The sequence below is a fragment of the Ramlibacter sp. JJN2-2R genome (assembly GCF_057747835.1).
On sequence record NZ_CM173226.1, the window covers coordinates 3,104,868 to 3,158,917 of the forward strand.

The window sequence follows — 54,050 nt, forward strand, 5'->3', positions numbered from 1 at the left end:
TGCCGAAGTGGCCGAGGTCCGCGTACAGCGCCTCCGAGCCGGTGAACGCCAGCACGATGGCGCCCAGGATGACGAAGAAGTGCCAGCCCTGATGAACGACGAAGGCGAGCGCGTGCAGCGGGTTCAGCGCGACCAGGATGCGCGGCTCCTGCACGATGTGCAGCACCCCGGTGACCGCGAGCACCAGGAACCACAGGCCGATCACCGGCCCGAACAGCTTGCCGACCACGCCGGTGCCAAAGCGCTGGAACGAGAACAGCGCGATCAGCACGCCCAGCGAGATCGGGAGCACGTACGGTTTCAACGCCGGCGTGGCGACCTCCAGGCCTTCGACGGCGCTCAGCACCGAAATCGCCGGCGTGATGATGCTGTCCCCGTAGAACAGGGCCGCCCCGAACACGCCGATCAGCAGCAGCGCGTGCCGGCGCCGCGCCGTCGATCCCGCGGCCTTCGCGGCCAGCGCAGTCAGCGCCATGATGCCGCCCTCACCGCGGTTGTCCGCACGCAGGATGAGCACCACGTATTTCAGCGTGACGACGAAGATCAGGCCCCAGAGCACGACGGAGACAGAACCTATGAGGTTCGCTGCGTTCAGCGGCAGCTGGTGCTCAGGATTGAAGATTTCCTTGATCGTGTACAGCGGGCTCGTGCCGATGTCGCCGTAGACGACCCCGAGGGCTCCCAGGGTGAGGGCGGCGCGGCTTTCCCGTTGGATGTTCGCGGTCATGCGCAGGACGCAAAGCTATGGAGCCGCGAGTATGTCCCGGCACACGTTAGGAAAGCATATGGACGGCCTCAGGGCGCGGAGAGCCGGTAGCCGACGCCCGTCTCGGTGAGCAGGTAGCGCGGCTCGTCCGGCTTCACCTCGATCTTGGCGCGCAGCTGGCCCATGTAGAGGCGGAGATAGTGCGTGTGGTCGGCGAATTCCGGCCCCCACACGTCGGCGAGCAGCTGGCGGTGCGTGACGACCTTGCCGGCGCTGCGCACCAACCGCGCCAGCAGCTTGAACTCGGTGGGCGTCAGGTGCACGGGCTGACCTCTCGCCTGCACCTCATGCGCAGCCAGGTCCACGCGCAAGCCGTCGGATTCGTACGCTGTCAATGCGGGCGCCAGTGTCGTTCCGCGATGGCGCATTGCCACGCGGATGCGGGCGAGGAGTTCTCCCACGCTGAACGGCTTCGCCAGGTAGTCGTCGGCTCCGGCATCGAGCAGCTTCACTTTTTCCTTTTCCTGGTGGCGCGCCGAGACCACGAGCACGGGAATGCCTCCAAGCTGGCGCGCGTCGCGCACCAGCTCGCTGCCGTCGCCGTCCGGCAATCCCAGGTCCAGCAGTACCACGTCCGGCGGAGCATGCCGCAGCAGGGCGCGAGCCTCGCTGAGCGAAACCGCCGTCCGCACCTCGAAACCCTCCACGGCGAGCGTCGACTGCAGCAGGGAGCGGATCGACTGATCGTCTTCGACCACCAGCACTCGCAGCGTCATCCAGGCTCCGTTGCGGGTTGTGTGGCTTCGACCGGAAGCTCGAGTACGAAGGTGCTGCCTCCGCCCGAGCGGGAGTGCAGCGACAGTTCGCCGCCGTGCGCCCGTGCGATCGCGCGGCAGACAGCAAGGCCCAGGCCGGCGCCGCGTTGGCCCGACCGGTCGCCGCGATGGTACGGTTCGAAGATGGCGAGTTCCTCTCCCGCCGGGATGCCATTGCCGCGGTCATGGACGGACAACTCGATGCGATGATCTGTTTGCGCGACCTCCAGCTCGATCAGGTCTGCGCTGTATTTCAGCGCGTTGTCCAGAAGGTTCTCCAGCAGCTGCGCCAGGAGAACCGGATCCGCCTTGATCAGGGGGAGTCCGGCGGGCACCCGCGACTGGATACGGTGTGCCACGTCGCGGTCCCGGACGCGAGCCAGCACCGAACCTACGATCTCCTCCACCGACTCCCAATCCATCCGAAGCTCGCCCGCATGATCGAGCCGCACAAGCTGCAGCGTGTTTTCCGTCAGCGTCGCGAGATGCCGGGCCTCGCTCAGGATCGTTGCCAGGAGTCGTTCCTGCTGCGGCGGCTGGAGCCGGTCGCCCTGCGTCTGGAGCGATGAAGCGGCGCCCATGATGGCAGCCAGCGGTGTGCGGAAGTCATGCGAGATCGCCGCAAGAAAAGTGCTTTGGGCTCGATGCCATTGGGACTGTTCCTGCGCGTCGCGCATGCCGGCCGACAGCTTCAGACGCCAGAGTGCCTGCGCTGCCTGCGCACAGATGGCTTGCGCGTGCTCGCGGCCACCCTCGTCGTAGGCAGAAACGTTCTGCACGCAGGCGGCGCCGGCTGTGTGGCTGTCCGCGCGCAGCGGAATGTACCAAGCCTTCAGCCCCGGCCAGCGACCGGTGCCTGGGCCGAGGGTCGCAGCTTCGCGCATGCAAGCCAGCATGCCATCGCGAAACTCGTGCACCTGCTCCGGTTGCAGGTGGAGCTCCCCATGTGGATCGAGCAGTGCGACGAAGCAAGGTCCGGGAAAGGCTCGGCTGAGGTGTCGCTGCGCGAGAAGATGGACCTCTGCGGGGATCGTCGCAGCTGACAGCTCGGTGGCCATTTCCTGGAGCTGGCGCGCACGTCGTTCGTTCAGCCGCGCCGCCTCCGTCTCGCGCCGCAACGCGGCGGCCAGGCGGCTGATCACCAGCGCCACCGCAAGCATTGCGAACAACGCGAACAGGTTTTCCTGCGCCTCCACCTGGAAGGTGTAGCGCGGCGGAATGAAGAAGAAATTAAGCAGCGCCACGGCTGCGACAGCGCAGATCAGCGACGGTGCCCACCCGAGCGTGTACGACGCGATCACCACTGCCAGGACGTAGACCATCGCCTGGCTAGTGACGCTGACGTACCGGTCCAGCAGCAGGTTGCCCAGCGTCGCGCCCGCCAGCAGCCCGCACACGATCCATGCATCGCGTGCCTTGCGCGTGCCCGTCGGACCGGCTGTGGCGGCTGGCGCATTCATCGTGCCCAGCCTAGCACCCCGTCCATCAGGATTCCGTTAGGACGGTTTTCTGCAAGATCGAGCTGATCCAGCGCGAGGGCTTAGCGCGACAGCGCCGGCCAGCGCGCCCCTGGCGGCCGCACCGGGGGGGCACGCGGCCACGTGCGCCGGGCCGCCGCCGGAGGGCGTCCACGAGGTGCGCCTGGCTCGTTGCGGTCTAATGGGTCTCGGGGCACGTCGCCTCGCAAAGACGGACCCACGATGCGACTGGCGCCATTCCTGCGGACTCACGCCGAGCAGATCCTGCTCGCATGGGACGAGTTCGCTTCCACCATCGCCCACGGCGGCCAGGCCATGGACCAGCAGGCCCTGCGGGACCATGCGGCCCAGATCCTGTCGACCATCGCCGACGACCTGGACGCGCCGCAGTCCGCGGCGCAGCAGATTGCCAAGTCGCGCGGCGAAGGCGACCGCGACACGGCGATGGGCGACACGGCCGCCGAGACCCACGCGGACACGCGGATGGTCGCCGGCTTCGGCATCGATGCGATGCTGACCGAGTACCGGGCGCTGCGCGCGAGCGTGCTGCGCATGTGGGCGAACTCCCCAGACCGGCAAGCCGATGCCGAAGACCTGCAGCAGCTCACCCGCTTCAACGAGGCCATCGACCAGGCGATCGCCGAATCCGTGGCGCGCTACACCGAGCAGGTCGACCGCTCCACCAACCTGTTCATGGGGATGCTGGGGCACGACATCCGCAACCCGCTGGGGACCATCCGGCTCGCCACGGAGCTCCTGACGCGGTCCGGGCAACTGCCCGCGGCGACGGCGCAGCCGATCGTGAACGCGGCCAGGCGCATCGAGAGCATCGTCGAACTCATCATCGACTTCTCGCGCGCACAGTCCCACGGCCCGATGCCGATCAGCGTGCGGCCGGGGGAGCTGTCCAGCATCTTCGCGAACGTCGTCGACGAGACGCGCGTGCGGCACCCCTCGACGCCGATCGCGCTGCACGGGCGGGAGCTCGACACCCATGGCCAGTGGGACGAGGGCCGCCTGGGGCAGCTGCTGTCGAACCTGCTCGAGAACGCGGTTCTCTACGGTGCGTCCGGCAGGCCGGTGACGGTCGTCCTCACGGCCGAGGCCGACCACGTCGGATTCAGCGTGCACAACTTCGGCAAACCGATTCCCCTCCAGGACCGCGAGCGCATCTTCGAGCCCCGCAGGCGCGGGCCGGGCACGGACGAAGGCCGAGCCCACCATGGCATGGGCCTGGGTCTCTACATCTGCCGCGAGATCGTCCGTTCGCACAACGGCACCCTGGCGGTGCGCTCGAGCGAGGCCGAGGGAACCACCTTCCTCGGCCGCCTGCCGCGGCGGCAACCGGTGACGGTGGCCACGTGGCAGCCGCCGCCACCTGCGCCACCGGGCTGATCCGTCCAGGGCCGATCCGATCGGCGGCCCGGCGCTGCAGCACGCGCGCCGGCTGGCCTGATCACTGGCCCTGCGTCGCCTCGCCGCCGGCGGTGGCGCGCTCGGCGCTCACCTTGCTGATGAGGGCATTCAGCGCGTCCGGATCGACCGGCTTGACCAGGTGGTGGTCGAAGCCGGCGGCCCGGGAAGCGTTCATGTCCTCCGGCTGGCCCCAGCCCGTGACGGCGACCATGGCGCGCGCCGCGCCGCCCGGCCGGGCACGGATCTCGCGGCACGCCTCGTAGCCATTGAGCTTGGGCATGCCGATGTCCAGCAGCACCAGCTGCGGGTCGAACTCGTCGGCGACGGCGATGGCCGCCTCGCCGTCGCCCACGTGCCGCACCGAGTGGCCCATGACCTCCAGCAGCACCGACAGCGTGGTCGCCGCATCCTCGTTGTCGTCGGCGACCAGGATGCGCAGCGCCGCGGCCGCCGGTTCGGCCGGGGCCGGCGCGGGCGCCGGCTGGCGGCGCACCTCGGTGATCGGCAGGCGCACTTCGAACGTGCTGCCCTGCCCGGGGCCGGGGCTGCTGGCCCGCACGCTGCCGCCGTGCAGCTGCACCAGGCGCTGCGTCAGCGCCAGGCCGATGCCCAGCCCGCCGCGCGAGCGCGAGAGCGCCGACTCGACCTGCGAGAACATCTCGAACACGCTCTCCAGCCGGTCGGGCGGGATGCCGATGCCCTCGTCGCGGATGCTGACCACGGCGTCCCCACCCTCGCGGCGCACCTGCAGGTCGATGCGGCCGCCGGCGTCCATGTACTTGGCCGCGTTGTTCAGCAGGTTCATGAAGGCCTGCGCCAGCCGCGTGCGGTCGGCGTCGACGATCAGCGTGTCCGACGCGGGCGCGAACGCCAGGTGGTGGCCGAACTCCTCGATCGTCGGTCGGCTGGTCTCGATGGCGTCGGCCACGATGGCGGACAGGTCGATGGTCTCGCGCCGCAGCTCGATCTTGCCCTGGTCGATGCGCGCCACGTCCATCAGGTCGTCGATCAGCCGGCTCATGGCCGTGACCTGGCGGTCGATCACCGACGAGGCCCACTGCACGTCGGCGTTGCTGCCGCCCTTGAGCTTGAGCGCATGGACCGCATTGCGCACCGGCGCGAGCGGATTGCGCAACTCGTGCGCCAGCGTGGCGAGGAACTCGTCCTTGCGCCGCGCGGCCTCGCGCAGCAGCGCCTCGCTGGCCTGCAGCTCCATCGTGCGCTCGGTCACCCGCCGATCCAGCGTGGCATTGAGCTCGCTCAGGCGCTCCTCGGCGCGGCGCCGCTCGGCCACCTCGGCCTGCAGCTGCCGGTTGGCCACCTCCAGCGCGCGGCCGCGCCGGTGCAACTCGGCGAAGACGGCGACCTTGGAGCGCAGCACCGCCGGATTCACCGGCTTGTGCATGTAGTCCACGCCGCCGCTGCCGTAGCCCTCCAGCACGTGCTGGTCCTCGTTGTAGTAGGCGGTGAGGAAGATGATCGGGATGCGCGAGGTCTTGCGCCGCTCCTTGACCATCTGCGCCAGCTCGAAGCCGGTCATGCCCGGCATGCGCACGTCGAGCACCAGCACCGCGAACTCGTCGGCCATGAGCGCCAGCAGCGCGTCCTCGCCCGAGGTGGCGCGCACGAGCCGGTAGCCGGGGTCGTCCAGCACCGACTCGAGCACGGTCAGGTTCTTCGGCTCGTCGTCGACGATGAGGATGTTGACCGGATCCATGGCGTCGGCGGCCGCGGGCAGGTTGGGGGATGTGTTGGAGGTCATGTCAGCGGAACAGCCACACGCGCATCAGCGACAGAAGCTGGTCCGTGTTCACCGGTTTGGAAATGTAGTCGCTGGCGCCCGCGTCGAGGCACTTCTCGCGGTCGCCCCGCATCGCCTTGGCCGTCAGCGCCAGGATCGGCAGCATGCGGAACCGCGGGTCCTTGCGGATCTCGCGCATGGTCTCGTAGCCGTCCATCTCCGGCATCATGATGTCCATCAGCACCATCTCCAGGCCGGGGGTGGAGTTGATGATGTCGATGGCATGGCGGCCGTTGGTGGCGCTGAGCACCTCCACCTCGTGGTTCTCCAGCACCGAGGTCAGCGCGAAGATGTTGCGCGCGTCGTCGTCGACCACCAGCACCTTGCGCCCCCGCAGCACCTCCGACGAGTTGTGCAGTCGGTCCAGCATGGCCTGCTTTTCCGGCGGCAGCTGGGTCACCACGCGGTGCAGGAACAGCGCGGTCTCGTCCAGCAGCCGCTCGGGCGACTGCACGTCCTTGAGCACGATGCTCTTGGCCATCGTGTTCAGCCGCGCCTGCTCGTCCTGGCTCAGGTCCTTGCCCGTGAACACCACCACCGGCACGGCCGCCAGCGCGGGGTCGCCCTGCACCTGCTCGAGCAGCTCGAAGCCCGTCATGTCCGGCAGCCGCAGGTCCAGCACCACGCAGTCGAACGCCTGCGTGCGCATCGCCTCCAGCGCCGCCTGGCCGCTGCCGGCCGAGACGATGTCGATGTCCTCGTAGCCGAGCAGCTCGACCACCGCTTCGCGCTCGATCTCGTTGTCCTCCACCACCAGCAGGCGCTTGGTGCGCGGCACGGTGAATTCCTTCAGCCGGTCCAGCGCGGCCTCCAGGTTGGTGGTGGTGGGCTCCTTCACCAGGTACGAGAAGGCGCCGTGCGCGAGCCCGTGCTGGCGCTCCTCCTCCATCGTCACGATCTGCACCGGGATGTGCCGCAGCTCGGGATCGAGCTTGAGCTGGTTGAGCAGCGTCCAGCCCAGCATGTCGGGCAGGAAGATGTCCAGCGAGATCGCCGTCGGGCGGTACTGGCGCGCCAGCGACAGGCCCACCGTGCCCTTGGTCGCCACCAGGCCCCGGAAGCCGCGGTCGCGCGCCAGGCCGAGCAGGACGCGCGCGTAGTGCGGATCGTCCTCGATCACCAGCAGCACGGGGTCGCCCTGCGCGATGCTGTTGCGGTCGTCGGGGATGTGCTCCTCGCGCGCGACCGGCAGCGCCAGCACCGGCACCGCGGTCTCGGCCGGCATCTTGGCGTTGCGCATGGCGGTTGCCGAATCGGGGCCCGAGTAGTGCAGCGGCAGGTACAGCGTGAAGGTGCTGCCCCGGCCGTGCGTGCTCTGCAGCTTGATCTCGCCGCCCAGCAGCACCGCCAGCTCGCGGCTGATCGCCAGCCCCAGGCCGGTGCCGCCGTACTTGCGCGAGGTGCCCGCGTCGGCCTGCTGGAAGGCCTCGAAGATCAGGCGCTGCTTGTCCGGCGCGACGCCGATGCCGGTGTCCTCCACCGCGAACGCCACCACGTTGGCCGACTGGCTGAGCACCGGGTGCTCGGGCGACCAGCCGCCGGTGGCCAGGCCCACGCGCACCTCCACGTGGCCGTGGGAGGTGAACTTCACCGCGTTGGACAGCAGGTTCTTCAGGATCTGCTGCAGGCGCTTGGGGTCGCTGTCCAGCGCGCGCGGCAGGTCGTCCGCGAACCGCACGTGGAAAGGCAGGCTCTTGGCCTCGGCCACGTGGCGGAAGTTGCGGTCGATGCTCTCGCGCAGCCAGTTGAAGGAGATTTCCTCGACATCCACGGTCACCGTGCCGGACTCGATCTTCGACAGGTCCAGGATGTCGTTGATCAGGTTCAGCAGGTCGCTGCCCGAGGAGTTGATGTTGCGCGAGAACTCGATCTGCTTGGCCGTCAGGTTGCCCGCCGCGTTCTCGGCCAGCTGCTGCGACAGGATCAGGATCGAGTTGAGCGGCGTGCGCAGCTCGTGCGACATGTTGGCCAGGAACTCGGACTTGTACTTGGAGGTGAGCGCCAGCTCGGACGCCTTCTCCTCCAGCGCGCGCCGGGCCTGCTCCACCTCGGAGTTCTTGCGCTCGACCTCCTCGTTCTGCTGCGCCAGCAGGCGGGCCTTGGTGCCCAGCTCCTCGTTGGTCTGCTGCAGCTCGATCTGGCGCGACTGCAGTTCCACCGTCAGCTGCTGCGACTGCGTGAGCAGACCCTCGGTGCGCATGGTCGCCTCGATGGTGTTGAACACCGCGCCGATGCCCAGCGCCAGCTGGTCGAGGAAGTTCAGGTTGACCGGGCTGAACGGCTGCAGCGAGGCCAGCTCGATCACCGCCTTGGTCTGGTTCTCGAACAGCACCGGCAGCACCACCACGCTGACCTGGTGCGCCTCGCCCAGGCTGGAGCTGATGCTCACGAAGTCCGACGGCGCGTCGGTCAGCAGGATGCGGCGGTTCTCCAGCGCGCACTGGCCCACCAGCCCCTCGCCCAGCGCGATCTGGCGCGAGAGCCGGACCCTGCCGGACTGCGCGTAGCTGGACAGCAGCATCAGCTCGCTGGCGCCTTCGTCGTTGTTGCTGTTGTGGTAGATGCTGCCCTGGTGCGCGTTGACCAGCGGCGCCAGCTCGGACAGCAGCATCTTGCCCACCGTGGACAGCTCGCGCTGGCCCTGCAGCATGCCGGTGAAGCGCGCCAGGTTGGTCTTGAGCCAGTCCTGCTCGCGGTTGCGCTCGGTGGTCTCGCGCAGGTTCGAGATCATCGTGTTGATGTTGTCCTTCAGCTCGGACACCTCGCCGCGCGCATCCACCTGGATCGACCGCGTCAGGTCGCCCTTGGTCACCGCGGTGGCCACCTCGGCGATCGCGCGCACCTGGGTCGTCAGGTTGGCTGCCAGCAGGTTCACGTTGCCGGTCAGGTCCTTCCAGGTGCCGGCCGCGCCGGGCACGTTGGCCTGGCCGCCCAGGCGGCCTTCCACGCCCACCTCGCGCGCCACGTTGGTCACCTGGTCGGCGAACGTGGCCAGCGTGTCGGTCATGCCGTTGATGGTGTCGGCCAGCGCCGCCACCTCGCCCTTGGCCTGCACCGTCAGGCGCTGCGACAGGTTGCCGTTGGCCACCGCCGTCACCACCTTCACGATGCCGCGCACCTGCTCGGTGAGGTTGGACGCCATGAAGTTCACGTTGTCGGTCAGGTCCTTCCAGGTGCCGCCCACGCCGGCCACCTGGGCCTGGCCGCCCAGCTTGCCCTCGGTGCCCACCTCGCGCGCCACGCGCGTCACCTCGCCGGCGAAGCCGTTGAGCTGATCGACCATCGTGTTGATGGTGTTCTTCAGCTCCAGGATCTCGCCCTTCACCTCCACCGTGATCTTGCGGTTCAGGTCGCCTCGCGCCACGGCCGTGGTCACCTCGGCGATGTTGCGCACCTGCGAGGTGAGGTTGGCGCCCATGGTGTTGACCGAGTCGGTCAGGTCCTTCCAGGTGCCGGCGACGCCCGGCACCACGGCCTGCACGCCCAGGCGCCCCTCGGTGCCCACCTCGCGCGCCACGCGCGTCACTTCCGACGCGAACGAACGCAGCTGCTCCACCATGGTGTTGATGGTTTCCTTCAGCTGAAGGATCTCGCCGCGCACGTCCACCGTGATCTTCTTGGACAGGTCGCCGTTGGCCACCGCGATGGTGACCTCGGCGATGTTGCGCACCTGGCCCGTGAGGTTCGAGGCCATCGAGTTGACGTTGTCGGTCAGGTCCTTCCAGGTGCCCGCGACGCCCGGCACCATGGCCTGGCCGCCCAGCTTGCCCTCGGTGCCCACCTCGCGCGCCACGCGCGTCACTTCGGCGGCGAACGCCGACAGCTGGTCGACCATCGTGTTGATGGTTTCCTTCAGCTGCAGGATCTCGCCCTTGACGTCCACCGTGATCTTGCGACCCAGGTCGCCGCGGGCGATGGCGGTGGCCACGTCCGCGATGTTGCGCACCTGGCCGGTGAGGTTGTTGGCCATGGAGTTGACGTTGTCCGTCAGGTCCTTCCACGTGCCGGCCACGCCCGGCACCACGGCCTGGCCGCCCAGCTTGCCTTCCGTGCCCACCTCGCGCGCCACGCGCGACACCTCGGCGGCGAACGAGCGCAGCTGGTCCACCATGGTGTTGATGGTTTCCTTGAGCTCCAGGATCTCGCCGCGCACGTCCACGGTGATCTTCTTGGACAGGTCGCCGTTGGCCACCGCGACCGTCACGTCGGCGATGTTGCGCACCTGGTTGGTCAGGTTGGACGCCATCGAGTTGACGTTGTCGGTCAGGTCCTTCCAGGTGCCTGCCACGCCGGGCACCTGCGCCTGGCCGCCCAGGCGGCCCTCGGTGCCCACCTCGCGCGCCACCCGTGTCACTTCCGAGGCGAAGCCGTTCAGCTGGTCCACCATCGTGTTGATGGTTTCCTTCAGCGCCAGGATCTCGCCCTTGACCTCCACGGTGATCTTGCGCGAGAGGTCGCCGCGGGCGATGGCGGTGGCCACGTCCGCGATGTTGCGCACCTGGCCCGTGAGGTTGGACGCCATGAAGTTGACGTTGTCCGTCAGGTCCTTCCAGGTGCCGGCCACGCCGGGCACCTGCGCCTGGCCGCCCAGCTTGCCTTCCGTGCCCACCTCGCGCGCCACGCGGGTCACTTCCGAGGCGAAGCCGTTGAGCTGATCGACCATCACGTTGATGGTGTTCTTCAGCTCCAGGATCTCGCCCTTGACTTCCACCGTGATCTTGCGCGAGAGGTCGCCGCGCGCCACGGCCGTCGTCACCTCGGCGATGTTGCGCACCTGGCCGGTCAGGTTGTTGGCCATCGAGTTGACGTTGTCGGTCAGGTCCTTCCAGGTGCCGGCGACGCCGCGCACCTGCGCCTGGCCGCCCAGCTTGCCCTCGGAGCCCACCTCGCGCGCCACCCGCGTCACTTCGGACGCGAAGCCGTTCAACTGGTCGACCATGGTGTTGAGCGTGTTCTTCAACTCCAGGATCTCGCCCTTGACGTCCACCGTGATCTTCTTGGACAGGTCGCCGTTGGCCACCGCGGTGGCCACTTCCGCGATGTTGCGCACCTGGCCCGTGAGGTTGGACGCCATCGAGTTGACGTTGTCGGTCAGGTCCTTCCAGGTGCCGGCCACGCCGGGCACCTGCGCCTGGCCACCCAGCTTGCCCTCGGAGCCCACCTCGCGGGCCACGCGCGACACCTCGCCGGCGAAGCCGTTGAGCTGGTCGACCATGGTGTTGATCGTGTTCTTCAGCTCCAGGATCTCGCCGCGCACGTCCACCGTGATCTTCTTGGACAGGTCGCCGCGCGCCACGGCGGTGGTCACCTCCGCGATGTTGCGCACCTGGCCGGTGAGGTTCGACGCCATGAAGTTGACCGAGTCGGTCAGGTCCTTCCAGGTGCCGGCCACGCCGGGCACCTGCGCCTGGCCGCCCAGCTTGCCTTCCGTGCCCACCTCGCGCGCCACTCGCGTCACCTCGGAGGCGAAGCCGTTCAGCTGGTCGACCATCGTGTTGATGGTGTTCTTTAGCTCCAGCACCTCGCCGCGCACGTCCACCGTGATCTTCTTGGACAGGTCGCCGTTGGCCACCGCGGTGGTCACCTCGGCGATGTTGCGCACCTGCCCGGTGAGGTTGGACGCCATGAAGTTCACGTTGTCCGTCAGGTCCTTCCAGGTGCCGGCCACGCCTTCCACCGCCGCCTGGCCGCCCAGCTTGCCTTCGGTGCCCACCTCGCGCGCCACGCGCGACACCTCGCCGGCGAACGCGTTCAGCTGGTCGACCATCGTGTTGATCGTCTGCTTCAGCTGGAGGATCTCGCCCTTCACTTCCACCGTGATCTTGCGCGAGAGGTCGCCGCGGGCGATGGCCGTGGCCACGTCCGCGATGTTGCGCACCTGGCCCGTGAGGTTGGAGGCCATCGAGTTGACCGAGTCGGTCAGGTCCTTCCAGGTGCCGGCGATGCCGGGCACGAAGGCCTGGCCGCCCAGCTTGCCCTCGGTGCCCACCTCGCGCGCCACGCGCGTCACCTCGGAGGAGAAGCCGTTCAACTGGTCGACCATCGTGTTGATGGTCTCCTTCAGCTCCAGGATCTCGCCCTTGACGTCCACCGTGATCTTGCGCGACAGGTCGCCGCGCGCCACGGCAGTGGTCACCGTCGCGATGTTGCGCACCTGCGAGGTGAGGTTGTTGGCCATGGAGTTGACCGAGTCGGTCAGGTCCTTCCAGGTGCCGGCCACGCCCGGCACCACGGCCTGGCCGCCCAGGCGGCCGTCGGTGCCCACCTCGCGCGCCACCCGCGTCACTTCCGAGGCGAACGAGCGCAGCTGGTCCACCATGGTGTTGGTGGCCTCCTTGAGCTGCAGGATCTCGCCGCGCACGTCCACCGTGATTTTCTTGGACAGGTCGCCGTTGGCCACCGCGATGGTCACCTCGGCGATGTTGCGCACCTGCGCCGTGAGGTTGCCGGCCATCTGGTTGACCGAATCGGTGAGGTCCTTCCACACGCCCGACACGCCCTTGACCTGCGCCTGGCCGCCGAGCTTGCCCTCGGTGCCCACCTCGCGCGCCACCCGCGTCACCTCGCTGGTGAACACGGACAGCTGCTCGATCATGGTGTTGACCAGCTTGGCCGAGCGCAGGAATTCGCCCTTGAGCGGGCGCCCGTCCACCTGCAGGTCCATCGACTGGCCCAGGTCGCCCTTGGCCACCGCGCCGATGGTGCGGGCGATGTCCGTGGTGGGCCGCACCAGGTCGTCGATCAGCGTGTTGAGCGAGTTGACCTGGTCGGCCCAGCTGCCGACGGCGCCCGGCATGGCGATGCGTTGCGAGAGGCGGCCTTCCTTGCCGACCGTGTTGGACAGCCGCGCCGCTTCGCTGGTGATGCGCTCGGCGTTGCCGACGCAGTGGTTGAACGCCTCGGCGATGCGCCCGTCGGTGCCGCTCCAGGTGACCGGCAGCCGGACACCGAATTCGCCGCCGGCGAAGGCCATCAGCGCGGCCAGGATCTGGCGCGACTGCGCCTCGGCGGCCTCGGCGGCCTCACGGGTCTGGATGGGGGTGACGGTGGCGCGGGATCGGGGGCTGGTCCCCGACTTGCCCTTCTTTTGCGGCTGCACGGCCTGGTCCATGGATGCTCCGAGTCGTCGTTGGGGCGCGGATGGGACTGGGGGACCGTCCGCGCCTTGGATCCTGCTTGAGGGCGTCCGGTCCTGCGAACCGCGGGGCCGGCCGCAACCTGGGGCTGCCGGCTCGTCCGCGGAGGGTGGGAGGTGCGACCTGCTCGCTGCCACCCCTTCTCCGTGGGGCGGTCAACGCGACGGGAGTGTCCGCCCAAACCGCCCGGCTCAGCGTAGGACGGATCCGACAGATGAAAAACATCTGGCGGGGCTGGGCAGTTTTCGTGCTAATGGCGCGCATCGGCTGCCCCGCCTCGTCATTCCGGCTCGCCGCCCGGATGGGCTCAGAGCACGAACGGGCGGCCGGTCACGGGCGTCGTCGCCACGGCCATGTCCTGCTTGGCCATGATCCCCGCCTCCCAGGCCAGCCGGCCGGCCTCGATGCCCAGCCGGAACGCGCGCGCCATCGCCACCGGATCATGCGCCAATGCCACGGCCGAGTTCACCAGCACGGCGTCGTAGCCCAGCTCCATCGCCTGCACCGCGTCGCGCGGCGAGCCGATGCCGGCGTCCACCACCAGCGGCACGTCCGGCAACCGCTGGCGCAGCGTGCGCAGCGCGGTCGGGTTCAGCAGGCCCTGGCCCGAACCGATGGGCGCGCCCCAGGGCATCAGGATGCGGCAGCCGGCGTCCAGCAGCCGCTGGCAGGTGACCAGGTCGTCGGTGCAGTAGGGGAACACCTCGAAGCCGTCGGCCGCCAGCTCGCGCGCGGCCACGACCAGCTCGAAGGGGTCGGGCTGCAGCGTGTACTCGTCGCCCACGACCTCCAGCTTGATCCAGTGCGTGCCGAACATCTCGCGCGCCATCCTGGCCAGCGTCACGGCCTCGCGCGCGGTGGTGCAGCCGGCGGTGTTGGGCAGCAGGTGGGCGCCGGTCTCGCGCAGGTAGCGGTAGAACTCGCCGGACTCGCCGCCGCCCGAGAGCTGGCGGCGCAGGCCGACGGTGATCACCTGCGTGCCGGAGGCGCGCACGGCCTCGCGCAGCACGTCCGGCGAGGGATAGCTGGCGGTGCCGAGGAAGAAGCGGCTGTCGAGCTCGACGCCGCCGATGCGAAAGGACATGTCAGCCTCCCGTGATGGGTTCGAAGGTCATCACCTGGTCGCCCTCGCGCAGCACGCACGCGTCGCGCTGCTCGCGGGGCACGAAGTCGCCGTTGACGGCGGTGGCCAGGGACGCGGGCGCCTTGTCGAGCGACGCGACGAGGGCGGCGAGCGTCGCCCCGTCGGCCAGGCGCACGGTCTCCTGGTTGAGTCGGATGGTCATCATGCGAGGGCCTCCAGGGCGGTGTCGACCAGGCCCGGCGCGATCAGCCAGCCGTGGCGGAACAGGCCGTTGATGCGCGTCAGGCCCGGGCGGGTGTCGAGCAGCGGCTGGTTGTCGGGCAGCGCCGGCCGCAGGTTGGTTTCGGTGTGCACGATGCGCGCTTCGGCCAGCGCGGGCACCACGCTGTGCGCGGCGGCCAGCAGTTCCACCGTCGTGCGCAGCGAGACCGGCGAGCGGTCCTCGCTCTCGATCTCGCTCGCGCCCACGACCACCAGGTCGGGCGCGCGCGGCACCAGGTAAACGCGGTGGCGCGCATGCAGGAGGCGCACCGGCCGGCGCAGGTCCACCCCCGGCGCCTGCAGCCAGAAGATCTCGCCGCGCACGCCGCGCACCGGCAGCTGCGGCCGCGCGCCAACGCCGCGCACGTCGAACACCCAGTCGAACGAGCGGGCCTCGCCCGCCAGCTGCAGCTGGTGCGGCTCGACGGCCTGCACCGGCGTCGACCAGTGCCAGGTGGTGCGCGCCGCGCCGGCCGCCAGCGCCTCCATCGCCTGCACGGTGTGGATGCGGCCCTCGCCCGCCAGCAGCCAGGCCTGCGGGCCCGGCCGCAGGGCCGGCTCGAGTTGCGCCAGCGCCTCGGCGGTGAGCGGCTGCGCCTGGTGCTCTGCCGGCGCCTTGCGCGCCAGCAGGTCCAGCAGCCGGCGCGCGGCGCCCTGGTCCTCGCGGTGCGCGACCAGCAGGCTGCCGTCGCGCCGGAAGTCCACCGGCTGCGGCAGCTCGCGCAGGATCTGCGGCCAGCGTTCGACCGAACGCAGTCCCCACTGGAACACGCGCTCGTCGGCGGTCTCGAGTTCGGCCACGGGGCTGAGCATGCCCGCGGCCGTCCAGCCGGCGGCGCCGCGCGCGAGCGGGCCCGGCGCCGGATCGAACACGTGCACGTCGTGGCCGGCCCGGCCGAGCTCGAACGCGAGCAGGCGCCCCAGCAGGCCGGCCCCCGCGATGCCGATGCGAAGCGGCTGCGTCATGCGGGCTCCAGCGAAGGATGCGGCCAGCGCGGAGCGGAAGCCGGGTCGAAGCGGGCCCGGCCTTCGTCGAACGCCGCCTGGAACGCCGGCACCGTCCGGCGCGGATCGTCGCCCAGGCCGCGCACCAGGCAGACGGCGCTGGCGCCCGCGGCCGTGGCCTGGCGCACCTGGTCCGGCGCGAGGATGCCGCCGATCGCCACCACCGGCTGCTGCGCCTGCGCGCCCCACCAGGCGAGGTTGTCCAGGCCCTGCGGTCGCCACGGCATGTCCTTGGTGGTGGTCGGCCACACGGGGCCACAGGCGATGTAGGCGGGCGCGAGCGAGCGGGCCCGGCACAGCTCCCACACCGCGTGCGAACTCACGCCCAGCGCCATGCGCGTGGCGGCGAGCTCCGCGAAGCCTTGCTCGCCCAGGCGGCCCAGGTCTTCCTGGCCCAGGTGCACCGCGTCGGCGCCCAGCTCGCCGGCCAGGCGCCAGTGGTCGTTGATGTAGAGGGTGGCGCCGGCGTCGCGCGCGGCGGCGATGCCTCCGCGCAGCGACGCGCGCAGGGTCGCGAACCAATGCTCGTCGGCGTCGGCGGGCTGCTTGATGCGCAGCTGGGTGAGCGTGACGCCCGCGTCGAGCACCTGGCGCAGGCGCGCGACGCTGTCGACGATCGCGTACAGGCCCGCGGCGGGCTGCCGCGCCGGGACGGCGACGACGGGCTGCTCGTCCCAGCCGAAGCCGGGCAGCGACTGGCCATCGGCCGCCAGCGCCAGCAGCGCGGCATCGGCGGCGACGAAGCCGCGCTGCTGGAATTCGCGCCAGCGTGGCGCCAGCGCCGCCGGCGCGGGCCGCGATGCCGCGCGCACGTGGCCGGCCGCCTGCGGCGTGTCCAGCCACAGCGCACCATCGGCGCCGGCCACGATCGCGGCGTGCGCGCCGGCCGCGCGCAGCGCGCGACCCAGCGCGGGCGCGGCCGCCTGCGCGGGCAGGCCGGCGCGCTGCGCGGCCTCGCCACGGGATAGCAGTTCGACCTCGCCGTGGCGCGGCGCGAGGAGCACGGCGTCCGTGGACGTCGACATCGCATCGGCCGTCATCGCATCACTCTCCCGCCGTCCACCAGCAGCACCTGCCCGGTGACGAACCCACTGGCCGGCGAGGCCAGGAACACCACCGGGCCCGCCACGTCCTCGGGCCGCGCCAGCCGGCGCAGCGGCGTGGCGGCCATGATCGACTCGCGGAACGCCGCCCGGGTGGCCGCGCTGCCCGCGGTCGGATGCACCAGCCCCGGGGCGACGCAATTGACGCGCACGCCCTGCGGCCCCAGTTCCGCGGCGAGGTGGCGGCTGAAGCCCACCAGCGCCGATTTGGCCGTGCCGTAGTCGTGGTACGGCACCACCGGGTCCTCCACCAGGTCGCTCACGAGGTTGACGATCGCGCCGCGGGCGTGCGCGCGCAGGTGCGGCAGCGCGGCCTGGCAGACATGGAACGCCGCGCCCACGGAGCCCTCGAACTGGCGCAGGTAGTCCGGCCAGCCCAGGCCGGCGAACGGCACGCGCCTCTCGGGGTCGAAGCTGTAGGGCGCGAACGCGTTGTTCACCAGCACGTCCAGGCGGCCCAGCTCGTCCACCGTGCGCTGCACCAGCGCCGCGGCCTCGCCGGGCTGCGTCACGTCGGCCTGCAGCGCCACGGCGTCGCCGCCCGCGGCCCGGCAGTCGCGCACCACCTCCTCGGCGGCTTGCGCATTGCGCAGGTAGTTGACGGCCACCGCCGCGCCCTGCGCAGCGAAGGCCCTGGCGATGGCCGCGCCGATGCCGCGCGAGGCGCCCGTCACCAGCACCACCTGGCCCTGCAAGTCCATGGGCATGCTCACTTGCCGGGCAGCAGGTCGGCCGCGACCACCTGCGCCATGTCGATGCGCTGCTGCACCAGCCCGAGCTGGCGGTACACGTCGGCCGCCTTCTGCAGCGACGCCGTGTCCATGGCCCCGGGGCCGTGCCGGCGCGTGAAGTCGGAGACGCTGGAGGCGTTGCGCAACTTGATCACCTCCAGGCTCGCCTGCGCGTCGCTGCCGTCGATGGCGCGCCGGCCGGCCAGCGCCGCCGCCTCGGCCGGCTGCGCCTGCATCCACGCCGCCGCGTCGCGGTAGGCGCGCAGGAACCGGCGCAGCACGTCCTTGCGCTTCTGGTAGGTGTCCTCGCGCACCACGAACAGGTCGCTGGACACGTTGATGTACCGGCCGACCTCCATCACGTCGACGTCGGTCACGCCGCGCCGGCGGCCCACCACCAGGCCGGTGTCGGTGGCCGCGGTGGCATCGACCTGTCCCTGCAGCAGCGGCGCGAAGTTCAGCAGGCCGGTGACGACCAGCGTGATGTCGGCCTCGGTCAGGCCGGCCTGGTGCAGCAGCACCTGCAGGTTCTGCCGCGTGCCGCTCGCCAGGCTGTACACGCCCACGCGCTTGCCCTTCAGGTCGGCCGGCGTGCGGATGCCGCTCTTCTTGAGCGACACCACGTTGAACACGTTCTGCGGATAGATGTCATAGATGGCGCGCAGCTTCTCGCCCTTGTCGAGGGCGGCGAACAGCGAGCCGGGATCGGTGAAGGCGACGTCGGCCTGGCCGCTGAGGATGTTGCGGATGGCGTCGCCGCCGCCGGCGCCGGGCACGTACTCCAGTGCCAGCCCCTGCGCGCGGTAGAAGCCCTTGTCCTCGTCCACCAGCAGCGGCGTCACCTCGGTGATCGGCTTGCTCCAGCCGGCGACGGTGAGCTTGTCCAGCCCTGCCGGCTGCTGGGCAACGGCGAACGCGGGCAGCGCCGCGGCGGCGGCGAGGAGGAAGTGACGGCGATCGTGCATCGTGGTGGCTCTCAGTGGGACAAACGGTAGGGGCGCAGCAGGCGCCGCTCGAGCAGCAGGGCCAGCTGGTAGGCGGCCAGGCCGAGCAGCGAGACCAGCACCAGCACGGCGAACATGAGGGGCGTGTCCATGCTGCCCTGCGCGGCGATGATCAGGGCGCCCAGGCCTTGGCTGGCGCCGATGAACTCGCCGACGACGGCGCCCACCAGGGCCAGCACGACCGCGATGCGCAACCCCGCCAGCACGGCGGGCAGCCCCGTGGGGAGCTTGAGCCGCCACAGCGTCTGCGAGCGCGTGGCGCCGAGCAGGCGGAACAGTTCCAGCCGCTCCGGCGGCACCTGCGCCAGGCCGGTCATGGTGTTCTCCATCAGCGGGAAGAAGCAGATCAGCGCCGTGATCACCACCGTGGAGGTGAGGCCGAAGCCGAACCAGACGATGAAGAGCGGCATCAGCGCCAGCTTGGGCACCACCTGGCTGACGACGACATAGGGCATCACCAGCACGCGAAGCGCCGGCAGTTCGGCCAGCAGCACGCCGACGCCGAAACCGATCGAGCAGCCCAGGCCCAGGCCGAGCAGCAGTTCGGCGGCGGTGGCGCGCAGGTGCGGCCAGAAGTAGCCGGAGGCGATCCCTTTCCAGAGCGCCTGCGCGACCATGCTGGGCGGCGGCAGCACGAGGGCCGACAGGCCCAGCGCGCGCGCCGCGCCCTCCCACGCGGCAAGCAGCAGCGCCAGCACGATAAGGCCCTGCAGCGGACGGTTCATGCCGGCACCTCCTCGAGCGCCAGCGCCGCGCGCACCCGGGCGCAGGCGGCGCCGAAGGCGGCGGTGTCGCGCACCGAGGCGTCGGCCGCGACCGGCAGCGTCAGCACCAGCCGGCCGGCCGCCAGCACCGACACCCGGTCGCCCAGGAACACCGCCTCGCCGATGTCGTGCGTGACGAACAGCACCGCGGTGCGGCGCGCGCGGCACACGCGCAGCAGGTCGCGCTGCAGCTCCTCGCGCGTGATGGCATCCAGCGCCGCGAACGGCTCGTCCAGCAGCAGCAGCGGCGGCTGCAGCAGCAGGGCCCGCGCGAGCGCGACGCGGCTTTGCTGGCCGCCGGAGAGCTGGCGCGGATGGCGGTCGGCATGGCCGGCCAGCCCCAGTTGCGCCAGCAGCGCGTCGGCGGCCTCGCGGTCGGCGTCCGTCGGCCGGCGCTGCAGCGACACCGGCAGCAGCACGTTGTCGCGCACCGTGAGCCAGTCCAGCAGCGTGGGGGCCTGGAACACGAAGCCGACATGGCGGCGGTCGGCCGGCACCTCGCCGCGCCAGGTGACGCTGCCCTGCGTGGGCGCGAGCAGCCCGGCGGCCAGCTTGAGCACGGTGGTCTTGCCGCAGCCGCTGCGGCCGACCAGGCAGTGGATCTCGCCCGCGTCGACGGCCAGCTCGATGCCCTGCACCACCGGCGCGAAGCCGCCGTAGGCGTACGACACGCCGCGCAGCTGCAGCAGGCTCACGGTGCGCCCTCCTGCCAGTGCGCGCCGAGGCGGTCCGCGGCGCGTTCGGCGCCCTGCTCGATCTCGACCATGCGCACCAGGTCGGCCAGGTTGAAGCGGCCGTCGTGGTGCCAGCCCGCCTCGGGCTGCGTCATGCCGCCGATGGCCGTGATGCGGGTCACGCCTGCCGCGCCGAGCTGGTCGGCCAGCCGGTACAGCGACTCGGCGTCGGTGGCGACGGCCGCCGTCTGCAGGAACGCCGTGTGCGGCGCCAGCTGCGCCACCACGGATTCCAGCGAATCGACGGCGGTCACCGCCACGCAGCGGTGGCCCGGCGTCGGCGCGAGCGGCTGCGGCCCCTGGCCCACCATGACCGCCCAGGGCGAGCGCTCGTCGCCCAGCAACTCCCCGCGGCCCTGCATGGCCTGCCATTCGGCCGCCTGCCGCCAGGCCGCGACCGCGGCCGCGTCCTCCAGCGGCAGGTCACGGCGCGGATGCCGGTGGGCCAGGCTGGCGAGCTCGGCCGCCAGGTGCTGCGCGAACGCGCGCGGGTCGAGCGCACCGCCACGCTCGACGTACACCGCGTGCGGCGAATAGCAGCCCTGCTGCTCGTAGCGCACGATGTCCAGCGCCGCCAGGCGGGCCAGCTGCGGGCCGCGCTGCATGTCGAGCGCCGCCCGGCCGACCAGCGCCACGCCCAGCTTGTGCCCGTAGCCGAGAAAGCGCGTGGTGACCGGCAGCTGGTCGCGCACCTCGCGCAGCGCCGCATTGCCGCCATAGGCGAGCACGGTGTCGGCGGCGCCGTACAGGGCGGATGCCGCCTCGCGGTCGCCGCCCTTCCACCACAGCACGGCCAGGCAATCGCGCCAGGGCGGATGCACCTCGGCCAGCGCGCGCGCGAGCAGCGTCGCGAACACCGGCTCGGCGCTGGGCAGCTTGCCGACGTTGCCGGCCTTGACCAGCAGGCCGCACACCAGGCTCCACATCGGCAGGCCGGGCACGTTGCCGGCCCAGCTGTGCACGAGCAGGTCGGGGCCGAACGCGCGCACGGCGCCGCCCTTGACCGCCGGCTGGAAGCCGTCGAGCACCTTGGGGTTGGCAAAGTCCTCGGCCACGAACCGGTGCAGCTGCGGCGCCCGGAAGGTGTGCAGGTAGGCGGTGAGCGCCAGCCGCACCATCTCGCGGTCGAGCCCGGTGACCACGGGCAGCAGCGCGTCGGCCTCGCGGCGCAGCGGATCGGCCGGATCCAGCAGGCGGGCGGTGGCGCGCGCGATCACCTCGATCACCTGCGTGACGGTCAGGGGGCGCAGTTGCTCGCGCGCGGCGCGGCGCACGTGCGCGGCCACGGCCTGCATCTGCGCCTGCGTGAGCGCGGGCACCTCGATCTCGACCGCCTCGCCGTGCGCCGCGAAGGGCAGCACGTGCCAGCGCACGTCGCGCTCGGCGACGCCCGGCACCTGCCCTGCCCGCCAGCGCGTCGTCATGGCCGTGCCGCCTCCAGGAACTCCTGCACGGCCAGCGAGCAGCCCTTGGCCTCTGCGCCCTCGGCGCGGCCGAGCAGCAGGAAGCCGCCGTCCACCGCGACGCCGACGTCCTCGGTCAGGATGGCGGTGGAGGCGTTGAAGTTGGCCAGGTCGCAGTGCGCGAGCACGCCGCGCCGGCCGGGCGGCACCTCGCGGCCGGTCAGCGGATCCAGCACGCGGGTGCGCACCCAGTGCGGCGCCTGCTTGACCGAGGGCACGACGGCGTTGCCCGCGTCGTAGAACTGCGAGCTGAGCTCGGTCATGCCGTACATGTTGATGCAGCGTTCGCGCGGCACGCCGAGGCCGGCGGCCAGGCGGTCGTAGAACTCGTCCAGCGGCAGTTCGCGCGCCTGGCCCTTGTAGCCGCCGGTGTCGAGCAGCCGGCTGCCCGCGGGCAGGCGGAACGCCAGGCCGCGCGCCTGCATCGCGTCGAGCAGGTGCACGAAGCTGAAGGTCGCGCCCAGCACCGCCACCGGCTCGCCGCCCTGCTCGGCGCGCGCAAGGAAGCCGCACACGCCGTCGACGTCCAGCCCCGTGGTGGCGCCCACCCACGACCGGCTGTCCGGCGTGCCGTGGGTGCGCACGGCCAGCGACAGGTAGCGCGCGAGCGAGGAGTTCTGCAGCTGCGCCTCGTCGGGGAACAGCGTCGCCATCGGCAGGCGCGGCGCGCCCTGCATGAAGCGCTGCGCGAAGTGGCGCCGCATCGACAGGTCCCAGACGGCGATCGTCGGATGGTGGTTGCGGCCCTTGACGTCGCCGCGGGTCGTGCCGCTGGTCATGAACACGCGCTCGCACTCGGCGGGCGGCAGGCAGCTGAGCGTGGCGTCCTTGAACGCGCTGATCGGCACCGGCGGCACGTCGCGCCAGCCGGCCACGCGCCGCGGCGTCAGTCCGCGCCGCTGACAGAAGCGCCGGTACGGCTCGTCGTGGGCGAACTGGAAGGCGAACAGCGCGGCGGCGAGGTCGTCGAACTCGGCGTCGGTGCAGCCGTCCTGCGCGACGAAGGCCAGCAGCCGGTCGACCAGCTGCTGCATCTCGGGGGGCAGGGGCCGGCTCATGGCAGCGGGTGCGCCTTCAGCGGCAGCGGCGACCAGGCGTGGTTGAGCGGGCCGCTGCCGGCGCCAGTGCGCACCGGCGCGCCCGCCTCGAGCGCGCCGCGCACGTAGGCGCGGGCGCGCTCGACGGCCGTCGGCAGGTCGGCCCCCAGCGCCAGCGAGGCGGCGATGGCGCTGGACAGCGTGCAGCCGGTGCCGTGCGTGTTGGCGGTGGCGATGCGCGGGCCGCGGAACCAGCGCGGCAGCGCGTCCGGCGCCAGGAGCAGGTCCGACACGGCGTCGCCGGCGAGGTGGCCGCCCTTGAGCAGGACGGCGCGCGCGCCCATGGCGAGCAGCCGGCGCGCCGCGGCTTCCATGTCGGCTTCGGTGGCCAGCGGCCGGTCCACCAGCATGGCGGCCTCGTCGAGGTTGGGCGTGACGACCAGCGCGCGCGGGAACAGATCGCGCACCAGCGTCGCGACGGCCTGCGGATCGATCAGCGCCGCGCCGCTGGTGGCCACCATCACGGGATCGAGCACCACCTGCCGCAGCTGGTGGCGGTCGATCGCGGCGGCCACGGCCTGCACGGTCGGCGCCGAATGCAGCATGCCGACCTTGACCGCGTCGACGCCGATGTCCTCGACCACCGCGTCGATCTGGTCGGCCAGGATCTGCAGCGGCACCGCATGGATCGAGCGCACGCCCAGCGTGTTCTGGGCGGTGAGCGCGGTGATCGCGGTCATGCCGTAGCAGCCCAGCGCCGCGAACGTCTTGAGGTCGGCCTGCACGCCGGCGCCGCCGCCGGAATCGGATCCGGCGATGGACAACACCCGCGGGTATTGCAGGGTGCGCGCGATGCTGCTCGTGGGATGCATGGGACCTCCTTCGCAAGCTGGACGACTGCTCCGAAGGACGGTCCGTCCACGGCCGGGCCCGGCCATGGACGAGAGTGCTCTTCTTACGCCGGTCTGAACCGGTTCAAGTTCACGGGTCTGGATCTCAGCACGCTGGCGCGTACACCCCGGAGCGGTTGCCATTGTGACATGGCCGCCGCCGCCCGGCTCGTCGGCAAGCGACCCCGTGCGGCAGTCGGACATGCATCCGATGCCGCGCCGGCCCCGTAAGAGGCGCACCGGAGCCGATCGGCGTTCGGACCACCCTCAACAGGAGTCGCCCCATGCTGCATCGCTTCCTCGCTCCCCTCTTGCTCGTGCTCACCGGACTGCTCGCCGCCTGCGGCGGAGGAGGCCAGCCCCCGGTCACGCAGTTCCCGCAGAACGCCTTCGTGTGGCAGGGACTAGGCGGCGACGCAGCCGCGCCCGCGGCGGTCTCCAAGGTGGTCGACGATGCCGTCGCCGGCCTGCTGGCGGACCCCAAGGTCGCGCCCTATTTCGCGGTGGTGGGCCAGCCGGGCCACGATTCCGTGGGCCGGCTGAAGGCCTGCCTCAACCTGCAGTTCAAGGCCCTGTTCGGCGGGCCGTTCAGCTATCCCGGCCCGGTGCAGGCCGACGGCGCCACGCTCACCTGCGACGACATGGTGGCCGCGCACGCCGACCTCGGCATCCCCGGCTGCGTGTTCGACCAGTTCATCGCCGACGCCGCGGCGGTGCTCAAGGCGGACGGGGTGCCCGACAACTACATCGCCCAGGTCGCGCCGACCCTGGTCGGACTGAAGTCGGACATCGTGTCCAAGGCGCCGGTGTTCCTCGGCCCGAACACGGCCCAGAACTGCCAATGACCATGCTGCGCGCCCTTCGTGCGAAGCACGTGGCGATCGGCTTCGCGCTGGCCGCCGCCGCCCTGGCCGCCATCGGCGGGATGCACACCCGCGCCGGGATGACCCTGCTCGCGCGGCTCGGCGTCCCCTGCCCGGTCGACCGGGCTTCGGCGGCGCAGGTCGGCCAGGTCCGCGAGAGCGGCCTGGCCCGGCAACGCGGAACCGTGCCGGCGCCGGCCCGGCCGGCCTTTGGACTGGCGCTCGACCAGAGCAGCGAACCCGCGGCCCGCGCCTGGGCCGACGCCCATGGCGTCGCCTGCGAGCCGGTGGAGCGCGGGCTGCGGTACCTGCGCTGCCGCGGCTTCGACGCGGCGGCGCTGGGCATCGCCGGTGCTCCGGTCAGCGAGATGTGGCTCAGCTTCGGTCCGCATGGACGGCTGGTGGGCGTGGACGTCTACCGGCGCGGTCTCGACGACGCCGGCACGGCCGTGGCCTGGGCGGACGCCACGCGGCGCTTGCGCACGAGCCTGGGCGAGCCGACCCGCGCGTTCGGCGACGCGTCACCCGCCGTGCTGCGCGCCTCGGCGCTGCAGAGCGCGCGTGTCGAATACCGCTATGCGGACTACCTGGCCAGCGTGACGGCGGTGAACCTGCCGCATGCCGGACTGGCCGTGCGCGAGCAGTACCTGTCGGCGCGGCCGGCCACGGCGTCCTAGGTCGGCTGGGCCGCGACCACGCGCACCGGCACCGGCGCGCCCTGCCGACCGCGGGCGCGCAGCTGGCCGCAGCCGCCGTCCACGTCCTGCCCGGCCGAGTTGCGCAGCTTGGTCAGCACGCCCGCGCGGTGCAGCCGGCGCGCGATGGCCGCCGCCTTCTCCCAGGCGGGACGGCGGTACGGCAGGTCGGGCACGGCGTTGTAGGGAATCATGTTCAGCACGGCGTAGCGGCCGCGCAGCAGGCGCTCGATGCCCTGCAGCTCCTCGTCGGTGTCGTTCACGCCCTCGAGCAGGGTCCACTGCACCTGCATCGGGTAGCCGGTCGCGCGCGCATAGGCATCGCCCGCCTCCACCAGGTCGGCCGGCGCGATGCGCGGCGCGCGCGGCAGCAGCTCGGCGCGCAGGTCCTCGCGCGTGGTGTGCAGCGACAGCGCCAGCGCGGGCTTGACCGGCCCCTGCGGCAGGCGCGCGAACACGCGCTCGTCGCCGACCGTGGAGACCACCAGGCTCTTGTGGCCGATGCCGCCGGCCGTGCCGAGCAGGTCGATGGCCTCCATCACGTTGGCCAGGTTGTGCGCGGGCTCGCCCATGCCCATGAACACCACCTTGCGCACCGCGCGGCGCCGGCGCGCGAGCACCACCTGCGCCACGATCTCGGCGCTGCCGACCTGGCGCACCAGGCCCTCGCGCCCCGTCATGCAGAAGCGGCAGCCCACGGCGCAGCCGATCTGGCTGGACACGCACAGCCCCTCGCGCGGCAGCAGGACGCTCTCGCAGGTCTGGCCGTCCGCCAGCGCGACCAGCAGGCGGACCGAGCCGTCGGCCGCCGGATGCTCGGACACGACCGACGCCAGCCGCTCCAGCTCGGCCTGCAGGCCGGGCAGCGCTTCGCGCAGGCTCCGGGGCAGGTAGTCGTCGATCGAGCGGCGGCCGCTGTCCTGCGGCTGCGCCTGCGACCACAGGCGCAGCACGCGCTGCTCGTGCGCGGGCTTGGCGCCCAGGGCGCGCAGCCGCTCGCGGAGGTCGGAGAGTTGGTGCACGGCGCGAGCTTACCCGGGCGGCCTGGGACAATCGCCCGCATGAGCTTCGTCCCCGACGACCTGCCGACCTCGCGCGTCCGCATCGAGCGCACGCTGGCCGCCTTGCAGGCCGGGGCGCTGCAGCTGCGCCCGCCACCGCCCGAGCCCACGACCTGCTGCGGCCGCGGCTGCAATGGCTGCGTGTGGGAAGGCTTCTATGCCGCGCTGGGCTGGTGGCTGGAGGATGCGCAGGCCTTGCTGGCGACTGCCGGCGGCGGTCTCAGCGGTTCCGGGGGTCGCTGATCGGGGACGGCGCAGGCCTGGCGTGCACGCGTTACCTCAGCTGCCGGCGACGACGTCGTCGCGGCCGGGCGCGCGAGACTCAGCAGCCGCCCTTGCAGCGGAACTGCCGCGTGCCGGCGGCGTTGAACGCCTCCAGCCGCGAGCGCGGCATGTGCTTGCCGCAGCGGAAGCAGCTCATGGTCACGCCGAACGCGCCGGCGAACTCGCTGCCGGGCGTCTTGGATTGGTAGCGCAGCCCGCCGGGGCGGATGCGCGTCTTGATGTCGTCGTCCTTCATGGGACGACCGTTCAGCGGCGTTGCGGCGGACGTCGGGCCGGGCCACCGTCGCGGCGCTCGGGCAGGTGCCGGAACATGATGCGGCCCTTGCTCAGGTCGTAGGGCGACATCTCCAGCGTCACGTCGTCACCCGCGATGATGCGGATGCGGTGCTTCTTCATCTTGCCGCCGGTGTAGGCCACGAGTTCGTGGCCGTTGTCGAGGATCACTCGGCAGCGGGAGTCGGGCAGGATCTCGGCGACCTTCCCGCGCATCTCAATCAGTTCTTCCTTGGCCATGGGGCTCCTTTCGCATGCCCGTGGACACGCGCTGGTGGCCACGGCGCGGATGGCGCCGGGCCGAAACAAGCCACGACCGCAAGCCCGGAACGCATGAGCGCCCGGGCTGCGGTGTGGGTGAAGACGCGGTGCGTCTTCAGTAGCCGCGCCCGCGGCTGAAACCGCCGGAACCGCCGGCGCGCGGAGCGCGCGGCTCCATCGGGCGCGCTTCGTTGACCACCAGGCCACGACCGCCGTACTGCTGGCCGTTCATGCCCTGGATGGCCGCCTGGGCCTCGGCATCGCTGCCCATCTCCACGAAGCCGAAGCCCTTGGAGCGGCCGCTGTCGCGGTCCATCATGACCTTGGCGCTGCTGACCGAGCCGAACTGGCTGAACGCCTGTTCCATGTCGCTGTCGCCGAACGAATAGGGCAGGTTGCCCACGTAAAGTTTGTTGCCCATGAGGACTCCATTGAAAGGGTATGAAACCGCGATGGAGCCTGGATGCAATCACAAACCCATGGTGTGTTCGAAAACGCGAAGCTGACCGGTCACCGCAGAAGGTGCGTGCCGGCGTTCCGGCACATCCCGCATTATGCCCCCTGCGGCGCGCGATGTCCCGGCGGGCGAAAGAAAAGACCCTGGAGTGCGCCGGTCAAGAGGTGGGCGTGGCGGGCGGCTTGGCGTCCATCACCTGGGCCCAGCGCGACCAGGCCGCGTCGGTGTCGGCGCGCGCCTGCATCCAGGCGCGGAACTCGGGCGTCTGCAGCGCCTGGCCGGTGTCGCCGCTGGCTTCGGCCTGGGCATGCACCTCGTCGAAACGGCGTTCGGCCACGCCCTCGATCCCCTCGATGCGGATCGCCGCCGATTCCATCAGCGCCAGTTCTTCTTCCCAAAACTTCATCAGCCGTCTCCGGTGCAATCCCCGAGTATGACGGAACGGTGCCGACGAGCTCGCGGCCGAGGGGCATGGCCTCACCGCCCGGCGGCCCCCCTGAACGCGCCGGGACGGACGGGTCCTACCACCGCATCAGTGCGCGCTTGCCCCGCGCCCCGGGTGCGCCCGACAGCGCGGCGCCGCGCGGGTCCCTACCTTGGGTGTGTTCCAACTCCCGGGAGAACAGTCCATGGACACCAACACGCTCCTTCTCGCGCTGCTGGTTGCCGTCCTGATCGCCATCGCGCTCTGGATGTTCAGCCGCCGCAGCCGCTCCCAGCACCTCGAGAAACGCTTCGGGCCCGAGTACGGCCGTACCGTCGATGCATTCGGCAGCCGCGACAAGGCCGAGGCTGAATTGCTGGCGCGGCAAAAGCGCGTCGAGCAGCTCGACATCGTGCCGCTCTCGCCCGCCGACGCCCAGCGCTTCACCCAGGAGTGGCGGATGCTGCAGGCGCGGTTCGTCGACAACCCGCAGGGCGCGCTGAGCGAGGCCGACGCGCTGGTGCGCGAGCTGATGCAAAAGCGCGGTTATCCGGTGGGCGACTTCGAGCGCCGCGCGGCCGACATCTCGGTGCACCACCCGCAGGTGGTCGAGCACTACCGCGCCGCCCACGAGCTGAGCGAGCTCGAGCGCCGCGGCCAGGTGGACACCGAAGGCATGCGCCAGGCCGTCATCCACTACCGCGCGCTGTTCGCCGAACTGCTGCAGGTCCAGGACCCGCGCACGCAGGACGATCCCCACACCCACCACCATGGCATGAGGACCCAATCATGAGCCGAGAAGACCACGACCGACTGAGCACCGCCGACCTCGTCGCCGGCACCGGGCAGCGCGATGCGGTGCTGCCCCAGCAGGTGGAGCGCCACGAAGGGGGGCGCGAGCCGCAGCAGCAGCAGCTGCAGCAGCCCCGGCACGAGCGCTTCGCCCAGCCGCAGCGGCGTGAGCCGATGGACGAGCCCCGCGCCATGCGCGACCAGCTCGACGAGCCTCGCGCCCAGGGCCTGGAGCCGCCCCGTGATCCTGGATTGCAGCAGGACGCCGGGATGCACCGCGACCCGGCGATGCGGCCCGATCCGTCCATGCATCGTGAGCCGCTGCGCTGTGACCCCGGGATGCAGCGCGACCCCGCCGTGCACCACGACCCGGCGATGCACCAGCAATTGGCGGGCAATGCTGCCGGCATCCCGCCAGGGACCGAGCAGCTCGCGGCCCTGTTCCCGCCCCAGGTCGCCGCCGACTTCCGCAACCACTGGGACCAGGTGCAGATCGGCTTCGTCGACGATCCGCGCCAGGCCGTGCGCCAGGCCGACGAACTGGTCGCGCAGGTGATGAAGAGCCTGGCCTCGAGCTTCGCGGACCAGCGCGCGCGGCTGGAAGCCGGCCTCGGCCAGGGCGAGCAGGCCAACACCGAGAACCTGCGCATGGCCCTGCGCGGTTACCGCTCGTTCTTCCAGCGGCTGCTGTCGCTCTGAACATGCCGGGCCTGCCCGGCATCAGACCTTCTAACGCCCGCAGTCCTTCGGTCGTCATGCCGGGCTCGACCCGGCATCCAGTCCCCAGGCGATGGTCGCCCCTGGATGGCGGGTCGAGCCCGCCATGACGGCACCCGGTCGAGCCCGCCATGACGGCCGGCGGGGCCGAGCCGCCACGACAGCCCCGCCTCAGCGCGCCGGCGACGCGATCGCCGCCTCGGGCTTGACGGTGCGCAGCAGGTCCATCATGTCGCGCTCGATGCGCTGCATCGATTCGGGTGTGTGGCCCTCGAAGCGCAGCGTCAGCACCGGCGCGGTGTTCGATGCGCGCACGACGCCGAAGCCGTCCGGCCAGTCGACCCGCACGCCGTCGAGCGTGCACACCTGCGCGCCGGGAAAGGCCGCGCGCCCGGCCAGCACCTGCGCGATGCGGTGCGCCTCGCCGTCGGCGCAGGGCACGTGCAGCTCGGGCGTCGAGCAGCTGGTGGGCAATGTGTCCAGCACGGCGCTCGCATCGCCATGGCGCGAGAGGATCTCGAGCAGGCGGCAGCCCGCATACGTGCCGTCGTCGAAGCCGCCCCAGCGGTCGTTGAAGAACACGTGGCCGCTCAGTTCGCCGCCCAGCGGCGCCTGCAGCGCGCGCATGCGGTCCTTGATCGGCACGTAGCCGGTGCGCTCCATCACCGGGCGGCCGCCGACGGCGGCGATGGCCTCGCCCAGGCGCTGCGTGCACTTGACGTCGAACACGATGGGCGCGCCCGGATGGCGGCCCAGCACGTCCCAGGCGAACAGGATCATCTGGCGGTCGGGCCAGACGATGCTGCCGGCGGCCGTCACCACGCCGAGCCGGTCGCCGTCGCCGTCCAGGGCCAGTCCCAGGTCCGCATGGTGCTCGCGCACCGACTCGACCAGGTCCTGCAGGTTCTCGGGCTGCGACGGGTCGGGGTGGTGGTTGGGAAAGCGCCCGTCGACCTCGGTGAACAGTTCGATGACCTCGCAGCCGATGGCCCGGAACACCGCGGGTGACGACGCGCCCGCGACGCCGTTGCCCGTGTCCAGCACGATCTTCATCGGACGCGCCAGCCGGATGTCGCCCGCGATCCGTTGCAGGTAGGCCGGCGCGATGTCCTGCTGCCGCACGTGCCCCGGCGCCGCCGCGGCGGGCCACTCGCGCCGCTCGATCGCGCGGCGCAATTGCTGGATTCCGTCGCCGACCACGTCGCGGCCGGCCAGCACCATCCGGAAGCCGTTGCGGTCGGGCGCGTCGTGGCTGGCGGTGACCTGGATGGCGCTGCGCGCGAGCGACTGGGTGGCGAAGGCGAGCATCGGCGTGGTCACCATGCCAACGTCGATGACGTCGATGCCGCCCGCCACCAGCCCCTGCACCAGGGAGCTCGCCAGCGCCGGGCTGCTCAGGCGGCCGTCGCGCCCCACGGCGACCGTGCGCTCGCCTTGCGCCAGCGCGCGGGCGGCGAAGGCGCGCCCGAGCGCCTCGGCCACGCCCTCGTCCAGGCTCGCGGGCACGCTCCCGCGGAGGTCGTAAGCCTTGAAGATGCCGGGCGATGGCCGCACGCGCTGCCCTTTCCGAATGAGTGCGGCTCATTCTAGGCAGGACGTATGCTGGCGCGCATCCGCACCACTCCTGCCCCTGCCATGTCCCTGTCTTCCGCTCCCGTTCCCGAACTCAAGCCCTTCGCCGAACTGGCCGTGCAGGTCGGCACGCCGATCGAAGTCGGGCGCACGCCGCGCGGCCTGCGCCGCATGATCCCGATCGTCGGCGGCCAGGCCCGCGGCGACGGCTGGACGGCCCGCGTGCTGCCCGGCGGCGCGGACTACCAGCTGGTGATCGGCGACACGCTCGCGGAACTGCAGGCGCACTACGTGCTGGAGACCGATGCCGGCGACCTGGTGTACGTGCGCAACCAGGCGATCCGCCACGCCTCGGCCGAAGTCACCGCCAGGCTGGTGCGGGGCGAGCCGGTGGATCCGGCGCTGGTGTACTTCCGCTGCCTGCCGGCCCTGGAGACGGCCTCGCGCACGCTGTCGTGGGTCAACGAGCGGCTGTTCGTCGGCTCGGGCGTGCGCCGGCCGGACCAGGTGGAGATGCGGTTCTTCGAGCTTGCGTGACGGACGCATGGCCGGCGCCGCGCTGCGGCGAGCATCGCGCGACGTGCGGCTCCCCGGACGCCGGCGCGCCGTCAATGATCCGGCCGGGCCAGTCGGTCAGGTGCACCGCGCGCTCGTCCTACACGAACTGCTGAGAGTCGGCTCCCTCGCGATGGCCCGCGATTGCGGACCATCACCCGCGACGCGATCGGTCGTCGAGGGAGTTTCGTTTGATCCAGGGAGAACTGAAGATGTCGCGCCGCCTGCCGGTGGCGCTCATGGCCTTGTGGCTGTCCGCCTGTGGCGGCGGCGGGGGAAGCGATCCGGCCACGGACACGGGTGCCACGGGGCAAGGCCCGCAGCCGCCGCAGGTCCAGAGCCCGGCACCGGCCCCGGCACCCGCGCCGGGCACCGCACCCGCGCCGTCCCCTGAGCCTGCTCCGGCACCTGCACCTGCACCTGCACCTGCACCTGCACCTGCACCTGCACCTGCACCTGCACCTGCACCGGCACCGGCACCTGCCCCAGCCCCGGCGCCTGCACCCGCTCCGGCGCCTGCACCCGCTCCGGCACCCGCGCCTGCTCCGGCACCCGCGCCTGCTCCGGCGCCTGCACCCGCACCGCTGCCTGCCGGCTGGAGCACCACCTCCCTGCCCTCCACGACGTGGCACTGGGTGGCGACCAATCCCACCGGCAGCGTGATGCTGGCCGGCGCCATCCCCGGCCCGCTGGAGCTGTCCACGGACGGCGGCGCCAGCTGGCGCGCGACGACCGCGCCCAGCGGCAACTGGATCTCGATGGACATGAGCGCCGCCGGCGACCGCATGCTGGCCGTGCAGTACTCGGGCGGCATGTTCCAGTCCAACGACCGCGGCGCGACCTGGACCCAGGTGCTGACGCCGGCGGTGAACATGAACAGCCGCGAGTTCGAGTCGGTCACCGTCTCGGCCAACGGGCAGCGCATCGCCAGCGCCATCATGAACGGCGAGATCGCCTACTCGCTGGACGGCGGGGCCACCTGGGCCGCGTCCCGTACCAGCGCCGGCGTGCTGACGGACTCCTTCCGCGCCATCGACAGCTCGGCCGACGGCTCGGTCGTCGTCGCGGCCACGCAAGGCGGGCGGCTGTACCTGTCTCAGGACGCCGGCGCCAACTTCGCGCCGCTGGCCATGAGCGTTGCCGGCAGCCCGGTGTCCAGCGGCTGGTACCGCGTCGCCGTCTCGCAGGACGGCAACACCATCGCGGTCGTCGGCAACGAGCAGTACGCGGCCCCCGCCACCGGCATCTATGTCTCGCGCGACCGCGGCGCCACCTGGACGCGCGGCCTGTCGAATGCGTCCGCCTACAGCTCGATCTCGATGTCGGCCACCGGCAACGTGATCGCGGTCACGGTGTCGGACGAACCGGCCGCCAACGCCACCGGGCGCGTGCTGCTGTCGTCCAACGGCGGCCAGTCGTTCTCGACGTTCGCGACCCCGCCGGGCGAGACCAACTGGCGCGCGATCGCGATCGACGCCAACGCCACGCGCGCCGTGCTGGCGGCCGGCACCTTCGCCAGCCGCAACGGGCAGGTGTACCTGTTCTCGGGATCGCTGGGCACGCCCTGAGGCAGGACGCCAAGGCGGCGGCGGGACTCGCGGGTCCCGCCGCCGCCTTAAGCGCCGCTCAGGCGCCGGCGGCCCGGATGTCGCCCAGCGCGGCGACGAGCGACGCGACGTCGCCGTCCTCGAGCCGGTGCACGGCGGCGATCACGCGGTCCTGGGCCTCGCGCGACATCACGGGCTCGGCCAGCAACCGGAACTTGCCCTGGACCGCGGCCCAGTCCAGCGGGCGCCGCCAGAAGCCGGGATAGTCCTCCTGCACCGCCTCCAGCCTGCGGCCGTCGCGCAGGTCCACCTTGATGCGCACCGGCATCGAGGCAGGGTACCGGCGCGTGAGCGGATCCAGGTGCTCGCGCACCATGAGCGGCGACTTGCCCGGCAGCACGGTGTTCACGCGCACCTTGCGCAGCAGCCGCTGCACGTCGCGGCGCCTGATGCGCTCGGGCGTCAGCTGCGCCGGCTGCACCTGCCCGTCCAGCAACGCCACCGCCAGCAGGTACGGCAGGCTGTGGTCCGCCTGCTCCTTGCCGTGCACCTCGTACCGGTCGCCGTACTCGCCGCCGCCGATGATGTTGAAGCAGGTGTGGAAGACCTCCGCCTCGATCCGCTCCACGTCGTCCGCGGCGAAGGCGACGTCGCGCTTGACGTTCAGCAAGGCATCGATGGACGACTGTGAATGCACCTCGGCGTTGTAGGTCTTCAGGATGCAGAAGCGGATGAGGTCGAAGCCCTCGTTCCACCAGTCGTGGTCGAGCTTCATCTTCAGCGCCTTCTCGTACCCGACGGGCCCCTCGAACAGGTGCACGGGGCCGGTCAGCCCCTCCATCGCGAGCATCAGCGAGTTGGCCGCGCCCATCGCGGTGAGCGAGGACGCGAACCCCTTCCACTGCGGCGTCGGGCTGGCGCGCCCGCACGCCAGCGACAGGAAACTGCAGCCGGTGATGCCGAGCGCGTTGGCCAGCACGTCGCGGTCGGCGCCCAGCAGCCGGCCCATGCCCGCGGTCTGCGACTGCGCGAGCAGCACGGTGTGGTCGAAGCCATTGCGCATGACCGGGAACACGTCCGTCAGCCGGCACTCGATCTGGTACGCCACGGCCATCGCGTCGAGGAACTGCTCGCCCGAACTGCCGGCCACCAGCCCGGCCGCCAGCAGCCCGCCGATGTTGTCGCTCGGGTGGCAGGTGGCTTCCTGGCCGAGGAAGTTGTCCATGAAGTCCGGATAGCGGATCAGCGCGGTGAGCCACTGGGCGGCGCGGTCGAACGCGACGGGGCCCAGCGCCGGCACCACGCAGCGCCCGCCCTCGCCCAGCGCGCGGATCTGGCGCTGCAGCGCGCGCGGCGTCTCCTGCGACAGCGAAAAGAGCAGCGAGCCCAGCGCGTCCAGCAGGTGGCGCTTGAGCTGCTCGCGCGTGTCGGCGTCGACTTCGTGCTCGCGCAGGGCGAAGCCGGCGATCTGTTCGGTCTGGGTGGGCGGCCGGTGTCTGCTTTTCATGGCACGACCAACGCTAGGCGGGCCAGCCGGCGGCCGGGGTCGGAGGCCGGCGGGCCCGCCTGTCGGCGTGGGGCGCGATGTCCGGGTTGACCCGCTCCCCGCACCGGTGGGGCGCCGGGAAGATGCCGCGCACAAGCACCACGAGGAGACACCGCATGCAACGCCGCGCCCTTCTGGCCGCCACCGCCGTGGCCCTGGCCGCCGCCGCCCCGCTGGCGAGCGCCCAGGACAAGTACCCGGCCAAGCCCATCACGTACATCGTGCCGTTCGGCCCCGGCGGCACCACGGACATCCTCGCGCGCCTGGTGACCACCAAGGCCGGCACGGGGCTGGGCACCACGTTCGTCATCGAGAACCGGCCGGGCGCGGGCGGCAGCAACGGCTCGGACCTGGCCGCCAAGGCGGCGCCGGACGGCTACACCATCCAGGGCGGCACGATCAGCTCGCACGCGATCAACGCCAGCCTGTACAGCAAGCTGCCGTACGACCCGATCCGCAGCTTCCAGCCGATCACCATGATCGGCTCCATGCCCAACGTGCTGGTGGTGCGCGCCGACAGCCCCTACCGCACGATGCAGGACGTGATCGGCGCGGCCAGGGGCAAGCCCGGCTCGATCAACTACGCCTCGTCGGGCACCGGCACCTCGCAGCACCTCTCGGGCGTGTTCTTCGAGCAGATGACCGGCGGCAAGATGGTGCACGTGCCGTACAAGAGCAGCGCCGAGTCGCTCAATGCGCTGCTGTCCGGCCAGGGCGCGGACCTGATCTTCGAGAACCTGGCGCCCGCGCTGCCGCACATCAAGTCCGGCAAGCTGCGCGCGCTGGGCGTCACCTCGGACAAGCGCTCCAACTCGCTGCCCGACGTGCCCGCCATCGCCGAGACCCTGCCCGGCTTCAGCATCGTGTCGTGGCAGGCCATCTTCGCGCCGGCGGGGGTGCCGCAGCCGGTGGTCGACCGCCTCTCGGGCGAGCTGATCAAGGCGATCAAGGACCCGGACACGCAGGCCAGGCTGGTGGCGCAGGGCATCGATCCATCGGGCATGAGCCCGGCCGAACTCGGCGCCTTCCAGAAGGCCGAGCTGGACAAGTGGGCCCGCGTGATCAAGGCCGGCAACATCAAGGCCGATTGATCCTGCCAAGCTGCGGGCGCCGCCGCCCGCGCCTAAGATGCTCCGGTCCACCGGGAGAACGCCCATGAGCGACCGAAGCATCCTGCAGCACATCAACGAGCTGGTCGAGGAAGAGAACCGGCTGCGCGCCGACCCGGTGCAGGCCGGCGGCGCCGACGAACGCCTGCGCCACATCGGCGAGGAGCTGGACCAGTGCTGGGACCTGCTGCGCCAGCGCCGCGCCAAGCGCGAGTTCGGCGAGGACCCCGAGAGCGCGCAGCCGCGCGACCCGCAGACGGTGGAGAACTACACCGGCTGACCGCACGAGGCACCGGACTGGATGGCGGGTCGAGCCCGCCATGACAGGCTTCGCGGCAATCGGTCCAGTTCTGTCCTGACAGGCTACCCGCCAGTCCGTCCCGCTGGGCACCCGCCCGCTCCTGTCATGCCAGGCCATCCCCTGACCTGCCAGACCACCCCCAGTCCCGTCCTGCCGGGCCACCACCCAGTCCTGTCATGCCGGGCTTGACCCGGCATCCAGTCCCGCGGCCGGCCGGTGGCGCGCAGCGGGGCGAGCGCGCCCGTGCCGCCTCAGTACAGCACCCGGCAGCGGATGGTGCCCGGTACGTTGCACAGCTCCTCCGACGCGACGTCGTGCGAGCTGCGGTCGACGTCGATCACCACGTAGCCGATGTCGCCGCGCGTGCCCAGGTACTGCGCCGCGATGTTGACGCCGGCGCGCGAGAGCCGCTCGTTGACCGCGGCCAGGATGCCGGGCACGTTGCGGTGGATGTGCAGCAGCCGCGAGCGGCCGGTGTGCTCGGGCAGCGACACCTCGGGAAAGTTCACGGCCGAGACGGTCGAGCCGTTGTCCGAATAGCGCACCAGCTTGGCCGCCACCTCGCGGCCGATGTTCTCCTGCGCCTCCGCGGTCGAGCCGCCGATGTGCGGCGTGAGCAGCACGTTGTCGAAGCGGGTCAGCGGCGACTCGAACGTCGCGTCGTTGCCCTTGGGCTCGACCGGGAACACGTCGATGGCCGCGCCGGCGACCTGCCCGCGCTCCAGCGCCGCCGCGAGCGCATCGATGTCGACCACCGTGCCGCGCGAGGCGTTGATCAGGTGGCTGCCCGGCTTCATGCGCGCCAGTTGCGCCGCCCCGACCATGTTCATCGTGTCCGGCGTCTCCGGCACGTGCAGCGTGACGACGTCGGCCACCTCCAGCAGCGCGTTCAGGTCCCGCACCTGGCGCGCATTGCCCAGCGGCAGCTTGGTCTCGACGTCGGCGAACACCACCTGCATGCCCAGCTGCTCGGCCAGGATGCCCACCTGCGTGCCGATGTGGCCGTAGCCCACGATGCCCACGGTCTTGCCCCGCACCTCGTTGGCGCCGGCGGCGCTCTTGACCCAGCCGTTGCGATGCAGGACCGCGTTCTTGTGCGGGATGCCGCGCATCAGCATCACGATCTCGGCCAGCACCAGCTCGGCCACGCTGCGCGTGTTGGAGAACGGCGCGTTGAACACCGGGATGCCGCGGTGCAGGGCCGCGCCGAGGTCGATCTGGTTGGTGCCGATGCAGAAGGCGCCGACGGCGGTGAGCCTGGACGCGTGTGCGAGCACCTGCTCGGTCAGTTGCGTGCGCGAGCGGATGCCCAGGAAATGCGCGTCCCGCACGGCGGCGAGCAGCTCGTCGCCGGACAGCGCCTTGGGCAGGCTCACGACCTGGCTGTAGCCGGCGGCCTCGAGGGTGGCGACCGCCGAGGCATGGATGCCTTCCAGCAGAACGAACTTGAGCTTGTCCTTGGCGAACGAATGGCGGGGCGTGGTCATGGCCCATTCTCGTCCCGCCGCGCGGCGGCATCGCGCCGTGGGGTCACTCGGGCGCGCCGCTGTCCGAGGCCCGGCGCCGACCTCCGGCCGGTGGCGGCGCGGCGCTCGCACGGCACGCCGGCGCCGCCGCGAAGACCGCGCGCCCGGTGGTCAGTGGGACGTGTCGAACCGGATGCGGATCGGGTAGTCCATGCGGCAGGGCCGCCCCTTGCACAGGGCCGGCTTGAACCGGGTCTGCATCAGGACGGTCGCGGCGTAGCGCGCCATCTCCGGGCTGGGCGAGCCGACCACCTGGACCTCCGAGACCTCGCCGGCCGGATCCACGGAGGCGACGAGGGTCACCTGCCCTTCGACGAGCAGCACCTGCTGGCCCTTCTGGATGGCGGCGTAGACCGGCTTGAGGCCCGCGGCGGGAAACGGCGGCTCGTCGCCCTCGCCCATCGCCTCGTAGAGGCCACGCACCTGCGCCTTCTCCTGCGGCGTGAGTTCGGCGTACGTCTTGTCCAGCGGCAACTGCGAGCCCGTCACCACATACCGGCGGATGTGCGAGCCGATGGGCGCATCGGGCTCGGGCAGGCTGAAGCGTCCCGCCGGCACCTGGGCGACGGCGGCGGCAGCCAGGCAGGCGATCGCGGCTGCGATGCAGGGCCGGTGCGACATCTTCATCGGGACCTCCTGTCCATTCCAGCGGCGCCCCGAGCCCATGCGGCAAGCGCCTCGCCGCCGGTTGTACCGCAGCCGCCACGCGCCGCGAACGAGCCGCACGGGCGTGGACGACGACCACGAATGCTGCTAGGGACGGAGGAGCTGGCGCGCGCGAGGGACAGGAAGCGGCGCGGCGGCCGTGGGGTCGTGGGCGTCAGGCTGCTGGCGCCAGGCCCTGGCCACGCGTGGCCGCGTCAGCGCGGCCAGATCGCCACGAGCAACGCGAAGCCGCCGATCGTCACCAGCAGGCCGAGCAGTGCCAGCGTGGCAGCGGCGCGCCCGAGGACCCGCGAAGCGGAGCGCTGGCCCCTCGCCTGCGCCGGCCAGCGCCGACGCGTCCAGACGGCCAGCCCGGTGCCGGACACCAGGAGGGCGCCCTGCCATGGCAGCGAGCCCCCGGGCAAGGCCGCATCGAGCGCGGGCAGGAACCACACACCGGCGATGCAGGCGAGCGAGCCCACGCCAGCGAGGAGCGAGCGATCGCGCGGGTGTGGTGGGGGGAGGATGGAGGACGGGGCGGACATTCAGGGCGGGGCGGACCGCGGTTGCCGAAAGGCCGATCACGGATCGGGCAGGCTCGACCGGCGGCATGCTAGCCGGGCGCCGGCCCGCCGACAAGCCGCCCCGCCCGCAGCACCGCGCCAATGCGAGGTCAAGCTCAGTCCTCTGGTCATCGCGGGCCCCACCCGCCATCCAGTCCCGCGCTATTTCGGAATCGCCTGCATCCACATCGCCATGCGCTCGGCCACGGCCGGGCCGGCCACGCCGCGCCAGGTGGCCGCGCCATCGAGGTGCAGCGCGGCGCGAACCTGGTGCTGCACCCAGTCGGGCGAGTTGGTCATCGCCGCCAGCTTGTCGGCCGGGCCGCGGATCAGGAAGAAGCCGTTCACGGTGCCGCCGTGCGATTCCAGCAGCACCGGCTCGAACGACTCGATGGTGCCCTGCGACTTCTGTGCCTCCAGGTAGGCGGTGAACTCCTGGAAATGCTTGCCGCTCAGCTGCTCCCGGCCAGGCAAAGACCGGTTCCAGCCGAACAGGACCACGTTCGAGCTCATGTCATCTCTCCTTCATCGCCGACAGGGCGGGCCGTTGGTTTAGGCGCGGGCCCGCCCGAAGTCAAGGCGCGCAGGGCAAGGAGGTGCGCTGGCTGGCGACGATGGCGCAAATCGGGACAGGGCCCGGGAGAAAACGGCTAGAGCAGGTTGGGACGTCCCAGCTGGGCGCGAAGCATCTCCAGCGCCTCGCGGCTCGCCTCGGCGGCGTCGGTCAGCAGCCCCGCCTTGCGCAGCGCCCATGCCTGCAGCTCGATGTACCAGCCGAGGAGGAACTCGCGCGGACAGTAGCGGCCACCCAGGTACAGCGGGATCCGTCGCCCTTCGGTGGTGACCGCGGCGATCGAGAACCACTCGACGGTGTCGCGGTAGGCAGGCAGCAGGTCGGTGAGGTCGAAGCCGAAGAACAGTTCCTGCAGCAGCGCATGGCTCTCGTGCACGCGGTATTCCAGGCCGCGGATGTCGGCAAAGGCGGCCTGCTCGCTCGCGGCGTCGCGCCGGACTTCGAAGCGGCGTTCCTTCGGATAGATGGCGATCTCGCCGACGCTGGTGGCGAACCGGACGATCGCGCTGCCCTGGCGAACGAGCTTGAACTTGCCGGCGGGCTGGGCGCGAAACAGTGCGACCCACGCGGTGTCGATGGCGACCGCCGCCAGCGCCGAGATCGCGATGACCAGCAGGCTCATGCCGTGGACGCCATGAAGGAAGCTGCCGAAGCCGAAGGCCTGGCGCCCGCGATGGCAGACCGCTCCGGGGAGGCATCGGGAGACGAGCGCGACACGGGTGTTCGTCCCTGCTCAGTCGGCATCCGGCGCCGGCTCGATGTCGATCTCGCGCTCGAACAGGTCGATGGCCGCGCCGGCGACCTGGGCGGTGTCGAAGTAGGCATAGGCCGCGACACCGAGCGCGCCGATCATCGGCAACCAGCGGCCCAGCCCCCTGGCGAGCGCGCCCTGCGTGACCTTCACGCCGATGCGGCGCGTGGCCGAGTGCAGCACCCGCAGCGTCGCCTGGCGCACCAGGTACCTTTCGCCGGCCCGCACGACCAGGTCGCGCACCGCCTGCGAGGCCGTGTGCTTGAACAGGCAATAGAGCATCTGCTCGCGCGTCAGCGTGGCCTTCTTGCCGTGGACCGCCGAGATGTCCGCCACCATCTGTGCCTGGATCCGCCAGACCGCGACCATCTCCGGCAGGATGGTGACCCAGCCCGCGGGGCCCGGCGGCAGCGCCAGCGTGCCGGCCGCCGCGGCGGCCTTGGCTGCCGCCTTCGCCGCGATCTTGCGCGCCGCCTCCCTGGGCGCCTTGTGGCGCCGCTCGGTGGAGGTGGGCACGTCGCCCAGCAGGTCCAGGATCCGTTCGGCCACGCGCGTGGCGGCGTCGACGGAGGCGGTCGCCGGCAGTGGCGGCTTGCGGCGTGCGAGTGCTCTTCGTTGCGTCATTGCATCCCGTGGTCGGTGGTGGGAGTTGGCCGCGGCCATCGCCTCACGGAACGGGCGGCAGCGCGAGGCGAGACACGCTCGTGGCGGCGCGCCGCAGCGCCTTGCCGTCACGCTCGGACGTGACCGTGCGCCGCAGCACCAGCGTCTCGCCTTGCAGCGCAACCTGCGTTTCCTGCGTCACAAGCAGCGAGGAACCCGGTCCCACCACCGTCGTGCGCATGTCGCGCGTGACGCTCAGGCATTCGCGCCAGGCCTTGGGGCCCAGCGCGCAGACGACGGCGACACGGCTCTCGTACAACCCGGCCCCCCGCACCACCGCGTAGGTCAGGCCCAGGCGGCCGGGCCCGGCGGCGAACGGCTCGACCGCCCCCGGGTAGTCGAAGGCCGCCAGCGGCGGGCCGTCGGGCTGCGCCGCATCGAGCAGCACCGCGCCGCCACCGAACTCGCGGTCGTTCGAGAGCGTGACCGCCGTCAGGCATCGCCCCCGATGCGCCACCGCCGCCGTGGCGACCTGCACGTCGACATAGCCGGAGGCGCTCGGGTCGCGCCCGAAGGTGCGGTCGAGGTGCGCCATCAACCGCTGCGCAGCGGCGTCGTCGACCGCGGCGGCGCGGCATGCCTGCGCCGCCGCCGCTGCCGGGAGCGCGCCAGGCCAGGAAGCCCAGTGCCAGCGCGAAGCCGGCGTGGTGGATGCGCAGGCGATGGACAAGCGTCATGGCCGAAGTGTCGCCGGTCATGGGCGGCAAGGCCAGTACCTGCCCTGAGTGCAGCAGTTGCCGGTGCGGCTCTTGCGACGTCCGCGTGCGCCCCCTCACCGCGTCTTCGCGCGTCACGAAACTGACATTGCCCCGCAAGACACTGTGCCCGTCTTCGCATGGCCCGCGCCGCGTCGACCCCAGCGCTCCTCGAGCACGAACCTCCTGTCCGCCACCACTTCATCCATGACCCAAGCCACTCCCCTGTCCCGCCGCCGCATCCTCCAGGCCCTGGCCGGAGCCCCGCTGCTGCCCCTGACGTCCACGCTCGCCGTGGTCCCGCTTGCGGCCTGCGGCGGTGGCGGCTCCCAGTCGGCCCTGGCCGCACAGGCCGCCCGGGCCGACTTCGCCGGCGTGGACTTCCTGCCCATGGCCGCGCCGTCGCTCGCCAACCCCGCCGCCATGGCCACCACCAGCGTCGCCTCGACGATGGTGGTGCGCTACGCCAACGGCACGCAGGACACTTACCAGCTCGCCTACCAGCCCTTCTTCACCACCGGCGACCAGGTGCCCGACGGCAAGGGCGGCACCACGCTGGCGGGCGGCTACTACGACATCGACAAGCAGCCGATCATCGACCGCTCCGTCGCGGGCCAGGAGCGGCAGTTCTACTCGGACGCGCCGGACGGCATGTCGCTGCTGACCGTGCCCAATGCCAGCGTCGCCGGCGTGAAGGGCAACCCGGTGTTCGCCGTGGTGCAGTTCGAGTACACGAGCCGCGACAACGCCGGCAATTCCGCCTACGGCCGGCTGCCGTCGCAGATCGCCGTGCTCACGCTCGACCAGGATCCCGCCACGGGGCGCCTGGCGCTGGTCAAGTACGCCACCGTGGACACCGCCGCCGTCCACGGCCTGTGGATCACCTGCGGGGCCAGCCTGTCGCCCTGGGGCACGCACCTCTCGAGCGAGGAGTACGAGCCGGACGCCACGCTCGCGACGAACGCGCAGCTGCAGGCGTTCAGCACGAACCTCTATGGCGACGCGGCGCGTGCCCGGCCCTACCACTACGGCCACCTGCCCGAAGTGACCGTGCGGCCGGACGGCACCGGCACGATCCGCAAGCACTACTGCCTGGGCCGCATCTCGCACGAGCTGGTGCAGGTCATGCCCGACGAACGCACCGTGCTGATGGGCGACGACGCGACCAACGGCGGCCTGTTCATGTTCGTGGCCGACCAGGCGCGCGACCTCTCGGCCGGCACGCTGTACGTGGCCAAGTGGAAGCAGCAGACTTCGGCCAACGGCGGTTCGGCGCTGCTGTCCTGGATCCGCCTGGGCCATGCGACCAGCGACGAGATCCAGGCGCTGGCCGACACCCTCGGCGCCGCATCGATCGTCGACGCGAAGACGGCCGACCCGCTGGATGCGAGCTACACCCGCATCCGGTTCTCGGGCAAGGACAACTGGGTGAAGTTCGTCCCCGGCCAGGAGAAGGCGGCCGCGTTCCTGGAGACGCACCGCTATGCCGCCTTCAAGGGGGGCAGCCTGGGCTTCACCAAGATGGAAGCCACCACGGTCAACACGAAGGACAAGGTCGCCTATTCGGCCATGTCCTACATCCAGGCCTCGATGGTCGACGGCACCACCGACATCAAGGTGACGGGGCCCAAGGCCGGGGCCGTCTACGCGCTCAACCTGAAGGGCGGCCAGAAGGACGACACCGGCGCCGACATCGCCAGCGAGTGGGTCCCCGTGGACATGGCGGCCATGCTGCTGGGCGAAGACCTGGCCTCGGCCGACGCACTGGGCAACCTCGCCAACGCGGACAAGATCGCCAATCCCGACAACATCAAGTTCTCGGAGAAGCTGCGCACGCTGTTCATCGGCGAGGACAGCGGCATGCACGTCAACAACTTCCTGTGGGCGTACAACGTCGACAGCAAGCAGCTCAGCCGCCTCCTGTCCACGCCGTCCGGCGCCGAATCCACCGGCCTGCAGGCGGTGGACGAGATCAACGGCTGGACATACATCATGAGCAACTTCCAGCACCCCGGCGACTGGGAGACCCCGCTGCACGACAAGGTGAAGGCGACGCTCGACCCGCTGGTGCGCGCCAACTACAAGAACCGCAGCGCCGCGGCCGTCGGCTACCTCACCGGCGACGGCCGGCAGATGCGGCTGTCGCGCCAGGGCTGACGCGCGCCTGCCCGCGCCGGGCTGCCCCGGCCCGGGCTTCCTCGGCCATCGCGCGCGTCAGTCCCAGAACGGCCCGGCGCGCCGTCGCATGCCGCGGCAGGCCTCGGCGCACTCGCGCGCCTGGACCGGTTCGCGAGCGGCGAGCCATCCGACCCCGAACCAGGCGGCCGGATCGGTGCCGGCCCGTTCGATGTAGAGCGCCTTGGCCACCGCCAGGTCCTGGTAGCGGCCGAGCGCATCCTGCAGCGCCTTGAGCGAACGCACGTAGCGATCCACCTTGCGGCCCGCGAACAGCGGGCGGGCGAGCTCGGCGAAGTAGCGCAGGCGCTTCAGGCGCTTGCGGACCCGGTGGCGCTGCGGTTGCGGCAGCTCCTCGAAGCGCCGCCCATCCCGGACGACGTTGCGGTGCAGCTTCGCCAGCCGCGCGCGGGCCAGCTTGCGCAGCGGCTTCCAGCCCTCGGCCGTGCCGCCGGCATCGAGCTCGCGAAGCTGCTGGATCCTCGCGATCACCTGCAGCGCCGCCAGCTGGAACGAGGCCTCGCGGATGGCCGCCCCCACGTCCGGCAGCTCGGGGCGCCAGGGCGCGGCCGGGTCGCCGTGGCGGGCGAGTTCCTCCTGCAGGCCCGGCAGCAGCGTCGCGCGGTCGCGGTGCGCGCCCAGCACGGCGAACAGGCCACGCAGTTGCGCGTCGACCTCGGCCTCCAGGTCGCCGACCAGGCTGGTCCCGCGCAGTTCGCGCAACGTGCTGCGCAACCGCCTCAGGCCGACGCGCAGCTGGTGGATGTGTTCGTCGCCACCCTGCCCCAGCGCCAGTTCCCGGGCATTGCCCAGCACCTGCTGCAGCGCCGATTCGAGCATCGCCGCCACCAGCGCCGCCGACGTGCGCGGCGCGGACACGGACGTAGCCTGCGTGGGCGGGGCTTCGAGGCTGCCGTGCGCGAGGCGCCGGCCCGCCATGGATTTGGACACCGGGTCGAGCCACAGGGCGTGCTCCTCGCACCAGCGCCGCGCCAGTCCGAGCAGCGCCACGGGGCTGCCGCCCTTGAGTTCGAACTCGACTTCGAGCACCGGCAGCGACCGGCCCGCCGCGCGGATCTCTCCGCGGTCGAACGCCACCTCCACCGTGGCGCCGGCGCTGTCGAACGTCCGCGCGAGCCTGACCACATCCGTCTCGAAGGTGGGCTGCAGCTCACCCTGGGCGCGATCGAGTGCCGCACGCAGCGCCTGGGCCACCGGATGCCCGGCATGCAGCTGCGGGTCGGGCCGGGCGCTGTCGCCGTGGGCGACGGGCGCGTTGTGCTCGAGGCGCTCGAACGCGCCGCTCCCGGGGCCCTTGGCGGTCTGCACCCAGTGGCGGCCCTCCTGCCGCAGGCGCAGGACCAGGCCCGACTGCGCCAGCGCCTCGTCCGGCGTGTCGAAGTAGCGTGCACGCAGCGGCAGGCGTTCGGCCCGGTCCGGATCCAGCGCCCTTTCGACCGCGTCCGCGCGTTCGGGCGGCACCTGGAACTTGAGTTCGAACTCGGTCATGGTGGCCAACGATTGTGCGGCGCATCCAGGCGGCACGGGGCGACCGCGTGCCGTCGGCGGACCGACGTCACCGTCCTGTCACACCTGAAGTCGACACTCCCGCGGTATCGTCACATTCCTGACACCTGCATGTGCGACAGCGCCTTGGCCACCGAGCCCTTCCTCGACCGGGACCATGCGATCCTGGCATTCAACGAACGGGTGCTCGACTGGGCGCACCGGCCCGGCGTTCCCCTGCTGGAGCGCCTGCGCTTCCTGGCCATCGTGTCGTCGAACCTGGACGAGTTCTTCGAGGTGCGCGTGGCCGACCATCTCTCGGCCGCCCTCGCGGGCGAACCCAAGGGCCCCTGCAGCGTTCGAAGCTTCGAGAAGCTGTCCGCCGCCGCGCACCGCCTGGTCGGGCGCCAGTACGCGCTCTACAACGACGAGCTCATGCCGGCGTTCGCCAGGCAGGGCATCGCGATCGTCTCGCACGGCGAGCGCAACGCCGCACAGAAGGCCTGGGTGCGGGACTACTTCGACCGCGAGGTGCACCCCCTGCTGATCCCGGTCGCGCTGGACCCGGCCCACCCCTTTCCGCAAGTGGCCAACAAGTCGCTGAACTTCATCGTCCGGCTCGCCGGCAAGGATGCCTTCGGCCGCGAGAACGAGATCGCCATCGTCAAGGTGCCGCGCGTGCTGCCGCGCCTGATCCGCATGCCGGCCGCCGTGGCGGGCAAGCGGCAGCTGCTGGTGTCGCTGTCCAGCGTGATCCGCGCCCATCTCGACCTGCTGTTCCCCGGCCGCGACGTCGGCCAGTTCTCGCAGTTCCGCCTCACGCGCCATTCGGAGCTGGCGCTCGGCGAGGAGGAGGTGCGCAACCTGCGCACCGCCCTGCGCCTGGGCCTGCAGCACCGCCATTACGGCCAGGCCGTGCGCCTGGAGGTGTCGGCCGGCTGCTCGCAGCACCTGTCGACCTTCCTGCTCACGCAGTTCGGCCTGCCCGACGCCGCCCTTTACCGCGTGCACGGGCCGGTCAACCTGGTGCGCCTGCAGCAGATGATCGACCTGGTCGACGCACCCAAGCTGCTGTTTCCGCCCTACACGGCCAGCTATCCGCGCGCCCTCGTGCCGGGCCGGCCCGTGTTCGAGCAGGTGAAGAAGGACGACGTGCTGATGCACCATCCCTTCGAGAGCTTCGAGGGCGTGCTCGCCTTCCTGCGCGAGGCCGTGCGCGATCCGCAGGTGCTCGCCATCAAGCAGACCATCTACCGAACCGGCAACGACTCGCAGATCGTCGAGCTGCTGCAGGAGGCCGTGCGCGAGGGCAAGGAAGTGACCGTGGTGGTGGAACTCAAGGCCCGCTACGACGAGGAGGCGAACATCAACTGGGCCGAGGCCCTCGAAGCGGTGGGCGCCCAGGTCGTCTATGGCGTGGTCGGCCTGAAGACCCACGCCAAGATGCTGCTGGTGACGCGGCGCGAGGGCTCGGCCCTCGTGCGCTACGCGCACCTGTCCACCGGCAACTACAACCCGCGCACCGCGCGGCTGTACACCGACATCAGCCACCTGACGGCGGATCCGCAGCTGACCGCCGACATCGAGCAGGTGTTCGTCCACCTGGCCAGCCAGAGCCGGCTGCCGCGGCTGCACCACGTCTGGCTGGCGCCGTTCCACCTGCAGCGCAAGCTGATCGAGCGGATCGACGAAGTCGGCACCGCGGCGGCCAACGGCCAGGATGCCCGCATCGTGCTGAAGATGAATGCGTTGACGGACGAGCCGCTGATGGAGGCGCTGGTGCGGGCGGGCAAGCGCGGCGCGCGCGTCGATCTCATCATCCGCGGCGCCTGCATGCTGCCGGCGGGCGTTGCCGGGCTGACGGAGAACATCCGCGTGCGCTCGGTGATCGGCCGCTTCCTGGAGCACTCGCGCCTCTTCTACTTCCGCAGCGGCGAAGCGGAGGAGCTCTACCTGTCCAGCGCCGACTGGATGAACCGCAACATGCTGCGCCGGGTCGAGCTGGCCTGGCCGGTGCGCAACGCACGGCTGCGCCAGCGGCTGGTCGACGAGTGCCTGCTCGCCTACCTGCACGACAAGCGCGACGCGTGGGACCTGCAGCCGGACGGCACCTACCGGCGCGTCAAGGGCGCCGAAGATCCCGACGCCCACGGCGCGCAGGATGCCCTGATGGCGCGCTATGGCGCCCCACCGGGCGAGACGGAGGTTGCACCATGGAAATGATCTTCTGGCGCCACGCCGAAGCCGAGGACGCGCGGGACGGCCTGGCGGACGTCGATCGCGCGCTCACGCGCCGGGGCGAAGCGCAGGCCGCACGGGTCGGCAGGTGGCTGGACCGGAACCTGCCCGCGGACACGCTCGTGCTGTGCAGTCCCGCGCTGCGCTGCCAGCAGACGGCGCTGCGCCTGGGCCGGCCGTTCATGCTGCGCGATGAACTGGCCCAGGGCCGCCCGGCCGCGGACCTGCTGCGGGCCGCGCAGTGGCCCTCTGCCAGCCGGCCGGTGCTGGTCGTGGGCCACCAGCCCGCGCTCGGCGACGCGCTCGCGCAGTTGCTGCGCCTGAAGGACGACAACTGCGCCATCCGCAAGGGTGCGGCCTGGTGGCTGCTCGCCCGCGTGCGCGGCGGCCAGCAGGCGGCGGAGATCCGGGCGGTGCAGTCGCCCGAGGCCGACTGACGCGCCTCAGGCCTTGGCGGGCCGCTTGGCCTTCCTGGTGGCCGGCAGCGTGCCCAGGCTGGCGAGGAAGGCCGCGTCGCCCATGGCGGCCAGGGCCTGCACGCCAGCGCGCAGCACCTCGCTCTTCCTGGTCGGGCGCCCGAGCCTGGCGGCCCGCTGCTTGAGCTCGTCCAGGGCCGCGTGTTCCGACTTGGGCATCTTGAAGCTGTCGCGGACCAGCTTCGGCTTCTTGCCGCCGTCCGCGCCGACCGCTGCGGCCGGCTGCTGCGCCGCCAGCTGCGATGCCGCGGCGACGGGCGTCTTCGCGCCCGGGTTCGCGGCCGGGGCCGCGCTGTTCTTGGTGCTCGCCATGATCCGGATTCCTTCCCTTCAACGACAACGAATCGGTTCCCGGTGCCTGTCCGCGATCGCCGGCGTCAGGCCAGCGCGAAGCCCCAGGGCGTCTTCTGCCAGGCGACGCCTTCCTCGCGCAGCAAGTGCAGCGACTGCGGGAACGCGGCCGCCCACGAGGGCGGCACGGCGACCTCGAACTGCCGGTGCGCCGCGCGCAACCGCACGCCATGCAGCTCGGGGTCGCGGCGCGCGTGGCACAGGACGACGGCCAGCCGCAGGCACAGCAGCTGGTGCACGAAGCGCACGTCGTCGAAATCGGCCTCCAGCTTGCGCAGCTTGCCGCGGTGTCCCAGCACCAGCAGGCTGAGGTGATGCAGCTCCGGCTGGGCGAAGCCCGCCGCGTCGGCGTTGTCCAGGATGTAGGCGCCGTGCTTGTGGGCGTCGCTGTGCGAGATGAGGCTGCCGATCTCGTGCAGCCGGGCCGCCCAGCGCAGGTTGCGCTCGTCCTGCCAGCGGTCCTGCGCATCCGCGCCGGCGCCGAGCTGGCCCAGCAGCTGGCACGCCACCCGGCTGACCCGCTCGGCCTGAGACGCGTCGACCGCGAACTTGCGTGCCAGCCGCTCGACCGTGTTCTCGCGCACGTCGGTGTCGGCGTGCTCGCGGTCCAGCAGGTCGAAGAGCGCGCCGTGGCGCAGCGCGCCCTGGGCCGGCCGCAGGCGCTCGATGCCCAGCAGCGCGACCACGGCGCGCAGCACGCTGACCCCGCCGCCGATGACCGGGCGGCGGTCGTCCTTCAGCGCCGCCAGCCGCACGCGCGAAGCATGGCGCGCCTGCAGCAGCTGCTCCAGCAACCAGTCCAGCGCCGCCGGCGTGATGTCGCCGTCGGTCCGCCCGGCGGCGGCCAGCACGTCGGAGACGGCGCCGATCGTTCCGGCCGATCCGTAGGCCACGTCCCAGCGGCCGGGCGAATACGAGGCCAGCGCTTCATCGAGCACGGCCTGCGCGGCGATCTGCGCGCGTTCGAACGCCTCGCGGGTGAACACACCGTCCGGGAAATAGCGCATCGACCAGGCCACGCTGCCGACGCGGTAGCTCTCGGTGACCTCGGCGTCGTAGCCGCGCCCCAGGATGAGCTCGGTCGAGCCGCCGCCGATGTCCACCACCAGCCGCCTCTCGTCGGACTGCGGCAGCAGGTGGGCCACGCCCTGGTAGATCATCCGCGCCTCTTCGCGGCCGGAGATCACGACGATGGGAAACCCCAGGATCTGGCCGGCCCGCTGCAGGAACACGTCGCGGTTGCGGGCTTCGCGAAGCGTCTGCGTGGCCACGGCGCGCACCTGCGACGCATCGAATCCGGCCAGCCGCTCGGCAAAGCGCGCCAGGCACGCCCAGCCACGCTGCATGGCCTCGGCCGTGAGGTTGCGGTCCCCGTCCAGGCCGTTGCCCTGGCGGACCGATTCCTTCAGGTATTCGACCCGCACGATCTGCCCGTGATCGAGCCGGGCGATCTCGAGCCGGAAGCTGTTGGAGCCGAGGTCGACGGCGGCGAGCAGGGTACCGTTCTTCATGCGAGGCGAGGGGTGCAGTCCAGCATAGCACCGCCACTTTCGCCGCGGTGGCCGCGGTGGCCGCGGTGGCCGCGGTGGCCGCGGTGGCCGCGGCACGCCTTGCCTACTGCACCTTCAGCCCGCGTAGCGTCGGATCCTCGTCCGGATACCGCAGGTCGAGCGCGCCGAGCGCATCGCGCATCGCCAGCGCGACCATCAGGTTGCGGTGCGTCTTGGAATCGGACGGCACGATGGTCCAGGGCGCCCAGGCCGTGGAGGTGGCGGCCACGGCCTGCGAATAGGCCTGCTGGTACGCGTCCCACTGCTTGCGCACGTCCAGGTCGCCGCGCTGGAACTTGTAGCGCTTGGTCGGGTCGTCCAGCCGCTCCTGCAGGCGCAGGCCCTGCTCCTGCCTGGAGATGTGCAGCAGGAACTTCAGCACCACCGTGCCGCTTTCGGCAAGCAGCCGCTCGAAGTCGTTGATCTGGGCGAAGCGCCGCTGCTGCTCGGCGGCGTCGATGGCGCCGGTGACCACCGGCACCAGCACGTCCTCGTAATGGCTGCGGTTGAAGGCGACGATCTCGCCCGCGCCGGGCACTTCGTGGTGGATGCGCCAGAGGAAGTCGTGCGCGCGCTCGGTTTCGGTCGGCGCCTTCCAGGCGACGGTGCGCACCCCGATCGGGCTCATGCGGCCGAACACGGTGCGCAAGGTGCCGTCCTTGCCGCTGGTGTCCAGGCCCTGCAGTACGACCAGGAGCTTGTAGCGGCGGTCGGCATACAGCAGGTTCTGCAGCCCGTCGAGTTCGAGCGCGAGGCGATCCACCTGCTCACGGTCGTCCTGCTTGTCGCCGCCGGACAGCGGCTTGGCCGCGGGATCGAACGACGCCAGCGTGAACGCAGGATCCGGCGCATCGCGTCGCCAGGGCTGCATCGCCTCCGCCAGGGACGAGGCGGGATCGCCGTTGCGTTTTTTCTTGGCCACGGCGCAGTCTAAAGGCGGGTCCCGGGGCCGGGCATGGCGATGCTGCGCATCCGGTGCTAGCGCGCCGGCCGGCGCAACTGTGCCAGCAGGGCCACGAGCTGGTCCGGATCGACCGGCTTGACCAGGTGCTGGTCGAAGCCGGCGCCCACGGCCCGCTTCATGTCCTCGATCTGGGCCCAGCCGGTGATCGCCACCAGCGTGATGTCGGGATCGGCGGCCTTGAGCTCGGTGGCCACCTCGTAGCCGTTGCGCTTGGGCATGCCGATGTCCAGCAGGGCGACGTCGGGCGCGAAGCGGCTGGCGATCTGCAGTGCCTCCTCGCCATCGCGCGCCACCCGCACGTCGTGGCCCAGCATCTCCAGCAGCACCGAGGTGGTTTCGGCCGCATCGGCGTTGTCGTCGGCCACCAGCACCTTCAGGCTGGCACCGGCCCGGGCCATGGCGGCCGCGGGCGGGTGGGGCGCCAGCCGCTGCGCGGCCGCGGGCAGCTTGACGGTGAACGTGCTCCCCCGGCCCAGTCCCTCGCTGCGTGCTTCCACGGTGCCGCCGTGCATGTGCACCAGGGCCCGAACGATGGACAGCCCGATCCCCAGGCCGCCTTGCGAGCGCTCCAGCGCCGCCGGTGCCTGGCTGAACATCTCGAACAGCCGCGGCATCATCTCGGGGCTGATCCCGATGCCGTTGTCCTCGACCACCACCACGGCCATCGCGCCTTCCCGGCGCACGGTCAGCCCGATGCGCCCGCCGCTGTCGGTGTACTTGGCGGCGTTGGTCAGCAGGTTGGTGAACGCCTGCGCCAGCCGGGCCGGGTCGGCATCGACATAGATCGGCCCGCTCAGCATGTTCAGCTCGAAATGCTGGCCCTGCTGTTCCCACTGCGGCCGGCTGCTCTCGATGGCGGTGTCCAGCACGGAGTCCAGCGTGACCCGGGACTTGTTCAGCTGGATCTTGTTGCGCGCGATGCGGCTGACGTCCAGCAGGTCGTCCAGCAGGTGCGCCATCTGCCCCACCTGCCGCTCGATGACCGAGCGGGCCCAGCTCAGTTGCATGTCGCCGCTGCCGCGCAGCTTGAGGATCTGCGCCGCGTTGCGGATCGGCGCCAGCGGGTTGCGCAGTTCGTGCGCCAGCGCGGCGATGAATTCGTCCTTGCGGCGGTCCGAGTCGCGCAGCACCTGTTCGGCCGACACCAGGTCCTCGACGTCCTTGCAGGTGCCCACCCACTCCTTGAGCCGTCCGGACGCATCGACGATCGGCGCGCCTCGGGCCTCGACGCGGCGGTAGCTCTGGGTAGGCGCATTCCACAGCCGCCCGCTGACGAAGTACACGCGCTGGCTCTGGCGGGCGGCGACCAGGGCGGCGACGAGCGGTTCGCGGTCGTCCGGATGCACGGCATCGAGCCAGCCCAGGCCTTCCTGCTCGGCCCAGCCCTGGCCGGTGTACGACGACCACGAGGGCTGGAACGTGGTGAACCGGCCGTCGTCGCTGGTGATCCAGACGATGGAGGTGAGCACCCGCATGAGCGCCCGGCAGCGCTCGGCATCGAAATCCGCCGCGCAGGAGATGTGGTCGGCCGGCGGCCCCGGCTCCGCCGCCCGCGCCGGCGGCAACGCGTCGGCGCGCTGTTCCAACGGCTCGGCGGCCGCGACCTGGGTCATTTCCTCACGGCCCATCGCCACACCCCCGCCCCGAGGGCAATGGCGTCATCGACCAGCGACGCTGCATGGCCTGTTTCTCCCTTCCCGCCGTGTCCTGGCAGCCGAGCGGCAGGGGTGGCGGGCGACCCCGAGCGCTTTCAAGCTTCAGCCACGATTGCATGTTTGGCAAAGCCCTGAATCCAGGTGGGAGAAGGTGTAAGCAGCTCTGCGGCGTGCACCTTCAGCCGCGCGGCTGTCCCAGCCGTTGGGCAGCGGCGTGGTGCGCCGCCTGTTACGCGCGGTTGCACGCCGCCGGTTGCCTCGCCAAGCCGTTTTCGCGTCGCCCAGGTGTCAGCGTGCGTCGGCTCCAAACCACACCGGGGTCTGTCCCCCCTTTGCGTTCACTTCGCCGCGCGTTAGGCTGAAATGCCGCAGTCGCAGTCGAGTCGTATGCACCGCCGCCATGTCGTTCCACCCAGCATCCCCAACACCCTGGCCATCGTGGCCGCATTCGCCGCGGTGGGCTGCCTGGCACTGGCCTTCCACCCCCCTGCCGCCCTGAAGGCATCGCGCGGCCTGCTGCTGGGCGCCGGCCTCGGCACCGGCCTGCTGGTCCTGCTGGTGTCCCTGTTCGGCCGGCAGCTGATGGGCCGGCGGTCGGAGCGCGAGCAGATCGAACCATCGCTGGAAATGTCCACGCTCACCTTCGCGCCGGCCCCGCGTGTGCGCCGCCCGCCCCTGCCGGCGGCGCACCCGTCGCGCAGCGGTCGAACGACGACGACTCCGCGGCACGATGCCGGCGAGAGCCGGTCGTCCTGAGGCGCCGGACCTGCCAGCCCGCCACCCACTGCATCGACGCCAACGATGAACCGACTCAGTGACGAGAGCCTGGCGTTGCTCCAGGCATGGGAGCAGGCGCACCGCGAGGCGACGCAGGCGGAGTACTGGGCCGCGCGCCCGGCTCGCGATGCCCACAGCACGTCGCCCGGACTGGCGCAGACGTCGGTCGAGCTGCGCGCGTCGGCGGATGCCATCTTCCTGCAGCTGCTGCAGGCGCAGGCGTTCGGCAAGCTCCTCGAGATGCCTGCCGTGGGACCCCCGGCCCCGCCGCCCTGAACGGGGGCGGATCGCCCAGCCATTCGTGCATCGGCGAAGGCCGGCGCTCGACGGTGGGGCGGGCGTATAAATGCGCCATGCTCGCCGCCCAACAGATCACCGAGCCCGGTTTCTACTGGTACCACGCCGCCGGGGGTGCGCCGCCGGTGGTCGTCGAGATCAAGCCGGCCGAGGCGCCGGAGCCGCAGCTCGAAGCACGCCTGGCCGGCGCCACCGACTGGGTCCTGCTGGCCGACCTGGGCGACGGCAGTTTCGCCGGGCCCATTCCGCCGCCGAAGCCGTGACGCGCCGGGGGCCGGCCGCGCGGCTCACCGGCACCAAAGCGCGATGCGCTGGCCGAGGTCCATCCACAGTGCCCACCCCGCCGCACCGGCGAGCAGCACGCCCGCCGCCCGCGTCCCCCAGTCCTGCCGCAGCCGGTTGCCGGCGGCCTGCAGCCGCGCGAAGAGCCAGGGCCCGAACAGCAGCCCGGTCGAACTGGCGGCGCCGAACAGCGCCATCGAGATCGCGCCCTCCATTGGTCCGCCACTGAGCGACGCCACCAGCAGCGCCGACCACAGCAGCCCGCAGGGCATGAAGATCCACAGCGCGCCGGCCGTGAACAGCCCGCCGCTCTTTTGCGCCATCGGCCGGATGCGCATCCACGCGCTGCGGCCGGCGCCGCCCACCCACGCCGGCTGGCGCGCCAGCACGACGAGCGTCAGCGCCCACAGCAGCACGGCCAGGTGGAACATCGTCCACACGGGACGCAGCGCGGCGGCCTGGGTGGTGAGCCAGGC

Annotated in this window: 52 protein-coding genes and 1 riboswitch (2 of these 53 cut by a window edge); of the genes, 16 read left to right on the forward strand and 36 right to left on the reverse strand. The window is 71.5% G+C overall.

Going from position 1 to position 54,050, the window contains the following annotated elements; translation table 11 throughout:
* The 3 genes from AC3ANR_RS15025 to AC3ANR_RS15035 all read right to left on the reverse strand — a co-directional run.
* Window positions 1-727, reverse strand: the beginning of a protein-coding gene (locus AC3ANR_RS15025; RefSeq protein ID WP_488288911.1) for a potassium transporter Kup. 1,151 nt of this gene lie to the left of the window's left edge; 727 of the gene's 1,878 nt are visible here — the first part of the coding sequence; its start codon is at window positions 725-727; its stop codon lies off the left edge, out of view.
* A 68-nt stretch (window positions 728-795) separates the two neighbouring features.
* Window positions 796-1,482, reverse strand: a complete 687-nt coding sequence (locus AC3ANR_RS15030; protein ID WP_488288912.1) for a response regulator — start codon at window positions 1,480-1,482, stop codon at window positions 796-798.
* Complete coding sequence (locus tag AC3ANR_RS15035; RefSeq protein ID WP_488288913.1) at window positions 1,479-2,981, reverse strand: DUF4118 domain-containing protein; 1,503 nt, start codon at window positions 2,979-2,981, stop codon at window positions 1,479-1,481. The genes AC3ANR_RS15030 and AC3ANR_RS15035 overlap by 4 nt, the downstream gene beginning before the upstream one ends.
* A gap of 240 nt (window positions 2,982-3,221) precedes the next feature.
* Between AC3ANR_RS15035 and AC3ANR_RS15040 the strand changes: the two genes are divergently transcribed.
* Window positions 3,222-4,394 (forward strand): sensor histidine kinase, encoded by a 1,173-nt coding sequence (locus AC3ANR_RS15040; RefSeq protein ID WP_488288914.1) that lies wholly within the window; start codon window positions 3,222-3,224, stop codon window positions 4,392-4,394.
* Between the two features lie 61 nt (window positions 4,395-4,455).
* On the opposite strand, the gene AC3ANR_RS15045 is transcribed toward AC3ANR_RS15040, so the two are convergent.
* The 13 genes from AC3ANR_RS15045 to thiD all read right to left on the reverse strand — a co-directional run bounded on the left by AC3ANR_RS15045 (window position 4,456) and on the right by thiD (window position 23,410).
* Complete coding sequence (locus tag AC3ANR_RS15045) at window positions 4,456-6,177, reverse strand: response regulator (protein WP_488288915.1); 1,722 nt, start codon at window positions 6,175-6,177, stop codon at window positions 4,456-4,458.
* 1 nt (window position 6,178) lies between these two features.
* Window positions 6,179-13,327 carry a HAMP domain-containing protein gene (locus tag AC3ANR_RS15050; protein WP_488288916.1) on the reverse strand — a complete coding sequence of 2,383 codons (7,149 nt, stop codon included), beginning with the start codon at window positions 13,325-13,327 and terminating at the stop codon, window positions 6,179-6,181.
* A 332-nt stretch (window positions 13,328-13,659) separates the two neighbouring features.
* On the reverse strand, window positions 13,660-14,436 hold the full coding sequence (locus AC3ANR_RS15055; protein ID WP_488288917.1) for a thiazole synthase: 777 nt from the start codon (window positions 14,434-14,436) through the stop codon (window positions 13,660-13,662).
* Between the two features lies 1 nt (window position 14,437).
* The gene (gene thiS, locus AC3ANR_RS15060; protein WP_488288918.1) at window positions 14,438-14,641 is read right to left on the reverse strand and encodes a sulfur carrier protein ThiS; all 204 of its coding nucleotides are present in this window, start codon (window positions 14,639-14,641) and stop codon (window positions 14,438-14,440) included.
* Window positions 14,638-15,663 carry an FAD-dependent oxidoreductase gene (locus AC3ANR_RS15065; RefSeq protein ID WP_488288919.1) on the reverse strand — a complete coding sequence of 342 codons (1,026 nt, stop codon included), beginning with the start codon at window positions 15,661-15,663 and terminating at the stop codon, window positions 14,638-14,640. The genes thiS and AC3ANR_RS15065 overlap by 4 nt, the downstream gene beginning before the upstream one ends.
* On the reverse strand, window positions 15,660-16,742 hold the full coding sequence (locus tag AC3ANR_RS15070; RefSeq protein WP_488288920.1) for a thiamine phosphate synthase: 1,083 nt from the start codon (window positions 16,740-16,742) through the stop codon (window positions 15,660-15,662). The genes AC3ANR_RS15065 and AC3ANR_RS15070 overlap by 4 nt, the downstream gene beginning before the upstream one ends.
* Window positions 16,739-17,506, reverse strand: coding sequence for an SDR family oxidoreductase (locus tag AC3ANR_RS15075; RefSeq protein WP_488288921.1), 768 nt, complete (start codon window positions 17,504-17,506; stop codon window positions 16,739-16,741). The genes AC3ANR_RS15070 and AC3ANR_RS15075 overlap by 4 nt, the downstream gene beginning before the upstream one ends.
* Window positions 17,507-17,514: 8 nt before the next feature.
* Window positions 17,515-18,501: an ABC transporter substrate-binding protein gene (locus AC3ANR_RS15080; protein ID WP_488288922.1), complete on the reverse strand. Its 987-nt coding sequence runs from the start codon at window positions 18,499-18,501 to the stop codon at window positions 17,515-17,517.
* A gap of 11 nt (window positions 18,502-18,512) precedes the next feature.
* Complete coding sequence (locus AC3ANR_RS15085; RefSeq protein WP_488288923.1) at window positions 18,513-19,265, reverse strand: ABC transporter permease; 753 nt, start codon at window positions 19,263-19,265, stop codon at window positions 18,513-18,515.
* On the reverse strand, window positions 19,262-19,999 hold the full coding sequence (locus AC3ANR_RS15090; RefSeq protein ID WP_488288924.1) for an ABC transporter ATP-binding protein: 738 nt from the start codon (window positions 19,997-19,999) through the stop codon (window positions 19,262-19,264). Before AC3ANR_RS15090 ends, AC3ANR_RS15085 begins: the two co-directional genes overlap by 4 nt.
* On the reverse strand, window positions 19,996-21,462 hold the full coding sequence (locus AC3ANR_RS15095; protein WP_488288925.1) for an acyl-CoA reductase: 1,467 nt from the start codon (window positions 21,460-21,462) through the stop codon (window positions 19,996-19,998). Before AC3ANR_RS15095 ends, AC3ANR_RS15090 begins: the two co-directional genes overlap by 4 nt.
* The gene (locus AC3ANR_RS15100) at window positions 21,459-22,559 is read right to left on the reverse strand and encodes a LuxE/PaaK family acyltransferase (RefSeq protein ID WP_488288926.1); all 1,101 of its coding nucleotides are present in this window, start codon (window positions 22,557-22,559) and stop codon (window positions 21,459-21,461) included. The genes AC3ANR_RS15095 and AC3ANR_RS15100 overlap by 4 nt, the downstream gene beginning before the upstream one ends.
* Window positions 22,556-23,410, reverse strand: a complete 855-nt coding sequence (gene thiD, locus AC3ANR_RS15105; RefSeq protein ID WP_488288927.1) for a bifunctional hydroxymethylpyrimidine kinase/phosphomethylpyrimidine kinase — start codon at window positions 23,408-23,410, stop codon at window positions 22,556-22,558. Before thiD ends, AC3ANR_RS15100 begins: the two co-directional genes overlap by 4 nt.
* A gap of 63 nt (window positions 23,411-23,473) precedes the next feature.
* Window positions 23,474-23,569, reverse strand: a riboswitch (TPP riboswitch).
* A gap of 143 nt (window positions 23,570-23,712) precedes the next feature.
* Between thiD and AC3ANR_RS15110 the strand changes: the two genes are divergently transcribed.
* Window positions 23,713-24,273 carry a group I truncated hemoglobin gene (locus AC3ANR_RS15110; protein WP_488288928.1) on the forward strand — a complete coding sequence of 187 codons (561 nt, stop codon included), beginning with the start codon at window positions 23,713-23,715 and terminating at the stop codon, window positions 24,271-24,273.
* Window positions 24,274-24,275: 2 nt separating this feature from the next.
* Complete coding sequence (locus tag AC3ANR_RS15115) at window positions 24,276-24,968, forward strand: hypothetical protein (RefSeq protein ID WP_488288929.1); 693 nt, start codon at window positions 24,276-24,278, stop codon at window positions 24,966-24,968.
* Here AC3ANR_RS15115 and AC3ANR_RS15120 read toward each other — a convergent pair.
* On the reverse strand, window positions 24,965-26,008 hold the full coding sequence (locus AC3ANR_RS15120) for an RNA methyltransferase (RefSeq protein ID WP_488288930.1): 1,044 nt from the start codon (window positions 26,006-26,008) through the stop codon (window positions 24,965-24,967). The two genes, AC3ANR_RS15115 and AC3ANR_RS15120, sit on opposite strands and share 4 nt — an antisense overlap.
* Window positions 26,009-26,047: 39 nt before the next feature.
* Here AC3ANR_RS15120 and AC3ANR_RS15125 point away from each other — a divergent pair, with 39 nt between their 5' ends.
* Window positions 26,048-26,290: an oxidoreductase-like domain-containing protein gene (locus tag AC3ANR_RS15125; RefSeq protein ID WP_488288931.1), complete on the forward strand. Its 243-nt coding sequence runs from the start codon at window positions 26,048-26,050 to the stop codon at window positions 26,288-26,290.
* 79 nt (window positions 26,291-26,369) lie between these two features.
* On the opposite strand, the gene AC3ANR_RS15130 is transcribed toward AC3ANR_RS15125, so the two are convergent.
* The 4 genes from AC3ANR_RS15130 to AC3ANR_RS15145 form a co-directional block, all read right to left on the reverse strand.
* Entirely contained in the window at window positions 26,370-26,567 is a 198-nt protein-coding gene (locus tag AC3ANR_RS15130) for a hypothetical protein (protein ID WP_488288932.1), read from the reverse strand.
* A gap of 11 nt (window positions 26,568-26,578) precedes the next feature.
* Window positions 26,579-26,845, reverse strand: coding sequence for a translation initiation factor IF-1 (infA, locus tag AC3ANR_RS15135; RefSeq protein ID WP_488288933.1), 267 nt, complete (start codon window positions 26,843-26,845; stop codon window positions 26,579-26,581).
* A gap of 136 nt (window positions 26,846-26,981) precedes the next feature.
* Entirely contained in the window at window positions 26,982-27,287 is a 306-nt protein-coding gene (gene rbp, locus AC3ANR_RS15140) for an RNA-binding regulator (RefSeq protein WP_488288934.1), read from the reverse strand.
* Between the two features lie 193 nt (window positions 27,288-27,480).
* Entirely contained in the window at window positions 27,481-27,729 is a 249-nt protein-coding gene (locus AC3ANR_RS15145) for a hypothetical protein (RefSeq protein WP_488288935.1), read from the reverse strand.
* A 223-nt stretch (window positions 27,730-27,952) separates the two neighbouring features.
* On the opposite strand from AC3ANR_RS15145, the gene AC3ANR_RS15150 reads away from it, so the two are divergent.
* Both AC3ANR_RS15150 and AC3ANR_RS15155 read left to right on the forward strand, forming a co-directional pair.
* Window positions 27,953-28,540 (forward strand): hypothetical protein, encoded by a 588-nt coding sequence (locus AC3ANR_RS15150; protein WP_488288936.1) that lies wholly within the window; start codon window positions 27,953-27,955, stop codon window positions 28,538-28,540.
* Window positions 28,537-29,238: a hypothetical protein gene (locus AC3ANR_RS15155; protein ID WP_488288937.1), complete on the forward strand. Its 702-nt coding sequence runs from the start codon at window positions 28,537-28,539 to the stop codon at window positions 29,236-29,238. The genes AC3ANR_RS15150 and AC3ANR_RS15155 overlap by 4 nt, the downstream gene beginning before the upstream one ends.
* A gap of 189 nt (window positions 29,239-29,427) precedes the next feature.
* Here the strand turns inward: AC3ANR_RS15155 and AC3ANR_RS15160 are convergent, their stop codons facing one another.
* Window positions 29,428-30,810: a phosphomannomutase/phosphoglucomutase gene (locus AC3ANR_RS15160; protein ID WP_488288938.1), complete on the reverse strand. Its 1,383-nt coding sequence runs from the start codon at window positions 30,808-30,810 to the stop codon at window positions 29,428-29,430.
* Window positions 30,811-30,891: 81 nt separating this feature from the next.
* Between AC3ANR_RS15160 and AC3ANR_RS15165 the strand changes: the two genes are divergently transcribed.
* Window positions 30,892-31,365 (forward strand): DUF3237 domain-containing protein, encoded by a 474-nt coding sequence (locus AC3ANR_RS15165; RefSeq protein ID WP_488288939.1) that lies wholly within the window; start codon window positions 30,892-30,894, stop codon window positions 31,363-31,365.
* A gap of 653 nt (window positions 31,366-32,018) precedes the next feature.
* Window positions 32,019-32,951, forward strand: a complete 933-nt coding sequence (locus AC3ANR_RS15170) for a WD40/YVTN/BNR-like repeat-containing protein (protein ID WP_488288940.1) — start codon at window positions 32,019-32,021, stop codon at window positions 32,949-32,951.
* Between the two features lie 58 nt (window positions 32,952-33,009).
* On the opposite strand, the gene AC3ANR_RS15175 is transcribed toward AC3ANR_RS15170, so the two are convergent.
* Window positions 33,010-34,437 carry an MmgE/PrpD family protein gene (locus AC3ANR_RS15175; RefSeq protein WP_488288941.1) on the reverse strand — a complete coding sequence of 476 codons (1,428 nt, stop codon included), beginning with the start codon at window positions 34,435-34,437 and terminating at the stop codon, window positions 33,010-33,012.
* A 155-nt stretch (window positions 34,438-34,592) separates the two neighbouring features.
* Between AC3ANR_RS15175 and AC3ANR_RS15180 the strand changes: the two genes are divergently transcribed.
* Entirely contained in the window at window positions 34,593-35,567 is a 975-nt protein-coding gene (locus AC3ANR_RS15180; protein WP_488288942.1) for a Bug family tripartite tricarboxylate transporter substrate binding protein, read from the forward strand.
* 64 nt (window positions 35,568-35,631) lie between these two features.
* On the forward strand, window positions 35,632-35,865 hold the full coding sequence (locus AC3ANR_RS15185; protein ID WP_488288943.1) for a DUF2630 family protein: 234 nt from the start codon (window positions 35,632-35,634) through the stop codon (window positions 35,863-35,865).
* A gap of 272 nt (window positions 35,866-36,137) precedes the next feature.
* Here AC3ANR_RS15185 and serA read toward each other — a convergent pair whose 3' ends face one another.
* From serA to AC3ANR_RS15220, 7 genes are all read right to left on the reverse strand, one after another.
* Window positions 36,138-37,373, reverse strand: coding sequence for a phosphoglycerate dehydrogenase (gene serA / locus AC3ANR_RS15190; protein WP_488288944.1), 1,236 nt, complete (start codon window positions 37,371-37,373; stop codon window positions 36,138-36,140).
* A 150-nt stretch (window positions 37,374-37,523) separates the two neighbouring features.
* Window positions 37,524-38,039, reverse strand: a complete 516-nt coding sequence (locus AC3ANR_RS15195; RefSeq protein ID WP_488288945.1) for a TonB family protein — start codon at window positions 38,037-38,039, stop codon at window positions 37,524-37,526.
* Window positions 38,040-38,272: 233 nt separating this feature from the next.
* Window positions 38,273-38,539, reverse strand: coding sequence for a hypothetical protein (locus tag AC3ANR_RS15200; RefSeq protein ID WP_488288946.1), 267 nt, complete (start codon window positions 38,537-38,539; stop codon window positions 38,273-38,275).
* Between the two features lie 243 nt (window positions 38,540-38,782).
* A complete protein-coding gene (locus AC3ANR_RS15205; RefSeq protein WP_488288947.1) occupies window positions 38,783-39,133 on the reverse strand; it encodes a hypothetical protein in 351 nt (116 codons plus the stop codon).
* Between the two features lie 137 nt (window positions 39,134-39,270).
* Window positions 39,271-39,816, reverse strand: a complete 546-nt coding sequence (locus AC3ANR_RS15210) for a hypothetical protein (protein WP_488288948.1) — start codon at window positions 39,814-39,816, stop codon at window positions 39,271-39,273.
* A gap of 111 nt (window positions 39,817-39,927) precedes the next feature.
* Window positions 39,928-40,569, reverse strand: coding sequence for a hypothetical protein (locus tag AC3ANR_RS15215; RefSeq protein ID WP_488288949.1), 642 nt, complete (start codon window positions 40,567-40,569; stop codon window positions 39,928-39,930).
* A gap of 43 nt (window positions 40,570-40,612) precedes the next feature.
* Entirely contained in the window at window positions 40,613-41,143 is a 531-nt protein-coding gene (locus tag AC3ANR_RS15220; protein ID WP_488288950.1) for a hypothetical protein, read from the reverse strand.
* Between the two features lie 367 nt (window positions 41,144-41,510).
* On the opposite strand from AC3ANR_RS15220, the gene AC3ANR_RS15225 reads away from it, so the two are divergent.
* Window positions 41,511-43,460: a PhoX family protein gene (locus AC3ANR_RS15225; protein WP_488288951.1), complete on the forward strand. Its 1,950-nt coding sequence runs from the start codon at window positions 41,511-41,513 to the stop codon at window positions 43,458-43,460.
* Window positions 43,461-43,517: 57 nt separating this feature from the next.
* Here AC3ANR_RS15225 and AC3ANR_RS15230 read toward each other — a convergent pair whose 3' ends face one another.
* Entirely contained in the window at window positions 43,518-44,987 is a 1,470-nt protein-coding gene (locus tag AC3ANR_RS15230; protein WP_488288952.1) for a CYTH and CHAD domain-containing protein, read from the reverse strand.
* 129 nt (window positions 44,988-45,116) lie between these two features.
* Here AC3ANR_RS15230 and ppk1 point away from each other — a divergent pair, with 129 nt between their 5' ends.
* Both ppk1 and AC3ANR_RS15240 read left to right on the forward strand, forming a co-directional pair.
* Window positions 45,117-47,207 carry a polyphosphate kinase 1 gene (gene ppk1, locus AC3ANR_RS15235; protein ID WP_488288953.1) on the forward strand — a complete coding sequence of 697 codons (2,091 nt, stop codon included), beginning with the start codon at window positions 45,117-45,119 and terminating at the stop codon, window positions 47,205-47,207.
* Window positions 47,198-47,659 (forward strand): SixA phosphatase family protein, encoded by a 462-nt coding sequence (locus AC3ANR_RS15240; protein WP_488288954.1) that lies wholly within the window; start codon window positions 47,198-47,200, stop codon window positions 47,657-47,659. The genes ppk1 and AC3ANR_RS15240 overlap by 10 nt, the downstream gene beginning before the upstream one ends.
* Before the next feature lie 6 nt (window positions 47,660-47,665).
* Here the strand turns inward: AC3ANR_RS15240 and AC3ANR_RS15245 are convergent, their stop codons facing one another.
* The 4 genes from AC3ANR_RS15245 to AC3ANR_RS15260 all read right to left on the reverse strand — a co-directional run bounded on the left by AC3ANR_RS15245 (window position 47,666) and on the right by AC3ANR_RS15260 (window position 52,176).
* Window positions 47,666-48,010 carry a hypothetical protein gene (locus tag AC3ANR_RS15245; RefSeq protein WP_488288955.1) on the reverse strand — a complete coding sequence of 115 codons (345 nt, stop codon included), beginning with the start codon at window positions 48,008-48,010 and terminating at the stop codon, window positions 47,666-47,668.
* Between the two features lie 65 nt (window positions 48,011-48,075).
* A complete protein-coding gene (locus AC3ANR_RS15250) occupies window positions 48,076-49,560 on the reverse strand; it encodes a Ppx/GppA phosphatase family protein (protein ID WP_488288956.1) in 1,485 nt (494 codons plus the stop codon).
* A gap of 103 nt (window positions 49,561-49,663) precedes the next feature.
* Window positions 49,664-50,470 carry a PPK2 family polyphosphate kinase gene (locus AC3ANR_RS15255; RefSeq protein WP_488291823.1) on the reverse strand — a complete coding sequence of 269 codons (807 nt, stop codon included), beginning with the start codon at window positions 50,468-50,470 and terminating at the stop codon, window positions 49,664-49,666.
* 107 nt (window positions 50,471-50,577) lie between these two features.
* Complete coding sequence (locus tag AC3ANR_RS15260) at window positions 50,578-52,176, reverse strand: hybrid sensor histidine kinase/response regulator (protein ID WP_488288957.1); 1,599 nt, start codon at window positions 52,174-52,176, stop codon at window positions 50,578-50,580.
* A 429-nt stretch (window positions 52,177-52,605) separates the two neighbouring features.
* Between AC3ANR_RS15260 and AC3ANR_RS15265 the strand changes: the two genes are divergently transcribed.
* The 3 genes from AC3ANR_RS15265 (at window position 52,606) to AC3ANR_RS15275 (ending at window position 53,555) form a co-directional block, all read left to right on the forward strand.
* Window positions 52,606-52,974, forward strand: a complete 369-nt coding sequence (locus tag AC3ANR_RS15265; protein ID WP_488288958.1) for a hypothetical protein — start codon at window positions 52,606-52,608, stop codon at window positions 52,972-52,974.
* A gap of 45 nt (window positions 52,975-53,019) precedes the next feature.
* The gene (locus tag AC3ANR_RS15270) at window positions 53,020-53,271 is read left to right on the forward strand and encodes a hypothetical protein (protein WP_488288959.1); all 252 of its coding nucleotides are present in this window, start codon (window positions 53,020-53,022) and stop codon (window positions 53,269-53,271) included.
* Window positions 53,272-53,348: 77 nt separating this feature from the next.
* Window positions 53,349-53,555, forward strand: coding sequence for a hypothetical protein (locus AC3ANR_RS15275; RefSeq protein WP_488288960.1), 207 nt, complete (start codon window positions 53,349-53,351; stop codon window positions 53,553-53,555).
* Between the two features lie 24 nt (window positions 53,556-53,579).
* On the opposite strand, the gene AC3ANR_RS15280 is transcribed toward AC3ANR_RS15275, so the two are convergent.
* Window positions 53,580-54,050 carry the 3' portion of a sulfite exporter TauE/SafE family protein gene (locus tag AC3ANR_RS15280; RefSeq protein WP_488291824.1) on the reverse strand. Its footprint extends 201 nt past the window's final position, so only the last 471 of its 672 coding nucleotides appear in the window; its start codon lies off the right edge, out of view; the stop codon is at window positions 53,580-53,582.

What these genes read in the sequence shown, in the direction of transcription:
- AC3ANR_RS15030 (WP_488288912.1), bottom strand. Translation starts at nt 1,482, where the DNA reads ATGACGCTGCGAGTGCTGGTGGTCGAAGACGATCAGTCGATCCGCTCC.
- AC3ANR_RS15035 (WP_488288913.1), bottom strand. Translation starts at nt 2,981, where the DNA reads ATGAATGCGCCAGCCGCCACAGCCGGTCCGACGGGCACGCGCAAGGCA.
- AC3ANR_RS15040 (WP_488288914.1), top strand. Translation starts at nt 3,222, where the DNA reads ATGCGACTGGCGCCATTCCTGCGGACTCACGCCGAGCAGATCCTGCTC.
- AC3ANR_RS15045 (WP_488288915.1), bottom strand. Translation starts at nt 6,177, where the DNA reads ATGACCTCCAACACATCCCCCAACCTGCCCGCGGCCGCCGACGCCATG.
- AC3ANR_RS15050 (WP_488288916.1), bottom strand. Translation starts at nt 13,327, where the DNA reads ATGGACCAGGCCGTGCAGCCGCAAAAGAAGGGCAAGTCGGGGACCAGC.
- AC3ANR_RS15055 (WP_488288917.1), bottom strand. Translation starts at nt 14,436, where the DNA reads ATGTCCTTTCGCATCGGCGGCGTCGAGCTCGACAGCCGCTTCTTCCTC.
- thiS (WP_488288918.1), bottom strand. Translation starts at nt 14,641, where the DNA reads ATGATGACCATCCGACTCAACCAGGAGACCGTGCGCCTGGCCGACGGG.
- AC3ANR_RS15065 (WP_488288919.1), bottom strand. Translation starts at nt 15,663, where the DNA reads ATGACGCAGCCGCTTCGCATCGGCATCGCGGGGGCCGGCCTGCTGGGG.
- AC3ANR_RS15070 (WP_488288920.1), bottom strand. Translation starts at nt 16,742, where the DNA reads ATGACGGCCGATGCGATGTCGACGTCCACGGACGCCGTGCTCCTCGCG.
- AC3ANR_RS15075 (WP_488288921.1), bottom strand. Translation starts at nt 17,506, where the DNA reads ATGGACTTGCAGGGCCAGGTGGTGCTGGTGACGGGCGCCTCGCGCGGC.
- AC3ANR_RS15080 (WP_488288922.1), bottom strand. Translation starts at nt 18,501, where the DNA reads ATGCACGATCGCCGTCACTTCCTCCTCGCCGCCGCCGCGGCGCTGCCC.
- AC3ANR_RS15085 (WP_488288923.1), bottom strand. Translation starts at nt 19,265, where the DNA reads ATGAACCGTCCGCTGCAGGGCCTTATCGTGCTGGCGCTGCTGCTTGCC.
- AC3ANR_RS15095 (WP_488288925.1), bottom strand. Translation starts at nt 21,462, where the DNA reads ATGACGACGCGCTGGCGGGCAGGGCAGGTGCCGGGCGTCGCCGAGCGC.
- AC3ANR_RS15100 (WP_488288926.1), bottom strand. Translation starts at nt 22,559, where the DNA reads ATGAGCCGGCCCCTGCCCCCCGAGATGCAGCAGCTGGTCGACCGGCTG.
- thiD (WP_488288927.1), bottom strand. Translation starts at nt 23,410, where the DNA reads ATGCATCCCACGAGCAGCATCGCGCGCACCCTGCAATACCCGCGGGTG.
- AC3ANR_RS15110 (WP_488288928.1), top strand. Translation starts at nt 23,713, where the DNA reads ATGCTGCATCGCTTCCTCGCTCCCCTCTTGCTCGTGCTCACCGGACTG.
- AC3ANR_RS15115 (WP_488288929.1), top strand. Translation starts at nt 24,276, where the DNA reads ATGCTGCGCGCCCTTCGTGCGAAGCACGTGGCGATCGGCTTCGCGCTG.
- AC3ANR_RS15125 (WP_488288931.1), top strand. Translation starts at nt 26,048, where the DNA reads ATGAGCTTCGTCCCCGACGACCTGCCGACCTCGCGCGTCCGCATCGAG.
- AC3ANR_RS15130 (WP_488288932.1), bottom strand. Translation starts at nt 26,567, where the DNA reads ATGAAGGACGACGACATCAAGACGCGCATCCGCCCCGGCGGGCTGCGC.
- infA (WP_488288933.1), bottom strand. Translation starts at nt 26,845, where the DNA reads ATGGCCAAGGAAGAACTGATTGAGATGCGCGGGAAGGTCGCCGAGATC.
- rbp (WP_488288934.1), bottom strand. Translation starts at nt 27,287, where the DNA reads ATGGGCAACAAACTTTACGTGGGCAACCTGCCCTATTCGTTCGGCGAC.
- AC3ANR_RS15145 (WP_488288935.1), bottom strand. Translation starts at nt 27,729, where the DNA reads ATGAAGTTTTGGGAAGAAGAACTGGCGCTGATGGAATCGGCGGCGATC.
- AC3ANR_RS15150 (WP_488288936.1), top strand. Translation starts at nt 27,953, where the DNA reads ATGGACACCAACACGCTCCTTCTCGCGCTGCTGGTTGCCGTCCTGATC.
- AC3ANR_RS15155 (WP_488288937.1), top strand. Translation starts at nt 28,537, where the DNA reads ATGAGCCGAGAAGACCACGACCGACTGAGCACCGCCGACCTCGTCGCC.
- AC3ANR_RS15165 (WP_488288939.1), top strand. Translation starts at nt 30,892, where the DNA reads ATGTCCCTGTCTTCCGCTCCCGTTCCCGAACTCAAGCCCTTCGCCGAA.
- AC3ANR_RS15175 (WP_488288941.1), bottom strand. Translation starts at nt 34,437, where the DNA reads ATGAAAAGCAGACACCGGCCGCCCACCCAGACCGAACAGATCGCCGGC.
- AC3ANR_RS15180 (WP_488288942.1), top strand. Translation starts at nt 34,593, where the DNA reads ATGCAACGCCGCGCCCTTCTGGCCGCCACCGCCGTGGCCCTGGCCGCC.
- AC3ANR_RS15185 (WP_488288943.1), top strand. Translation starts at nt 35,632, where the DNA reads ATGAGCGACCGAAGCATCCTGCAGCACATCAACGAGCTGGTCGAGGAA.
- serA (WP_488288944.1), bottom strand. Translation starts at nt 37,373, where the DNA reads ATGACCACGCCCCGCCATTCGTTCGCCAAGGACAAGCTCAAGTTCGTT.
- AC3ANR_RS15195 (WP_488288945.1), bottom strand. Translation starts at nt 38,039, where the DNA reads ATGAAGATGTCGCACCGGCCCTGCATCGCAGCCGCGATCGCCTGCCTG.
- AC3ANR_RS15205 (WP_488288947.1), bottom strand. Translation starts at nt 39,133, where the DNA reads ATGAGCTCGAACGTGGTCCTGTTCGGCTGGAACCGGTCTTTGCCTGGC.
- AC3ANR_RS15210 (WP_488288948.1), bottom strand. Translation starts at nt 39,816, where the DNA reads ATGAGCCTGCTGGTCATCGCGATCTCGGCGCTGGCGGCGGTCGCCATC.
- AC3ANR_RS15215 (WP_488288949.1), bottom strand. Translation starts at nt 40,569, where the DNA reads ATGACGCAACGAAGAGCACTCGCACGCCGCAAGCCGCCACTGCCGGCG.
- AC3ANR_RS15220 (WP_488288950.1), bottom strand. Translation starts at nt 41,143, where the DNA reads ATGGCGCACCTCGACCGCACCTTCGGGCGCGACCCGAGCGCCTCCGGC.
- AC3ANR_RS15225 (WP_488288951.1), top strand. Translation starts at nt 41,511, where the DNA reads ATGACCCAAGCCACTCCCCTGTCCCGCCGCCGCATCCTCCAGGCCCTG.
- AC3ANR_RS15230 (WP_488288952.1), bottom strand. Translation starts at nt 44,987, where the DNA reads ATGACCGAGTTCGAACTCAAGTTCCAGGTGCCGCCCGAACGCGCGGAC.
- ppk1 (WP_488288953.1), top strand. Translation starts at nt 45,117, where the DNA reads ATGTGCGACAGCGCCTTGGCCACCGAGCCCTTCCTCGACCGGGACCAT.
- AC3ANR_RS15240 (WP_488288954.1), top strand. Translation starts at nt 47,198, where the DNA reads ATGGAAATGATCTTCTGGCGCCACGCCGAAGCCGAGGACGCGCGGGAC.
- AC3ANR_RS15245 (WP_488288955.1), bottom strand. Translation starts at nt 48,010, where the DNA reads ATGGCGAGCACCAAGAACAGCGCGGCCCCGGCCGCGAACCCGGGCGCG.
- AC3ANR_RS15250 (WP_488288956.1), bottom strand. Translation starts at nt 49,560, where the DNA reads ATGAAGAACGGTACCCTGCTCGCCGCCGTCGACCTCGGCTCCAACAGC.
- AC3ANR_RS15255 (WP_488291823.1), bottom strand. Translation starts at nt 50,470, where the DNA reads ATGCAGCCCTGGCGACGCGATGCGCCGGATCCTGCGTTCACGCTGGCG.
- AC3ANR_RS15260 (WP_488288957.1), bottom strand. Translation starts at nt 52,176, where the DNA reads ATGACCCAGGTCGCGGCCGCCGAGCCGTTGGAACAGCGCGCCGACGCG.
- AC3ANR_RS15265 (WP_488288958.1), top strand. Translation starts at nt 52,606, where the DNA reads ATGCACCGCCGCCATGTCGTTCCACCCAGCATCCCCAACACCCTGGCC.
- AC3ANR_RS15270 (WP_488288959.1), top strand. Translation starts at nt 53,020, where the DNA reads ATGAACCGACTCAGTGACGAGAGCCTGGCGTTGCTCCAGGCATGGGAG.
- AC3ANR_RS15275 (WP_488288960.1), top strand. Translation starts at nt 53,349, where the DNA reads ATGCTCGCCGCCCAACAGATCACCGAGCCCGGTTTCTACTGGTACCAC.